Here is a 56311-nt window from a genome sequence, read left to right on the forward strand (position 1 = left end):
ATGGAACTTCAAAGAAGTTCGCTGACGTCCGTGCTCACCTAAGGAAAGTTTCAAAGATGACGTTGTCTACATTCTAAGATGCTACAGAATGAATTCTGTAGCATCTTTTTTCAATCTATTTTGTCGCAAGGATAGCAGCTTCTACTGCTGCTTTTTCCCGTTGGATTAAATCCACACGAGCAGCAATTTCTTTGATTCCCATCTTGATATTACGACTGATCGCCATATCATCCAATTGAGGCTCAAAGAAGGCCTTGTATTCATTCAACCGTTCATGGGTCTTGAAACAGTTAGCTGGGTAGATGACAAACTTATCAAAGCTCATATCACCACCAAGTGCTTTCTTGATCCAATCCCAGTTTTCACGCGCCCAAGTCCAGGTTCTACCTTGGGTAAAGTCATCATGCAAGAAGTTGTAATACCAGCTCATAGCCAAGTCCTGAGGTTTCACCACATCCTTGTTCTTCCACTCCTTCAATAGAGCTTCCAAAGTTTCCTTATCCTTGGTATAAGAAAGTGCAGCCGCCAACTGGCGTTTAAAGTTTCCATCAACTGTCTTAACATAAGTATCCAGGTATTGTCGGCTAAGCTCCTTGGTTTCCTGGTGCTTGATTTGGTTGACCAAGATTTGCAAGCGGATGGCCGCTGGAAGTTTTTCCAAATCATCTGCATGCGCTTCAAAGATAGCGCTCGCTTGAGCTTTTGCAGCTTCATCATTGGCCTTGATCATATTAGCAATCATTAGTTGACGAACTTTTTCGTCTTCTTCTGTTTCACCAGGCTTAGCTTCTAGACCCAAGCGTTCAAAGTTGTAACGGTTCAGGCGTTTCAACAACTCATGGAAGGCCGCTTCTGTTTCAGTTCCTTCATCCACAAAGAGACTGATTCCAGCTAAGACGCTCGAAACAGCTGAAACAACCAAGTAGGAACTTTCTTCTGTCAAGTGTTCAATCACTGGCAAAAGGCTTGCATAAGAAATTTGACCACTTTCCGCTAAGAGACGGCGTTCTTGAACCACTTGTAGTTTCGAAGTGCTATCCAAGCTAGCAAGTTCAGCAAGGATGTCTTCCAACAATTCCCCACGGTAGTCACTGATATAATGAGCTGTATTTTCTGTATTGAAGCGAAGAGCTCCGCTGTTAGCTGCTTTCAAGGCACTGTAGTTTGGAATTTCTAAGACTTCAGTTTCCAAAGTATCTGGAATACCTGTCCAGTTGCTATTTAAAGGAACAACCCACTTGCGACCTTTTTCTTCTCTTTCTCCGATGAAGAACTGCTCTTGACGGATGATCAAGGTATCGTTCTCCACAGAAGCTGAGACAACAGGGTATCCTGGTTGCTCCAACCATGAATCCATAAAGGCTGCGACATCACGACCTGAAGCCTGCCCAAGAGCATCCCAAAGGTCACGACCGATGGTATTGCTGTATTGGTGTTTTTCAAAGTAGATCTTCAAGCCTTTACGGAAGGCGTCATCGCCTAACCAACGGCGAAGCATGTGCATGAGACGGCTACCCTTGGCGTAAACGATTGCTGGGTCAAAGAGGGTGTTGATCTCATCAGGGTGTTTGACTTCCACATGGACGGATTGAACGCCATCTGTAGCATCGCGTTTCAAGGCAGCAGGCACACCGGTTGTTTGGAAGTCTTCGAAGATATTCCAGCTTGGTTCGATAGCATCCAAGCTGACATATTCCATCATATTGGCAAAACTTTCATTCAACCAGAGGTCATCCCACCATTTCATGGTCACGAGGTTTCCGAACCATTGGTGAGCCAATTCGTGAGCCACCACCAAGGCTACTGTTTGACGGCTTTGGGCAGTCGAGTTTTCATCTACAAGGAGATAAACTTCACGGTAGGTTACCAAGCCCCAATTTTCCATCGCTCCTGAAGAGAAGTCTGGAAGAGCGATATGAAGGGATTGAGGGATTGGATACTTAACGCCATAGTAGTCTTCGTAGAATTCAATAGCACGAACGGCAATATCTAATGAGAAGTCCAAATTTTCTAATGGGTGAGCTTTTGTTGAGTAGACTCCGACAAGGGTTCCATTCTTAGTCTTAGCTGTCACTCCTTGGAGGTCTCCAGCCGCAAAGGCCAAGAGGTAAGAAGACATGCGAGGAGTTGTGTCAAACTTCCAAATACCTGTTTCTTTACGGTTTTCCACATCAATTTCAGGCATATTTGAAAGGGCAATTTCACCTTCTTCTTGGTCAAATTTCAAAGAAAGATCGAAAGTTGCTTTAGCTTCAGGCTCGTCCACACTTGGAAAGGCTTCACGCGCAAAATGGCTCTCAAACTGAGTCGAGAGGACTTCCTTCTTCACACCATCAATGCTGTAGTAAGATGGGTAAATCCCAGTCATATTGTCTGTAATCTTACCAGAATAGGTCAGGGTAACTGTCACTTGACCTGTGCCTTCCAATTCAACATAAACCGCTTCATTGGCATCATCAACCGTAAATGGACGAGCTTGACCTGCTACTTCTACTGTTTCGATCGTCAAATCCTTTTGGTGAAGCGAGATCTTGTCCGCCTTGGCTTGACCCGTGATCACCACACGACCGCTAAAGGTCTTGGTTTTACGACTTAAATCCAAAAACACTTCATAATGTTCTGGAACGAATGTTTCTACAAAATGTGCAACTGCTTGCATAATTTCCTCCTTTAAATGTTTCACGCTTTTCCAATCAAAAGCCCTAATAAAACTATTTTATCACAAAGTTGGGATAAAAGAAAAGACAAGCATGACAATGCCTGTCTGAGATCGAAAAGACTCCTCGATCTTACATTTCGATAATTTTACCTGTTTCGAAGTAAACTACCCATTCACAGATATTTTTTGCATAATCTCCGATGCGTTCCAAGAAGTTGATCACTTGGAAATAATCACGACCAGTCACGATGGACTCTGGATTTTTCCGAATTTCTTCTGTTGCTAATTCTTGGATGCTATCGAAGTAATGGTTGATGACTTCATCTCGTGAAGCAACTTCATAGGCCAAATCCACATCGCCTTTGAGGTAAACATCTAGTGTCGCTTCGACAAAATCTTTGACTTCACGGCCCATCTTGCTGATTTCTTCCTCAACAGATTGGATACGGACTTCCCCTTTCATGCGAATCGTTGCCTTGGCAATCGATACAGCGTGGTCCCCCATCCGCTCCAAGTCAGAAACTGCTTTTAAGACGGTCATCACGACACGAAGGTCTTGTGAAACGGGCTGTTGAAGGGCGATAATCTCAAAAGACTTGCGCTCAAGCTTCACTTCGTATTCGTTGATCTCCGCATCATCTTCGATGACCTGACGGGCCAATTCACGGTCATGGGTCACGAAAGCACGAACCGTACGGTTGATCTGACTCAACACTTCATTTCCCATTGCATAAAACTGGTTATGCAACTTCTCTAAATCTTCTTCAAATTGAACTCGTAACATTTTATTTTCTTCCTATCCAAATTTACCAGAGACATAGTCTTCTGTTTCTTTCTTAGCTGGGTTCAAGAACATTTCATTGGTATCATTGTACTCGATCAAATCCCCATCCAAGAAAAAGGCTGTTTTATCGGAAATCCGACTTGCTTGTTGCATGGAGCGTGTTACCAAGAGCATGGTGTAGCGGTCTTTTAGTCCATACAAGGTTTCTTCAATCTTCCCAGCTGAAATCGGGTCTAGCGCTGAAGTTGGCTCATCCAAAAGAATAATCTTTGGACTGGTCGCAAGAACCCGCGCCACACAAACCCGCTGCTGTTGACCACCGGAAAGTCCGATAGCCGAATCATGCAGGCGATCCTTGACTTCATCCCAGATGGAAGCGCGTTTCAAAGAGGTTTCAACTGCTTCGTCCAAGACAGCCTTGTCCTTGACACCATTAATCATCAAGCCATAGGTCACATTATCATAAATGGACATTGGGAAAGGATTGGGCTGTTGGAAGACCATTCCGATTTCCTTACGCAATTCGACCGTATCGGTCCGTGGTCCGTAGATATTATGTCCATTGTAGAGGATGGTTCCTGTGGTGGTGACCTCATGGTTGAGGTCGCCCATGCGGTTAATGGCTTTTAAAAGGGTAGATTTCCCTGATCCTGAAGGACCAATCAAGGCTGTAATCTCCTTTGGAGCAAAGTCCAAGGAGACGCTATTTAGAGCCTTCTTTTTATTGTAATAAACCGACAAGTCCTTGACTTGCAAAATTGGTTCTGTCATTCTATTTTCCTTTTTGTTGTCATTTTACTTTATCCAAAGTGACCCGATACATAATCGTTGGTCGATTGCAATTTCGCATTTTGGAAAATATTCGAAGTCTTATCGTACTCGATGAGGTTTCCAAGATAGAAGAAACCGGTATAATCGCTAGCACGGGCTGCTTGTTGCATGCTGTGGGTCACGATGACAATGGTATAATCCTTCTTCAACTCAAGCATGGTTTCTTCTAATTGCGCTGTCGCGATCGGATCAAGCGCTGAAGCAGGCTCATCCATGAGTAAGATATCTGGCTTCACAGAGATAGCCCGCGCGATACAGAGCCGTTGCTGTTGACCACCTGAAAGGGTCAGGGCTGATTTATGAAGGTCATCCTTGACCTGATCCCATAGGGCTGCCTGTTTCAAAGAAGTTTCGACCAATTCGTCCAAAATCTTCTTGTCTTTCACCCCAGCGCGTTCATGCGGGAAGGTGATGTTTTTATAAATCGATTTGGCAAAAGGATTGGGCCGTTGGAAAACCATCCCAATGTGCTTGCGCATTTCATAAACATTGATATCTGGACGATTAACATCGATTCCTTCATACCAAATTTCCCCCGTTACACGCGCAATATCGATGGTATCATTCATCCGGTTCAAACTACGGAGGTAGGTTGATTTCCCAGATCCTGAAGGACCGATCAAGGCTGTAATCTTATTCTTTTCAAACTGCATGTCGACGCCTTTAATGGACTCGTTCGTTCCATAATAGACATGCAAATCTTTGGTCGATAGGACCACCTTTTCTTCAGGAAAAGTAATGATGTGTCTCTCATCCCAATTGTATTTTGACATTTCTTCTCCTTTAAGCAGATGTTAGTTTTTTATGGAGGTAACTTCCGAGTTTGCGTGCTCCAAAGTTAAAGATCAAGATAAAGATCAAAAGAACTGCGGCAGAACCGGCTGAGACTTCGATCGAGTCTGGAATAGTTCCTTCACTGTTGACCTTCCAGATATGGACGGCCAAGGTTTCAGCCTGACGGAAGATCGAAATTGGACTGGTTACACTAAAGATATTCCAGTTTGACCAATCAAGGGCTGGAGCCGATTGACCTGCAGTATAGATCAAGGCAGCGGCTTCCCCAAAGATCCGTCCAGAGGCCAAGACGACCCCGGTGATAATACTTGGAAGAGCTTCTGGTACCACGACATGGATCACAGTTTCCCACCGAGACAAGCCCAGAGCTAGACCTGCTTCGCGCTGCGTATGGTGAACGTGCTGCAAGCTATCTTCGATATTGCGGGTCATCTGTGGCAGGTTAAAGACGGTCAAGGCCAAGGCCCCTGAAATGATCGAAAATCCATATTTGAACTGGACAACGAAGACCAAGTAACCAAAGAGACCTACAACAACAGATGGCAAAGAAGACAAGATCTCAATACAGGTACGAACCAAATTGGTCAAACGACCTTTTTTAGCATACTCAGAGAGGTAAATCCCAGCTCCAAGAGAAAGTGGGAAGGAAATCACCAAGGTAATGACCAAGAGGAAGAAGGAATTATACAATTGAATTCCGATCCCTCCTCCTGCTTGGTAAGAAGAAGATTTCCCAGTCAAGAAGTGCCAGGATACATGGGGCAAGCCACGGACCAAGATATAAAGGATCAATGAGGCAAGAATCGCAACGATGATCCCTGAAATAGCATACAGCACTCCTGTCGCAATTTTATCCATTCGTTTAGCGTGCATAGTTCTTCTTACCTCTTTCTTTCGTAATCAGTTTAATCACACTGTTAAAGGCAAGACTCATGAGGAGCAATACCAAGGCGAGTGACCAAAGAACATTGTTATTGACCGTACCCATGACGGTATTTCCGATTCCCATAGTCAAAATAGAGGTGAGGGTGGAAGCTGGTGTTGTGAGCGAGGTTGGTACTACTGCCGAGTTTCCGACTACCATCTGAATCGCCAAGGCTTCCCCGAAGGCACGCGCCATACCAAAGACAACCGCTGTAAAGATTCCTGAGCGGGCTGCCTTGAGCGTGACATGCCAAATGGTTTGCCAGCGTGTCGCACCCATGGCCATACTCGCTTCCCGGTAATGACGGGGCACAGCTCGTAAGCTATCGGTCGTCATGAAGGTAACAGTTGGCAAGATCATAACAAAGAGGACAAAGACCCCTGAGAGGATCCCAAAACCGGTCCCTCCAAAGAGACTACGCGTAAATGGGACGACCACTTGAAGGCCAATGAATCCATAAACAACTGAAGGAATCCCCACTAGGAGCTCAATGGCTGGTTGCAAGAAACGAGCTCCTTTAGGAGAGACTTCTGTCATGAAAACTGCTGCACCAATAGCAAACGGCGTTGCCAAGAGGGCAGAAAGCAAGGTTACAATAAAGGAACCTAGAATCATTGGTAGGGCTCCGAATTCCTTTGCAGCAGGATTCCAAGTACTCCCAAATAGAAAACTAAAGATATTGACTTTATTGACAAAGAAAGTCGATAAACCTTTTTGGGCCACGAAAATCAGAATCATGGCAACGACGACAACAATCAAACTCATACATAGAAAGGTAATGGTTTTCCCAAATTTTTCTAGGCGGGAGTTTTTTGATTTCGTCAGCATTTTTTTTGCTACTTCGTTCATTTTTTACCTAATTCTTTTATTTTTTTGTCACATTCCCTTTTAAATCACGGGTGACTTTCATATCATTGATTGGGATATAGCCCATCTTGCCAACAACTTTTTGCTGAATCTCATCGGTCATCATGTAGTCAATGAATTTTTTAGACAACTCATTGGGTTTTCCTTTGGTATACATGTGTTCGTAGGACCAGATTGGCCAGTTATTGTTGACAACATTGGCTTTGGTTGGTTCATAACCGTTAAGCTTCATGGTTTTGACACTGCTATCCAAGTAGGTAAAGGCCAGATACGAGATGGCTCCTGGCGTTTGAGAAACGATGTTTTTCACCATTCCATTAGAGTCTTGCTCTTGGGCCTGCTTGGGTTGTTTGCCATCCATGATAATGGCATCAAAGACAGCACGGCTACCAGAACCAACCGCTCGGTTCACAATCGTGATTTCAAGATCTGGACCTCCCAATTGCTTCCAGTTGGTATATTCACCCGTAAAGATCTTTCGCAATTGCTCTGTTGTCAAATTGTCGATTGAGATATTTTTATTGGCAATGATGGCTGTCCCTGCTACGGCTACCTGATGGTCGACCAGACTAGAGGCATCGATCCCAGATTTTTCCTCCGCAAACAGGTCACTATTTCCGATGTCCACAGCGCCTGATTGAACTTGTGAAAGTCCTGTACCAGAACCTCCTCCTTGTACATTCACAATCTTACCAGGATGTTCTTCAATGTAGCGATCTACTACTCCTTCAACCAAGGGTTGTAAGGCAGTCGATCCGACAGCAGTGATGGATTCTCCGCGATCGATCCAAGAAGCACAAGCAGATAAACTTCCTGCTAATGCGATCGTCGCTAGTCCTAGGATCAGCTTTTTAGACTTTTTCAAATCATGTCTCCTTGATATTTCACTATTTCACTTATGATTTTGACAAGTTTTTTTCAAAAAAAACTGTACTTCCACTATATCATAGAACGGGTTCTTTGCCCAGCATTTTACCTAAAACGAAGCCCCTTTGGATAGAAATTTTTCAGAGTCTGGCCGGTCACTTTGGCAAAGCCCAAACCATTGCCTTCAACAAGGACCTGGTACCATCCATTTGGATGCGTTTCCTTCAATTGAACTGTCTCTCCCGCCACATAATGAACAAAGTCCTCAGGCGTGATCGAAACAGTCTCTTTGACTTCACACGGTCTCAATGCTAGACCAAGGGCAAAACTAGGTTCAAATCGATTTTTCTTGAAGGTCCCTAGGTGCAAGCCATTTCGGGCGATTTTTACTTTGCGCAAATCTGGTAAACCAAGTGGAACCAAGTAGAGTTCGTCTCCAAAGGTTTCAAGGATTCCTTCTAGAGTGATCTTCAAGTGTTTCTTGGCAAATTCCTGCCACCATTTCTTTTGTTCTGCAGATAATTGGTCCTTTTTGGAAGGGATTTTGGCAAGTCGATTCTCTCCTAGATAACGGAACTTAGCAACAAATTGGCCCTCCCCTTTAAAATGATGAGGATACATACGCGCGGTTTCTGGATAGTCAATGCCTTCTGCCATACCATTGATCTTCTCGATCGTTTCCAATTCCAGCTCATAATTTTCCAAAAGCCAGGATACGATCTCTTCATTCTCCTCGGGAGCCCAGGTACAGGTTGAATAAACCAAGGAACCACCTGGAACCAACATCTTGAGAGCATCCTCTAGAATTTCTCTTTGAAGAAGACTACACTCTCGAGGATAATCGATGGACCAATAGTCCATGGCATCTGGTTGCTTACGGAACATCCCCTCACCTGAACACGGGGCGTCTAGTACAATCAAATCAAAAAAGCCTGAGAAAACTTTGGCCAGACTATCGGCAGACTCATTGGTTACTAGCACATTTCGCGCACCAAAGCGTTCGACATTTTCTACAAGAATTTTCGAGCGGCCCTTGTGGATTTCATTGGAGACCAAGAGTCCCTGATTGTCCAAATAAGACAAGAGTTGGGTGGTCTTTCCCCCAGGAGCTGCGGCCAAGTCTAAGACCTTCATCCCTGGCTTCGGCTGAGCGACTTGGGCCACTATCTGTGCAGCTGGCTCTTGCGAATAGACCAAGCCTGTTGCGTGCTCGATGGATTTTCCTGAGACCTTTCCATAATGGCCCCAAGGAGTATTGGGAATCGGATCATCAAATGCTTTTTGAGCTTCTTTCAAGGGATTAGTCCGAAAGGCCGATACTGCTTCTTGTTCAAAGGTCGCAAAAAAAGCAGCAGCATCCTCACCTAGAAGATGCTGGTATTTTTCTTTAAAACCATTGGGAAAATTCATTTAACTTCTCCCTTTCTTAAGATAGGTTTGAATTTTTGTTAACTTTACTTTTGGAACCATCATAATCGGTTCCACTGACTGGTAATTAGGTTTATCTCCATTTAGATTTAAAACGGTATAGCCCAACTGTTCCCCCATGATCGCAGCTGCAGCATAATCCCAGGGCCAGATGTAGCTAAAATAAGCTAGAATCCCACCTGAGAGAATTTTTGAAAAACTAATACCGGCACTTCCGTAAACCCGAATTCCAAGAGAATCCATGCCAAGATCGGCCATGCCCCAGTCATTTTTCTCAAGCATGCCGACATTTGAAGCAATCAAAAAGTTTTCTAGAGGTTGGTCCACAAAGGGTGTTAGTTCAACCTCATTTCGATAAACAGGGAATTCTCCACCCCCGTAAAAAAGGTGATCCCGCATCACATCGTAGATCAGGCCAAACTGACCAATTCCGTCTTCAAAATAGGCCACCATCACCGCAAAATCTTCCTTTTGGGTCACAAAATTATTGGTCCCATCAATTGGATCAATCACCCAAACAGAACCTTCTGAGATCGGCGAACGAAGGCCATCTTCCTCCGCAAAAATCCGATCTTCTGGATAGCAATTTGTGATTTTTTCAACCAAATCCTTTTGAACCTGTTGGTCCATCTGGGTGACTAAATCTGTCGGCCCAGTCTTTTTTGAGATCATCAAGTCATCATGGAGATGAAGACGCAAGTAGTTTCCAGCCTCTAAAACGATTTGTTTGGCAAACTCTAATTTATTCTTCAAGAGAAAACCATCCTTCCTCTTTTTGCTTTGCAGCCTGGGTAGCACGATAGAGAGAATAACCGCTCACTTCTTCGAACTCCCGTCCAAGACGCTTTTCTTCTCCGATACTAGGCACGACCTTCTTAAAAGCGCGGTAGGCTTCCATGTATTCTTTGACTTCTACCTTACTTTCATAGGCTTCTTCAACTTTATTGAAAAAAGAAAGCACTGAAGCAAGCTCTTCAGTGCTCCACGATAAGTCCAGTGGGTAACTATAATTTTTTTGCATTCGACATACTTCTTAGTTTATTTCTGCTCTTAGAGTGGCAGAGCGTAACTCTTGTTTGCGATAACTCCGTGGCAAGAAGGCCCGAATTTCATCTTCGTTAAAGCCAATCTGCATACGTTTGTTATCCAAAATAATCGGTCTCCGCAAGAGACTTGGATTTTCCTCAATCAGACGGATCAAGGCTGAGATAGATAAATCTTCAACATCAACATCCAATTTTTGGAAAATTTTTGAACGAGTTGAAATAATGTCGTCTGTTCCGTTTTCGGTCAAGGCCAATATACTTGTCAACTCCTGTTTGCTCAAAGGACTTGTCATAATATTGTGTTCTTTAAATGGAACATCGTGCTTTTTTAACCAAGCCCGAGCTTTTCGACATGATGTACAACTCGGTGATAAAAATAATGTAATCATGTGGTTCACTTCTTTTTTTATATATAACTATCTGACTCTATTATACAAAAAAAATAGGTGCTTGAAAAGCGCTTTTTTGATTTCTCGACGATTTTTCTGAATTTCAGTGGAAAAAAGAAATCCCTTTCATTTTTCCCAAGAAGAGGCCCGAAAAAAGAGAGTGGGACAGAAATCGGTAATTCGTTAGAATTCGATTTCGTCGTCCCACCTCCGCACAGTTGAGTAGGGCTGTATAAGCTGATGAAATCAGCGTATTAGAGCCCACTCAACCACTGCGTCTTGCTCTACAATCCAAAAATAATTGAGAGGCTATGACTTTTGTCCCAGCCTCTTGGTCCAGTTTCGTGAAACTGCTTCATCTTCTTCTAGTTGAGCCACTAGTTGATCGATTCCATCGAATTTGACCATCTCTCGAATCTTATCTAACCAATGAATGGTCAGGGTATGACCGTAGATATCTCCTGTAAAATCAAAGAGATTGACTTCGAAACGAAGCTCTTTTCCATCAAAGGTGACATTTTTCCCGACAGAAGCCATGCCACGGTAGGTCTGCCCTTTAAAATCGACATCAACTACATAAACCCCATCTGATGGTAAATAGGTCCGGTCAATCGGCGCTAAATTGGCAGTAGGATAGCCAATGGTGCGGCCACGCGCATCCCCATGCACAACGATTCCTCGACTGGATAAAGGGTGACCAAGTAGACGGGCAGCTTCTTGGACGCGTCCTTCTAGGATAGCTTGACGAATGCGGGTCGAACTAATCTTTTCACCCTGATCCAATACAGGAGAAATGACTTCCACTTGACCATCAAAATAAGCAGCTAAGTCAGAGGCCGTTTTCTTATCAGAGCCAAAACTATAATCAAATCCAGCAATTAAGACCCGAGCTCTCAAGGCTTTCACGTACTGTTCGACAAATTCTTTTGCTGTTTTAGAAGCAAAATCAGTCGTAAAATCAATGAGGAAGAGCTCATCAACACCTAGTTCTTTTAATTTTTGGAACCGATCCTCAGGGCTCTGCAAATGAAGGAGTAATTCCGGTCGGTAGCGAACAAAGGCTAATTTAGGAGATTCAGGAAAGGTTAGTAAAGCAACCTTCAATCCCTTTTCATCTGCCATTTGACGGGCCTTTTTAAAGAGTTCTTGATGTCCCAGATGCAGGCCATCAAAATAGCCTAGGACTAAAACAGTATCACTGTCTAAATGGATCTGATGAGCAGTAGTTATCAAACGAATATTCATAAATTTATTGTAACACACTTTCTGTCAGAAAAACCTTGCGAGGTTTGTAAAGTTCTTCCCTTTTTTCCAAAATAGCTACCAATTTCCCTTGGTAAAAAGCAGCTAACTCTCTGGCTTCGCTCTCAACTGGAATAAAGCGTCCCACTTGGACTTCGCCAACCTCTTCAACTGTCAGATCTACTTTTTCCAGATCCCCGGTTCCAATCTCAAGTGGGTGAAGGAAGCTCAAATCTCCTTGCGCTACTTTTTCAGCAACCTCTTCCAGGGTCAGGGCATCATCCAGTGACAAACCGGCAGCACTGGTTCGGGTCAGATGAGACATATGGGCTGCATAGCCTAGCTTTTGGCCCAAATCCACCGACAAGGTCCGGATATAGGTACCCTTGCTGCATTTGACCCGGAAGCGAAAACGAGCCAGGCCTTCTTCATAGCTAATCTCACTGGTGCGCGTGAAGTCATAAATAGTCACCTGCCGCACAGGTCGTTCCACTTCTTCTCCTGCACGCGCATATTCATAGAGCTTGCGCCCATTGACCTTGACTGCTGAGTACATGGGCGGGACCTGCTCAATCTCTCCCACCATTTGGGCAATCATGTGGTCTACCTCTGCTGCATCTAAAGGTGCTTCCACTGGCGTCCGCTCAACGATTTCCCCACTGGCATCTTCCGTCGTGGTAGAAAAGCCCAAAGTGATTTCTCCCTCGTAGATTTTACCCTCATCCTGCATAAATTCAACCATCCGGGTCGCTTTTCCTACGGCAATCGGAAGCACCCCCACCACATCCGGGTCCAGAGTCCCTCCATGGCCAATCTTCTTGGTTCCTAAAATTTTCCGCAGTTTAAAGACCACATCATGTGAAGTCATGCCTGCTTCTTTTTTTACATTAATAATTCCGTCCATTAGATTTGCTCTTTCTATCTCATGTGTGACCATGACGGTCACCGACCCTTTATTATAACATGAAAGCAGACTTCTTGTCCCTCTTTCCCCCTTCCCATGAGCTCCTAAAAAATCCCGTAGCAGATTTCAGACTTTTTATTATGGGTTTGGTACAATAGAAAACGAAAGAAGGTGTAACATATGTTAATGTATGATGTTATTGTTATTGGATTTGGTAAAGCTGGTAAAACACTCGCAGCGAAATTATCAAGCCAAGGTAAAAAAGTCGCTCTGATTGAAAAGAGCAAATCTATGTACGGTGGTACTTGTATCAATATCGCTTGTATTCCCACCAAGACCTTGATTGTTGCCGCAGAAAAAGGCTTGGATTTTGAACAAGCTATGAGCGAAAAAAATGCGGTCACTACTCGTCTCAATGGCAAGAACTACGCAACCATTGCTGGAACGGGTGTAGACATCATCGATGCGGAAGCTCGTTTCCTTTCCAACAAGGTCATCGAAATTCAAGCTGGTGAGGAAAAGGAAGAATTGACAGCTGAGACCATTATTATTAATACTGGTGCGGTGCCAACTATCCTTCCAATCCCAGGACTGGCTGAAAGCAAGTTTGCAGTGGATTCAACCGGTATTCAACGTTTGGAAAATCTACCTAAACGCTTGGGTGTACTTGGTGGTGGACCAATCGGATTGGAATTTGCCCATCTCTACAATACCCTGGGTAGCCAAGTAACGGTACTAGACGCTTCTGAAGCATTCTTGCCACGGATCGAGCCAAGCATTGCTGCTCTTGCAAAAGGCTACCTTGAAGAAGATGGCTTTCAATTCTTGCAAGGCGTTCATACCCAAGAAATCAAAGATGGTGAAGCTAGCTTAACCCTTGTAACCGATAAAGGCGACTTCGAGTTCGATATCCTCCTCTACGCAACAGGACGTAAGCCAAATACAGCTGGTCTTGGTCTTGAGAACACAGATATCCAAGTTACTGATCGTGGAGCGATTCAAGTCAACCGTCATTTGGAAACCAGCGTAACTGGTGTCTTTGCAGTTGGGGATGTCAATGGTGGGCCTCAGTTCACCTATATGTCCCTCGATGACTTCCGCATCGTCTTCAACTACCTCACAGGCGATGGTAGCTACAATCTCGAAACACGCGGAAACTATGCGACAACACTATTCATTGCTCCTCCATTGGCCCAAGTCGGCTTGACTGAGCAAGAAGCACGTGACAAAGGGCTTCCAGTCGCTGTCAAAGAATTGCCAGTTGCTGCCATGCCACGTGGCCATGTCAATGCAGATCTTCGAGGTGCTTTCAAAGCTGTGGTCAACCCAGAAACCAAAGAAATCCTTGGAGCAACTCTCTTTGGAGAAGCCGCAGGTGAACTCATCAACCTGATCACCATGGCCATGGACAACAAGATCCCTTACACTTACATCGCAAAACAAATCTTTACCCACCCAACCATGGCAGAAAACCTAAACGATCTCTTTGCGATTTAAATAGAATAAAAACGCTGGAAAAATTTTCCAGCGTTTTTTAATGTAAAAATCCACAGATAGCCTCTTGAAATACTTTATTTTCTTCATACAGAGCATGCCCTGAATGCTTAAGAATAAGGAGCTGACAACCCGAAATCGCTTTTTCCAGTTCCTTGGATCCCTTCACACCAATCACATCATCTTCAAGGGCACCAAGGATCAGGGTCGGACAATGAATGTACTTTAAGACCCCAAGGCTATTATGTTCCAGGCAAGACTGGGACTGAATGACAATTCTTTTTCATCTTTAATTCGACCCAGGCGACCCATAATATTATAAAGGAACCGCCACTTTTGATAGCTCTTTTGTGTGTAGGAGTGCTGTGCAATATCCAGCATGAGATGCTTAAAATTTCCAGATTGACTGAGTTTTTGCCAACGCTCAATTCGTTCTCTAGCAAGTTGACTAGGCTTCGCTGTTGTCACAGCTAGGATGAGCCTTTGAACCCTTTCTGGAAAATCTACAGCTAGCCATTGAGCAATCATTCCACCTTGTGAAATCCCCATGATATAAGCGGTATCTAGGTTTAGTGTCTCCATTGCTTCTGCTAGATCTGCTGCCATATCCCGTGTCGTATAGCCCTGCCTCAACTCATTGATTCGAGAAAAAACATAGATTTTATAATGCTTAGCAAGTAGACGATAAGAGAGGGAAAAGAGCTGGGCCTTTCCTTTAACCGTCTCTAGTCCATCACCCAATCCTGGTATAATCACCAGAGGTTGATTTCCTGTTCCAAATGTTACATAGTCCATGGTTTTCCCATTCATGGACAAGGTAGCGTTCTTAGCTGAATACATAGATTATTCCCCCTTCAAGGCATCAAACTTGGCCTTCATGGTTGGATTTTTGCGGGTCAATTTTTTGACTGATACATCATCCAGCTTATTATTGGCAAGGCGGAGTTGATTTTCTGATGTGGTGAGGAATTTCTTGACTTCTTCCATGCGTTTGATGGCTTTGTCGATTTCATCGATGGCCTTACCGAAGTTGACGGATGCTGAATTGTAGTTCTTGGCAAAGGCAACCTTGAAGGCGTCTAGGTCTTCTTCAAAGTGGGTGATGTCAATATTTTGCTCACGGATAAGCGCTAACTCCTGCTTGTATTTAAGAGAGTTAAGAGCCGCATTACGCAAGAGCCCAATCAGTTGGATAAAGAACTGAGGACGCACCACATACATCTTCTCATACTCGTGGCTAACATCGACAATCCCTGTGTTGAAGTAATCGTTGTCAGCTTCAAGCATACTTACCAAAACAGCATACTCACAGTTCTTTTCTCGACGGTCCTTGTCCAACTCCTTGTAAAAGTCTGCATTCTTATGCTTTTTCTCAGTTCCATCCGCTTCATTTTTCATCTCAAACATGATGGAAATGAATTCCAGCCCATTTTCATCATAGTCACGGAAGATAAAGTCGCCTTTAGACCCACGCGCAGAGACCTTATTGTCCTTTTCAAAATAGGCATTTGGGAAGGCGAAACTACGAACCTTGTTAAACTCGCTCTCCGCATACTGTTCTAGACTTTCCCCAATGGCCTTGGTTGATTGTTGGGCCTTGAAGTTCTTGTAGAACTCAACCTGCTCATTGGCAGCCTTAAGCTGGGCCTCATAGTTTTGTTTCACCGAAGTCAGAGAAAGCTCGTTTTCTTTTTCTTGTAGAAGAAGCTGATTTTTAACCTGATCGCGTTCTTTTTCAAGATCAGAAAGTGTCTTTTGTAGTTGATTCTCATGCTCTAAACGTAAGGTAGCCAGCTGATTCTCAAGTTGTTGAACTTCTTTTTCCTTCTCTAACAGACTTTGGCTAGCAGTTTGCTCTACTTCCTTTTTCGCCAATTCTTTTTCAGTATCAAACTGTTGAATCTGGTTTTGTAACTGAGCAATTTCTTGGTCCTTCTTGGCTAACTTCTCTTGCTGCTCATTAAGGGCCTTTTGCTCAGCTAAAGCCAACTCTTGCCGAATCCGCTCATGAATTTCCTTGTCAAACTCAGCTGTCCGTACCTGTGACAAGAGCTCGCTGTATTGACTTTCATTAACTGTAAAAACTTCCCCACAGTTGGGGCACTTGATTTCGTTCATAGCCTGCCTCTTTCTCTATTCTTAGTATATTATATCATGCCGCCTGTAAAATCAAAACCAGCAAACGAGGCTTGCTGGTTTTAACTGAAAATTCATTTCTCTATTGAGACTTTCCTTAAGTGAGGACGGACAGTAGCGACTCCCTTTGGGATTCCATACCTTAGATTTGAGCCTTCCGTCTCAAATCTACCGAGCACCTGAAACTAATGCGTTTCTGATGCTTTCCTCACGGCGAAAAGTCTCAATCTATTTTGAACTAGTTCCAAAATATTTTTTCAATAGTCTCATTCAGTAACAACTTTAGATTTCTGAAAAGATGTTGCTTGTTTATAATCTTAAACAGTGGACTTAGCTTACTGGTCTCCACTTATTTCTTCTCAATCGGCGCGACACTTGCCAAGAGTTTCTTGAGACCCACTTCTGGGAAATTGATCTTAAGCTCTTGGGTATTGCCACTACCAGAGACTTCAAGCACAGTTCCTTCGCCCCACTTCTTGTGAATAGCAATGTCGCCAATGGACCAAGCGACGGTTTCTTTGGCACCCGCTCGGTTACTATTGCCAAAGGGGAGGCTTGATGACGTGAGAGCACTTGGAGCTGCTTGTCTCTTGCGCTCTTGAAGGGCTTGTGACAGACTCATTCCTTTTCCAAAGGTCGTTCCGCCACCGTTGCTATAAGAAGCCTTAAAGCTAGTGTTTGCTGGACGGGCCAAGCCCTGGTAGGTCAATAAATCCGAGCTAATTTCATTGATGAAACGCGTCGGGCGGTTGTAGCTGGTCCGTCCAAAGAGCAAACGAGAGTTGGCATTGGTCAAGAAGAGAACCTTCTCTGCCCGCGTGATTCCTACATATGCTAGGCGACGCTCTTCTTCCAATTCATCCGGATCCTCAGCTGCTCGACTAAGAGGAAAGACATTTTCTTCCATCCCAATCAAGAAGACGACTGGAAACTCCAATCCTTTAGCCGCGTGAAGGGTCATCAAGGTGACTTCTGAGGTCTCTTGAGCTCCATCATCTGTATCGGCAATCAAAGCCAAATCGTTCAAGAAGCGACTCAGGGTCTCCACACCTGATTCGTCTTCGACGGTCTCTCCGTTTTCATCAAAATTCTTGGTAACAGATAGGAACTCTTGGATATTCTCGATGCGGGCCTGACTTTCCAAATTTCCCTGATTGGTTAGGGCTGTCATATAGCCTGTCTTGTCAAGGACTTCTTCGACCAATTCTGTAATGGTCAGCTGGTCCAATCTTTCTCTCAAATCAAGAATGAGATTGGCAAAGTCCCAGATGGCTTGGGCAGCCTTTCCTTTGATGCCTGAGAGCATGATATTAGCCGAAGCATCTAGAAGTGAGGACTCTTGCATTTGAGCAAAGTCACGAATCTTATCCACTGTACCTGGCCCGATTCCCCGCTTGGGTTCATTGATAATGCGCTCAAAACTGATATTGTCACTAAGGTTGGCAATCAAGTTTAGATAAGCAATGATATCCCGAATTTCCTTCCGGCTGTAGAACTTGGTGCCCCCTACCATGGTATAGAGAATGTTGGACTTGAGCAGCGCTTCTTCAATGGTCCGTGACTGGGCATTGGTCCGGTAAAGAACCGCAAAATCACGGTGCTTGTAGCCCGCTTCGCGACTGAGCTCTTCAATGGTTTTAGCAACAAATACTGCTTCATCCTGCTCATCATTGGCCCGATAATAGACAATCTCTTCCCCGTCAGCATTTTGGGTCCAAAGATTCTTCGGACGGCGGTTCCGATTGTTTTTGATAACATCGTTAGCTGCTTGTAGGATGGTTTTAGTGGAGCGATAATTTTCCTCTAACAAAACGACCTTGGCATGGGGATAATCCTTCTCAAAATCCAGGATATTCTGCATATCCGCTCCCCGCCAGCCATAAATAGATTGGTCAGCATCCCCAACGACACAGATATTTTTAAAACGTGAAGCCAAGAGTTTGACCAATTGGTATTGGGCATGGTTGGTATCTTGGTACTCATCTACATGGATGTATTGGAACTTCTGCTGGTAATAGGTCAGCACATCAGGATACTGGTCAAAGAGACGCAAGGTCAACATGATCAAATCATCAAAGTCCACCGCTTCTGACTGACGGAGTTCCTTTTGGTAAGCCTCATAGCACTTGGCGACGATCTGGGTGTACATATCCCCCGCTTGGGCGGCATAAGCCACTTCATCGATTAGGTCATTCTTGGCATTGGAAATGGTCCCCAAAATGGTTCGTTCATTCCATTTCTTAGGATCCAAGTTTAACTGCTTGAGAATACGTTTCATCAGTGTTCGTTGCTCACCTGGATCGACAATGGTGAAGTTGCGGTTGTAACCAATATGATCTGCATCTCGACGAAGGATGCGCACACACATAGAGTGGAAGGTGGCAATCAAGCAATCTTGGGTCGCTGGATTCAACTGATAAGCCCGCTCCTTCATCTCCCGAGCAGCTTTATTGGTAAAGGTAATGGCCAAAATATTCCAAGGATTGACCATTTTTTCATCGATTAAGTAAGCGATGCGGTGGGTCAAGACACGTGTCTTACCCGAACCAGCCCCCGCCATGATCAAGAGGGGGCCTTCTGTCGTTTGGACCGCCTCTGCTTGGCGATCATTCATACCATTCAATAAAGGATTCATCTCATACTCCTCATTCATTCAATCGTTCTATTATATCACAATTTGCCTCTTTCTCCTTGAGAAAATGGTCGGCTTCATTTGAATTTTAAGCGTAAAAAGTCTATAATGAATCTTTAAGAAGATACGTTTTTCTTTATCAAAGGAAAACGAGGAAACGAATGAAATAAAAAATGAAAAGTAAGGAGGGACTCGTGGAAAAGTCACAAAGTAATTTAAAACTAGCCGAACGTGGAGCCCTGATCAGTATCGTGGCCTACCTGCTCCTATCCGCCGCTAAGTTAGCAACCGGCCACCTCCTTCACTCCTCCAGTTTGGTTGCTGATGGTTTTAATAACTTATCCGATATTATCAGTAATGTCGCCCTTCTCATCGGCATTCGCATGGCCCGCCAGCCAGCTGACCGCGACCATCGATTTGGTCATTGGAAGATTGAAGATCTAGCTAGCCTGGTAACTTCCATCATCATGTTTTATGTGGGCTTTGATGTCCTACGAGATACGGTTCAAAAAATCCTCAGCAGGGAAACAACTGTTATTGATCCTTTAGGAGCCATTGTTGGAGTTGGGTCAGCCCTTGTCATGTTTGCGGTCTATCTTCATAACCGCAATTTAGCCAAGAAAGCCCAATCCAAGGCCCTCAATGCTGCTGCTAAAGATAACCTGTCTGATGTGGTCACTTCTTTAGGAACCTCTGTTGCGATTGGAGCTAGTGCTCTTAACTATCCGATTGTAGACCAATTAGTGGCCATCGTTATTACCTTCTTTATCCTAAAAACTGCCTACGACATTTTCATTGAATCCTCCTTCAGCCTCTCAGATGGATTTGATGAAAGTCTTCTTGATAAATACAAGGCTGCCATTCTAGAATTGCCCAAAGTCAGCCGGGTCAAATCCCAAAGGGGACGGACTTACGGAAGCAACATTTACCTAGATGTCGTCATCGAAATGAATCCAGACCTCTCTGTTTATGAGAGTCATGCCATTACCGAAGAGGTCGAGCGCCTTCTTAAGGAAAAATTTGGCGTCTTTGACATCGATGTGCATGTGGAGCCAAGTTCTATCCCAGAAGATGAGATCCTGGACAATGTCCTTCTCAAATTAAAAACTTATGAAGAACGCTTGCAGGCTCAGCAGGAATATTCAACCCTCCTAGCAGACAACTTCACCCTCATTAATGAATTCGGTCAAGAAAGCCACAAAGAGGATCTCGTTCGTTTGCAAGAAGAGCATCAAATTCCCTTTAAGAATTTCGAAATCGAATCCATCAGTCAAAAGACCAAATTGATTCGCTATGAATTACACAACCAGGTTCATACCAGTCTCTGGCGTCGCCATGAACACTGGCAAAAGGTCTTTCACCAAATCACTAGTAAACAAGAAAAATAGATCCCTCTCCCTCAATTTAACCAGAACAAAAAGCTACTGCAATTCCTTTCCGCAGTAGCTTTTTTGTAAGAAAAAATAGCCTTTCGACTATTCTTCAACTTTTATAAAACCAAATTTATTGAGGGGGTAGAGACGAAGATTCACGACTCCTTCGATCTGATTTTTATGGATATAACCAAACTCACGGCTATCTTCTGTATCTCCACGGTTATCATTTAAGACTAGATAAGTATCGGATGGTACACGACCAGCCTTGGTCCCTTTTAACTCTGATAAGAAGAAATCATCCGTATAATACCCATTACTCGTTGGAGCCGCCAAGTGTTTATTCAGCATTTTATTTAGGTAAGGTTCTGGTGTTGCCTGTCCATTCAAATAGAGGACGTCATCTACGTAGCTGACTTCATCGTTTTCTTTGGCAATGACACGTCCAAGGTATTCTTTTCCACCGACCTTGTATAAGACCAAGTCACTGCGATCTACCTGAGCATTTCTAGTCGCTATCACAAGATCTCCAGTTTTCACAGAAGCATTGGCCATTTTATCATTGATACTAAATGGATGAAATACAAAAATTCGAAGCAAAATCAGTGCCAAAACCAGTACACCAACAATGATGACATTTCTAATTAAATCTCTCCTTGGCATGTATGTCTCCCTTCCTTTTTATTTATTATACCATGTTTTTGATCTTTAAAAAAGAGAAAGTAAGCATTAGTGAGAATTCTTATCAACACACTACAGAAGAAAAAGAAAAACCTCGCGGCCGATCCTTTCGGACCAACCAGCAAGGCTTTAAGATCAAACTGTCTATTAACGTACTGTACGGATACGCATTGTGTTTGTACGAACTGCTTCACCAAGTGGTACACCTGCAACGATAACGATATCATCACCAGATTGTACAAGACCAGCTTCAACTGCTTTGCGTTCAGCAATTTCAAACATGTCATCAGTTGATGATGGAGCTTCTGTCAACATTGGGATAACACCCCAGTTCAACATCAATCCACGTTCTGTCAATTCGTCAAATGTCAATGCCAAGATATCAGCATTTGGACGGTATTTAGAAATCAAACGTGCTGTGTGACCAGTCTTAGTAAGAGTTACAACCAATTTGATATCCATTGAGTTTGTAGCATCTTTAACAGCTGAAGCCATAACTTCTGTCTTAGAGTTTCGTTCAAATGAATCTGAGTTCAAACGTCCGTATTCTTTAAGAAGAGTTTGAGCGTTCTTGTCGATTGTAGCCATTGTTGTAACTGACTCAAGTGGGTATTTACCATTTGCAGATTCACCTGAAAGCATTGTAGCATCAGTACCATCGATAACAGCGTTGAAGACGTCAGATACTTCAGAACGAGTTGCACGTGGTTTTTCAGTCATTGTTTCAAGCATGTTTGTTGCAGTGATAACAACTTTACCAGCAGCATTCACTTTAGTGATAATCATTTTTTGGTAAACTGGAACCATTTCAAATGGTACTTCGATACCCATGTCACCACGAGCAATCATAATACCGTCTGCAGCTTCAATGATTTCATCTAAATTATCGATACCTTGTTGGTTTTCGATCTTCGCAAACAATTGAACGTGTCCATTACCAGTTTCTTCGCAGATTGCACGAACTTCATTTACGTCTTTTGCAGTACGTACGAATGAGATCGCGATGAAGTTGATACCTTGTTCCAAACCGAAGCGGATATCGTCGTTATCGCGTTCAGCAAGTGCTGGGAAAGGAATCTTAGTGTTAGGGATGTTGACACCTTTTTGTTTAGCGATGATACCATCATTTTCAACTTCAACGACAAATTCACGTTTTGCAGCGTCTTTTTCTACAACACGAAGACCCAATTTACCATCGTCAACCAATACTTGGTGTCCAACTTCAACGTCATCGAAGATGTCAAGTCCACCAGCAACGTTCAATGCGATAACATCACGAGTTGATTTGATGCCTTGTTTTGTAGCAACGCGGATACGTTCACCAGTTTTGTATGAATACTCTTTAGCTTCACCTTCAAACAATTCAGTACGGATTTCAGGACCTTTTGTATCAAGAAGGAAACCAACTTTTTTACCAGCGATTTCTTCTGCACGTTTAACAGTTGCCATACGTTCACCTTGTTCTTGGTGGTCACCGTGTGAGAAGTTGAAACGGAAAGTGTTAGCGCCAGCTTCGATCAATTTAGCAATGTTTTGTGCTGAAGCTTCAACGTCAAGGTTTTCAGCCCAGTATCCATCTTCACCAAATTTTTTACCACCACGGATTTCTACCGCAGGACCCAAAGTTGCAACGATTTTTACACGTTTGTTCATGATATATATGACTCCTTTTTAAATATATCTGTCTTTTTAAGACAAGGTTAACGAATTTATGAAATAAAATTAAATTGAAGACAAGCTACGGTTCAACTCGGCAAGACCAAGATCAGCTTTATGTGGATTGTTTACCACAATCTTACCATCTTCTGTCAAGCTAAAGAGGGCTCCTTCTTCTGCTTTACCAAGGATTGGGTTTTCCACCATTTTTTCATTACGGATACCAACGGCTACACCACCGATTCCTTGTTTCAACAATTTAACAGCGTGTGCTCCCATACGTGAAGCAAGAACACGGTCACGCGCTGTAGGTGAACCACCACGTTGGATGTGACCAAGCTCAGTCACACGAAGGTCACTTTCATCACCAGCTTCTTTCAACGCTTTACCAAATTCATCTGCAGACATCACGCCTTCAGCCAAGATAATGATGTTGTGGGTACGACCTTTTGCGTAACCTTCTTTGATGCTCTCAACAACTTCTTCGATCTTGAATCCTTCTTCAGGGATGATGATTTCATCTGCACCAGATGCAATCCCTGCCCAAAGAGCGATATCTCCAGCATTACGTCCCATCACTTCAATTACGAAAGTACGGTGGTGACTAGATGAAGTATCACGGATCTTATCGATCGCGTCCATTGCAGTTGTGACTGCCGTATCAAAACCAATTGTAAAGTCAGTTCCGACGATATCGTTGTCGATCGTACCAGGAAGACCCACAGCTGGGAATCCAAGCTCAGTCAAGCGCATCGCACCATGGTAAGAACCATCTCCGCCAATAACGACAACACCTTCGATCCCGTGTTTCTTCAATTGCTCGATCCCTTTTAATTGACCTTCGCGTTGTGCGAATTCAGGGTAACGAGCTGAATGAAGGAAGGTACCACCACGGGAAATAATATCTCCAACAGATGAGGCGTCAAGCGGCTGAATTTTACCAGCAACCATTCCCGCATATCCATCATAGATACCGAAAACTTCCATTCCTTCTGAAATTGCTTGACGAACAACTGCACGGATAGCAGCGTTCATGCCAGGGGCATCTCCACCACTAGTTAAAACAGCAATACGTTTCATTTCGTTGTTTGCTCCTTTTTTTCTTTTACATTCTACGTAATTATAACACAAAGAAGACTAAAATTCTCGTATTTTTCGCAGTTTTTACCGATAAATCGTTTTCATAACGAGATTCTTTAATTCATCTTCCAATTCTTTGTTTTTCTGGACTGTATAGCCCTTCAATTGAAGAGTTTTTTTCTCGTCTTCATAGCGTAATATCACAGGATATGGGCCCGGATATTTTTTCAAGATAGAAAGAATTGTTTGATCCTGACGATGATCGAGCAACTGGATCCAGAACTTTTCATTGGTTGCAAGTTGCACCTCTGCTAGAATCATCTGCAAGCGCCCATCACGCTCTTGTATCTTCCCTGTCAAGTAATAAAAGCCACCTTCTTTTATCAAAGAGGAAAATCGATTGTAGGTTTCAGGGAAAAGGGTCACATCCAATTTTTTCTTGGTATCACTGACTTGTAAGAAAGCCATGAGATCACCCGACTTGGTTCGAATCGTTCGAATGTTTTGTATCTCAATGAGAATGCGTGCCTGCTCTCCTTGAACTAATTGAGAAATTGGTTGGATCTCGTAGGGACTCATTTGCCCAATCGCAACCAATGGGTGAGTACTGAGCCCGACGCCAATAATGGCCTCTTCCTTCTCATATTTTTCAGCCTGGCTAAAGTCCTCCGTTTCTGTCCAGGAATAGTTAGAATCCGCAAACAAACTGCCTAGCTCATCAGCAAAGACAAACAAATTCGGCAAATTGTGAAGCACCTTGCGCCTATTTTTTTCAAAAATGTCAAACAATCCAAGCTCCACTAAAGGTGTTAACAAAGGCAATTTATGATACTGATTGGGGAGTCGTAAAATAAAATCTTCGACACTTTCAAAGGGACGATTGTCAATGATCCAATATGCTAAATCTCTTGGGAGTCCCTTGATATTTTTCATTCCCAAGTAGATTTTCCGATCCTGGAACTTATCTCTGTAAGGGATGGTGTTGATGGATAATGGCGCGACTTTAAAATCAAACTGGAGAGCATCTGTCAGATAATCGCTACTCGAATAATTGAGCATGACATCAAAGAAAACATCTGGATAATGGACCTTGAAATAGGCCATCTGAAAGGCCAAGGCAGAATAGGCATAGGCATGAGAACGGTTAAACCCATAGCCTGCGAATTTTTCCATGATCGCAAAGACCTCTTTGGCTTTTTCTTCCGTATGCCCAAGTTTAAGAGCACCTGCGACAAAATCGTCTTCCATCTTGTGCATTTCAGCCACATTTTTTTTGCCCATAGCCCGACGTAAGATATCGGCTTTCCCTAGGCTAAAACCTGCAAAACGCTGGGCAACCTGCATGACCTGCTCTTGGTAGAGCATGATCCCATATGTGGGCCGTAAGATTGCTTCAATAGCTGGATCTAAAATCTCAACTTTTTCCTGGCCGTGCTTTCTTTTGACGAAATTGTCAATGTAATCACTAGCGCCTGGACGATTGAGAGAGGTGGTCGCTACCACTTCTTCGAAATGATTGGGTCTCACTCGTCTCAAGAGGCGAATGGCTCCAGCCTGTTCAAATTGGAAAATCCCCTTGGTATCCCCAGCAGCAAACAAGGCCAAGGTTTCTGGATCTTCTAAATCAATGGCTTCAATCACGATCTCTTCTTGGTACTTTTCATAGACGGCTTCCTTCATTTTCTGAACAAAGGTTAAATTTCGCAGACCCAAAAAGTCCATCTTTAACAGACCATTGGCTTCAACCGCATGGGCATCATACTGGGTGACAAACATGTCTTCTCCATACTTGAGAGGAATGTGATCCGTCAAATCCTGGTCACTCATCACAACCCCAGCCGCGTGGATCGAGGTTTGTCTAGGTTGGCCTTCTATTCTTTTGGCAATTTCAAAGCCACGTTCAAATTCTGCTCGGCTATGAATCACTTGTCGAAAAGCTAGATTCTGTTCATAAGCTGTCGTCAGTGTATCCCTAAACCCAATCCGCTTGGTAATGGAGGTCAATTCATACTCTGGTACCCCAAAACGTTTGAAGACATCTCGAATGGCTTGTTTGGCCCCAAAGGTTGAAAAGGTCACGATTTGAGCTGCATGGTAACTCCCGTAACGGTCTCGCACATAGCGGATAAATTCTGGACGATAGATATCAGGAATATCAATATCAATATCCGGCATGGTGTAGCGCTCCACATTTAAAAAGCGCTCAAATAGGAGGTTCTTCTCCACAGGATCAATCCCTGTAATCCCTAGGGAATAGGCTACCAGTGAGCCTACAGCAGACCCACGTCCCATTCCCATATAATAGCCTTGACTCCGTCCGAAACGAAGAAGGTCCCAGACAATCAAGAAATAATCATCAAAGCCCATCTGGTGAATAATGTCTAATTCATGCTCCAGACGTTCTTGATAGACCGGACTGGTCAAGTTCTTTCGAAGGAGACCCGCTTGAGCTAATTCTCTCAGTTCCTCAACAGCTGGTTTCTGAGGATTGAAGCGAGGCAATTTCAACTGGGTGTCAATATCATATTGAATCCCTTGGACTAGTTTTTCCAGATTTGTGATGGCTTGAGGAAATCGCTCTGCAAAATCATTCTTTAAATCCTGAGGAGTTTTTAGGACTGTTGTCGGATCAATTGGTCCTGTTTCCGTCAAGCTTTGATTGTCCTTGATGGCTGCCAGCATCTGCATGGCTTCCACATCCCCAGCCTCAAAAAATCGAACGGTATGAAGAGGGAGCACAGGGTGGCTAAACTCTTGGACCGGCGTATCCGCAAAAACTCCGATGAAGTAATCTAGATCAAGAGGCAGGTCTCTGCTAGCAAAAGGAGCTGGGACAATGACTGCTAGTCCTTCTGTTAGGTGCTTCACATCCTCCCAATTGCTCTTCCCCATCATTTTAACAGTTGATATCTTCATCAGATTTTGGTAGCCCTTAGTAGACAAAGCCAGCATCCGAAACGGAATTGTTTCATTGTCTACTTCTAGTTCAACCTCCAAACCAACTAAAGGGGTGATATTATGCGACTGACAGACTTCGATTAATTCATAAGCACCATACAAATTATCTACATCCATGATTCCCAATGCGTTATAACCCATGCTTTTAGCCACTTGTACATAGTCTTTTATGGTCACAAGACTTTCCATAAAGGTATAGACTGATTTGGTATCTAGCTGTGCAATCACTTTTCTCTCCTCCCTCACTAGTCTATTTCGAGGACTCATTTTTGAACAAAAAAACACCACTGCTACACAATGATGTCTCAACAACGGAAGACATGGGATTCGAACCCACGCACGCTTTTACACGCCTACCGCGTTTCCAACACGGCCTCTTAAGCCTCTTGAGTAATCTTCCATGAATAAAAATATGGAGCCGGTGGGAGTTTCTAAAACTCAATTATATAGCTGTTTTTAGGTTTTAGGGTCTGTTTTAGGTACTGACTTCTAAAACTTTCACGGCTCATCATTTGTATTACTAGTTTAGCATAGGTTCCAAGAAAGTTCAAGCTTAATTATAAAAGAGATATAGAATGAAGCTATTTAATAGGAAAAAATCTTTTATTTTTTTAAAAAAAGTTAGTAAAATCTCTTGATTTAATACAACTTTAGTTGTATAATATATACATAAGGTTAAGGAGGAAACCTTAGACAAGGAAACTAAAGAAAGGAAAAATAAATGTTAAGGCGAAGAAAAAAGCCAATCAAAGCTAAGACGAATAAGCTAGTAGTCAAAATCAACTTGTTCATCATAAGCATTGAGTGGCACATCGAATTCGGATAGTGAGCAATCACTATCCGCCCCTTGGTGGGGCTTGCTTTAATTATAACAGGTATCGTGATGAAAGTAAAATTTAATGTTAAAAAAACCACAGCTAGAGAAAAACTTGAGTTTATTTTAGGGCTTCTGTTGATCGTAGTGATCATTTGGTTTTTTGTGAGGTAAATATGTTAGTTGATATCAATGCTATTAAATGGCTGCTAGAAAATGCCACAGCCTATTCTATTAGTAAAAATTGTGGATTATCCACCCAAGCTGTAGACAAATATAAGAATGGTATTTCTGATATTATGAATATGCGTTTGAAACACGCAATTAAAATGACAGAATACGCCAATCAGTTAAAAAACAAAAAGTGATGGTTATTTAATCATCACTTTTTTTGATGTAAAGACCCATTGCTTATAGCAGAGAATCAAAAAAACATAGTCATTCGATTGAGGTTACAACGGACAATTTTAATAATTGCCGTTATAAGCACAATAAAAAAAGCCCCCTCGAATTGAGGGGGTGTGTGTCTTATGTATTATAGAGTTTCTGGCCACGGGTCATCTGTGATATATGACATATCAGTAAACCGCAAGTCTCCGATATCACGATCTGTTGGCACTGGGTCATCGAATTGTAAGCGTAGCTGGTTGCCGTCACCCGGCCCACCTAGATAGAAAGTGCCAAGGCGCTTGCCTTTGTCATTTGTCATAATACCCAGTTTTGAGTTAGTCGCACGAAAACCGACGGGTATACCACCGACGTTTAAGATCACCACGTTTCGCTCACGGTCAGAGCCTTGTGGAACGTAGCTGGGCGCACCTCGTCTCACGATTCCAAACCAACCCCAAGAGAGGCCACCAAAGCCGATCTCAACCGTGGAGTTTATACGTCTAAACTCGACATACGCATTAGTTTGATTTGAGTTGATATTTCTTGGTTTAATTTTGACATCTCCAAACAAGACCGACCAAGCGTTAGAGCCGGTTCCGGAGCCTTTCTTGATCCACTTCACCGCTCCGTTTTTAGCCGTGGTATCAGTATAAATTGTACCGATGTCAGCGTTTAGATTATACGGGAAGCCTTGACCTTTTAATTCCGTTCCAGCACTGCCACCAGATCCTACCGAACGCTTTAATTCCTCAAGATCGTTTTTGCTGGCCAGTTGGCTTGTGTCGATTGTCGGGATTTTAGAGCGTGTTACGAATGGATCACCGCCATTTGCCAATTTTGTATCAATCAATGCATCAAGACCCAATTCAAGGTGCTTGTCTTTGATGTTATTGGCCATCTGGGATTGCAAGGTTGTATAGGTTGGAAATAGTTCGTATGCTTTAGAGGTTGATAAAAATGAAGTCTGTTGTCCTTGAAGCACACCTATATCAACCCCAATCGCCTGAATAACTTGTTTTAGTTTATCCATGCTTCACCTCCTTAGAGGGTATTTTTAGCGGTATTATAAATCTGTGCAAAATCGGTATTTTCCAAGTCAGTAAATTTTTGACCAAGCTCTGTCATTTTAGACACGATAGCCTGATCTGCTGATCCTGCACCGTTAGCAATACGGTCTGCGATTTCTTTGAGAGTGTCAAGTTCTTCTGGCACACCCTCGCCAAGGATTGCGGTTTTCACCCCTTGAATTGCTGTTTCCAATTGTTGTTGTGTGATCCCGCCTTGACCAAGCTCAGACTTGTCAGCTTTATTAGCAAGCGTGGTCTTGATTTCTTTTACGTCAGCACCAACGGCCTGTGCAAATTGTGTGAGGTTTTGTGTGTTTAAAGTCATTTATTTCTCCTTTTAAATTTTAGCTAGGTTATATAGTACGGTTAGATCTGGGAGTTCTTCCGTCTGTGGTCCATTTGGATGTTCTGCAATGTACTTGTCGATTTCAGTCTTGACATCGTTTCTTACAAGCGAAAGAACTTCCACGCTTGTAAATTCGTCTGCTGAACGTGTGATTTCCAAACGTGTCGAGCGGTCACTTGGGAAAATATACCCGTCACAAACGACTTCTACCAAATAAGATCCAATCGGTAGGGGCTTGCTTATTTTAAAAGTAACTTTTGAATTATCTACTGTACTCTCAAATGTAGCCTTTCCTTTTTGATTAAAGATTCGTATTGTAGCATTTTTGCCGTTTAGATCACTAATAGGGCGCATTTGCTCGTCCAGTAGCTCATATCCAAAAAGTGAGGCAGAGTCGCCTTGCTTGACGACTGCCCCTCCTTCAAATTGTTTTAGGTTCGTTGAATTAATGCGCATAATTCACCACCTCAGCTATAATAATTCACCAAATCGTCCTTGTCCCAACACGAAAGCCAGACTGGTCCAAATTGGCCAAATTCAAACAAGCGCCAATAGTAACCACCATAATATCCGCCCTTGCCGGTATCTGTGATATGGGCTTCGTCTAGTTCAAAACTGAAAAACATTCCAGCTTTGAAGTCTTTGTCCGCACCGTCCGGCAAGTTGTTTCCATCCTTGTCAACCCAGTTTACCAAAGACACGGGAATACCGTTTTCGGTCCAGTCAAAGCCTACTGGTGCTAGGTAATCACACTTGATCTGCCAGATACCGTTGACGTATTTAACTTCGTTTGCTTGGTAAAAGGCCTTATCTTTCGGTTGGACGGCTGTGTTCGCTTGATTGTTGGTCTGTGGTGCCGTATCAGCATATCGCCAAACCTCGATATAAGCTGGTTTATTCCAGCTGTAGTAGTCGTTCCAAGGATAGGTATTGATAGCTTGTCCGACTGCTCCTTGTGTCGAATAGTCGCAAGAAATGAAGTATGTATCATCGATCATCGCTCCGACATGCCCACCAGCGCCACCAGATGAAGACATATCAGCACCCCATGACATTAGAATAATATCGGCCATTTGAGCGTCCCATGGTTGGTTACGGCTCACACGATAGAAGCCGTTATTTGCGAGTTGCTGTCCAAGTGTCACTGTTGACGGCAAACCTTGAATTGGGATACCCGATTCTTTCAATACTTGCGACATGATACCAGAGCAATCCCCTGTCCCATCTGAACCGTTGCGAGAACCTAACATCGAATATGTAATCAGCCCACGACGGCTTGTAAAACCGTTAACTATAGATTGTTGTACACTCATGTTTTTTCAATCCTTTCTAAAATCAAAAGCGACTATCCAAAAGAAGATAGTCGCTAGTACGAAAATATTAATCTTGGTTAGGTTCTTCATAACCTAATGCTCGTGTACTATCACTCAATCCTGTGGTAGTTGGGTCGTTAACAATCCCGACAAGCACAAGGAAGGCAAATAGCACATTGATAAATACAAGAACTTTATCAATCGTTTGCCCGAATTCCAATTTGATGCCAAAAATATCGGCGAATGCTTGGAATAGCAAGGCTAAGGCTGGTACAAGGGCAAGCCAAAAGTTTTTATTTTTCAAACGTACATTCCAGTTGATTTTCATAGTGTTACCTCTTATTAATTATTTTTGTTTTGAATTAATGCTTTAAGTTCTTTCATGTCCTCGCTCAAGGCCTTGACCTGCTCTGCGAGGATCAATAGAGACTTATTTTGTTCATCGTGGTTATCAAGTCGTCTTACTGCCGTTAGACGAAAATCACGCATGTTTTCGATGTCTTTCTCGATAACGACCATGCGTTTTTCTTGTGCCACGACACTTCCTTTAAAATTTCCATAAATTCCAAGTAAGATCCCGACAAATCCGACCATCATCGAGATATCTTCTGGTGTAAAGTGGATCATAGATCACGCCCCTCTCTAATTAAAGTACTGGTTGTGGTGTAGCTGTCGCCACTGGTTGAGTTTCAAGATCACCAGAAGGTTGTCCCGGCTTCTCTTCCTTCTCTTCTTTTGGTTTCGTCCACTTCCAAATGCCAATCTTACCATTTTGGTAAAGGCTGTTTAATTGATCCAAGGTTTCGCCTTGGTAAGTAAATGGCTCATTTACTTGGATCATGATGCGTTTACCTTCTCCAAATGCTTCGGTGTGGTTTGGATCTTCAATGGTAAAGATTTCTTGTGGTTGATAAGTCTTACCGGTTTCTCCAAGGTCCACAAGTTCAAGACCACGCTTAAATACAGTTGGGTCGAGTGGGTTGTCAACATCGGTCACACGGGCCAAAACGTTCCATTCTGCCACTTCTTTGATCTTCTGGATTTGGTTCGCTTTTTCTTCGTTATCCTTGGTGAGGGCTTGAATCTTAGCAATAGCATCATTGTTAGCTTCGACAGATTTGTCTAACTCTTTCTTGATTGCCACGACTGCGCCAGATGTATCAAGCTCCATGCGCACAATATTTAGCACTGCTTCGACCAATGTCGCATCATCTTCGGTCATGCGGTTTGTTGGCAAAATTTCCTCAAAGACACGGTACGGGAAGTCTTGCTTGATTGCTACCTTAGTAGTGTTAGCTACTGCATCGTATGATTTAAATTGTACTTTGTAATCCATTATTTAGTTACCTCGTTTTTGCTTTTAATTTCTTCAAACAGGTCCTTCAAATCTTTGTCAGACTCTAGGACAGAGCGATAGCTTTCAACTTCCTGAGCGAGTTGAGCTACAAGTTGTTGTGATTCGGTGAGACGAACCTTAAATTCAGCCTCATTGATTGACTTACTAGCTAGTTGGTTTGCTAGTTCCGTGATGATTGCTACATAATTATTTTCGTTCATTAATTACCTCTTATCTAAATCCATATTTATCAAGCACACCCTGTACGTGATTGCCGGCAGCTCCACTAATCTGTCCATAACGTTTCATGATACCAAAGCAGGTCAGGAGATCCCAGAGATACTGACCTATATCTCGTCCACCACTCATATAAAAATGCCGTGAGTAAATACCCTCAACAAAGAAGTCCCCACGGCCAATGTAGTGCTTGACATTATTTTGGTTCATCGGTATCAAATAGGCATTACCGTCATTTGTATTTCCGTGGAAGTTCCAAGGACTACGATAACGACCGTTATTATAGATAAGTACACGGTCACCCACGAATTCTGTAAGGCTTTCTTCTTTACCGTTCCCTTTACCTGACCAGAGCCGAATACCAGCAAATGTTTCATTGTCGTGTCGTTCTACCTCTTTTGGATCTTTATTATGATTCGTCCCGATTACCATCAAGGCTGCATTAGAATCACGAAATTGCTCTGCGATAAATCCGCTCTTCGTCAATTTTATAAATTGAGATGAGTTTGTATCGTCAATCCTTCGAATTGTGCCTGTATTTGAGTATAGATTCAGCGTTCCGTTATCCAAGTCGAAAACTGTTGATCCAGTGTTTGCACTTAGCCTTCCACCTTTGACGTGTTCAGCAGAAATATCAATCGAAGCTAATTGCGTAATAAAGGCTTTTTGGGCCATTAATTCTCTGATAAACGCTTGATTTGCGAGCAATTTCTGAATCAAAGCATAATCAACTTGTAGCTTGTCTGCTGTTACTGCATTACTAGCTAAAACCGGTGTAGTAACCGATCCAGCCTTCATGTGCCCAGTTTCCACGCTCTCGCTTGCGATATGACGGCCCAAAATGGATCCATCAACTACCATGTCACCCTTAACTTTAATCAATTGAGCGATCAAGGCAATGGATTCTGGCTCTTGTACCATTAAGGAACTGATTGTTCTCCCGTTGATGCTCTTTCCAGTGCCAAAGGAAATTTGACTTGGTGTGATTTGGATATCCGTTTTTCTCAACATATCACCAATTTGGTTTGTGATTGTTGTAAACTGTCCATCCACCGTCTGTCTGTATTCAGCAATCTTAGACTCAATTTTAGCCTCTGAAGTGCCAGCTTTATCCAGTGGGCTGGGCCTAAATGCTGGGATCTTAGATCCACGGACTAAAATTGGATTCCGTACCCAAAACTCTCCGTTATTGATAGCATAGATGTAGAATGGGAAATTACCTGTTTTGTTAAACTCAAAATCACGATTGGCAGTGAAATGGAATTCTGCTCGAATCCACCTATCTTTCGGTGTATTTTTGTCAGCAAAACCTTGAGCAAATATGGCAGTATTGTTTGAATGGTTTTTTAATGCAAATGCTAGTCCTTTGTCTACCTCTACACTAGATTTGATCATGTAATCAAATGCGATAGAGTATACATCACCTTGCAAAATACGATCAATATAGATTGGGAAGCAAGGTCCTAGCCATGTTGTGGACGGAGACCCATCAATTTTCATTTTGAAGATTCCGTCTTCCGACCTTGAAAGCCTATTATTATTATTATTATTGGATACACTGTATTCAGTTAATGTGTCCGCAAATCTGATAAGATTGTCTGGTGTTGTATCTGTCGCAACACTTTCAAATCTTCGATTGATTCCAGCTACATCTTCATCATATTTAGCTTTTGCTATGTAGCCTTGCTCTAGAATCTGCCTTGTTGCTTTCAGGGCATCAACTGCAGCCTTCTCAGAGTAGGTCTGCATGCGCTGTTCAAGTTCGCCATTTGGACCAGCTTTGCTCTCTAGTTGTGTTAATTGGGTCGAGAGACCTTGGATAGTTCTTTCAAAAGTAGCTTGAGCCTGTGTTACTAAATATTCTTGATCTTCAAGTGCTGGTTGCCACGGCCTTTTTTGAGTCCCTTTATAAAGGTCAATTTCTGCAATATATAAATCAGATTGACCGCCATTTGTTCCGTTATTATCAAAACGTAAATAGGCATTATCAATATCTCCGGAATTAAATTGGACTGATACACTTTCTAGTTCACTAGTGCTTAATTTTTTACCATTAATCAACTGTTTGACAATGGTGAAGCCTTGGGTTTCACCGTTACGACGGCCAAAGATAAAGACATCATAGGACGTCAAAGCCGAATTATTAAAACCCCTAAAATTAAGGGTATAATCTGTATTTTTTTCTAATAAGAACCGGTTAGAACTTATTACTTTTTCGGTTTGGTCATTATTAGAGAAAATAAGTATTGGTTTTGAGCCGTTAAAATAGAATGGATGGTTTCCTATTTTTGCAATCCCATTGCTACCAAAATATTTCGTACCTTCTTTATAAGCAGTATCACGAATTAAGTTAGGCCCACCGATTGTCGAAGAGGTAAGTTGCTCTTTAATTCCATTCACCGTCTGCTCGACATAAGAGCGATCTGCTTTGCCATTGGCTACATTGATCAGGTCAGATATGGCTTTCTCAGTCGTCTGCTCAAAGCGTGATTGAGCGCCTTGGACACCGACAAATTGGCTTTGCGTTTGAGTTTTGAAATCATTGATCAGCTTCTGGATGTCTGCATCACTGGTTTTTAATTGATCAGTAGTAGCTTTCAGTCCTTGCATCTTGACTTCAATGCCATTGTATCGAGCCCTGAACTCTTCTACAATTTCATTTTTGTTTGCTTGGTTTGCTGCATTGATTTTCTCAGTTACTTTAGCCGAAATTTCCTGCTTGACCACTTCAGCTTGTGCTTTGGCTTGCTCAATCCCGTCTGTGATTTTATGTTCCAGCTCTTTCGCTTGCTTGTCATACTCAGCATTAGCATTATCTACAAGCTTCTGCACTTTCGCTTCATATTCTGCATCATAAGACTTCATTTTCTTGTCAACGGAGTCATTGACCATTCCTGAGATAGAGTCTGCTAAAGTTCTAGCAACTTCGCCAAATCCGATGCTGACAAGTTTGTTGCTCATTGGATTAAACTTGTATTTCGTGATCTTTTTTCGCAAATCGACATCGTAGCTCTCGTGGAAGATGCTCACGATATCGAACATGTGTACTGGTTGATCTGCCTGGCCTACAACATCAATCTCAAGGCTTTCTTCGATCATGTCACACAGAGTTTCACGGAAATAGCGCTTGCCGTATTCCTCAAGTGTTTTTTGATCCACTACATCCTGATCTTGTACTTCCATATCTGCTTCGTAGATATGCTTGTATTTATTAATCAGTTGGCTATCAATGGTCACGGTTAGGATCTGATCTTTCTTTCCTTCCTCATGCGCTTCGATGACCTTTTTAAAATGGATCCGTGTTCTCAACTCTTTAGTGGATTTCGATTCTTGAAACGACTTCATGTTTTTCTTGTAGGCAAACAATGATTCGTTTTCGATTCCACCATTTTCTAGCAATCGGACACTGTACTTATCCCGGACAAGATCTCCACCCCACTGCCCAACGATGGAATGCTTGTCTTTGGCCAAGGCTTCCATCGCTGAGATATCTTTAAGATTGAGGGTGTGTTTTGACATCACATCGGAAAAAAATGTGAATGGTGTTTCTCGTTTAAATCCGGCAACAAGCGCATTCATCACAGTTGCTCCATTCACTCGATCGACATTGATCTTGTTGATGGAATATCCATTAAGTAATGTTGCTACTTGATTGGCATATACAGTGACATATCCGTGTTGCTTTTCGACTTCGAAGATACTAAAGTACTGTTCTCCGTGCAAGTCATCAGCAACTAATTCTGTTTCTGGGGTTAACAATGCCCATTTGGGGTCTGAGGTTGGAAATTTAAAGGTAAGTTGATAGGTGCTGTTAGCTTCCTGGACAATTTCAGAGCTAAATGCTTCATTAAGAGGGAAGTTACCCTCTTGCAGATAGATCATACTTTATACCTCCAATTTCCTTTTATTGTGACTTTTGAGACGGTACCTGAAACTGCAATACCAGACATTCCTGGAGCAATTTCGAAGAAACCACCTCTTTTTCTCAATGTATTTTTCAGATTTCCATTTTTGTCATAGACATTTTGTTTTTTATGACGGCAGTCAATTGTTGCTTTTGTATCAATCGTGAGTTGCATGGTTTGCTTCCCGATAGTGAGAGATACATCTCCATTGCCTTCAATTGTGATAACTGGTTCAGAATATACCGTTCCTGGATTGTTTACTGTGCCGTTACCTGTCAAAGTGACTACGGCATCATTATTTAAGTAGCGGAATGGATGCATCTTTAACTTGATTTCTAAAGTCCACGCATGCAAACCATTTTGCTTAAATGATGCGCTTTGAAAATCGGCATAAAAAATAGAGCCTGGTCGGTGACTAAACTCTATTTTATTTTCCTCTGGTTTGAATTGATTGACAATCATTTCGATTTCGCTTGTTTTGACAACGTATAGACTTACTGTCTTATCGTACCCGTCATAAGCTCCATCATAAAGATTGTAATCTCCGTTAGCTCCGTAAATTGTATTTGATTCGACCCTTGGTGTGGCCGTCTGGTCTTCTCCGAAATCCGTCACATAGCAGTTTGGGATTGATCCAGTGTCAAATCCATTTATAATCATGTTAAACATTAGATTCCCTCCCTAGCCATGATTTTAGAATATCTTTGATAGCTGTTTTGTGCTAAAACATCACCGTCCAGATAGGTTTCTGACGGTTTTTCAAGGATAGCAGTAAGGATCTTTTCTAAACTTGCTCTCAGAATTGCGATCTCATCAACGATATTTTCACCAGTGTAGCTGTTTCCTGTGGATGTTTCTTTAAATAAAAATTGCTGGCTTGCATTTTTCATTTCTCGCAAGAATTTGGCATCTTCCGGAATTCCGACCCCTGTTGCATATCTTGGGAAGCCAAGATTTTTCATCAGTCGCTTAGTTCTATCAGCTCGCAATACTTTTGATCCACGAGGCAGGTTGAGGACAACATCCCGTCCATCTGGTATAAACGAGCTTCCATCTGGTAAAGTTACCATTTCTTTATAGACCGCATTCCGCTGGTCATTGACCATTGCGAGTCCACCTTCGTGGAAGTTCGTACCTTTTTCGTGTCTTGATCCAAAAACACGGGAGAATGAGTTAACTACTTTATTTACTACTTCTGTAGCTGTGATAGTCGTGTGGTGACTTGTTGGGATGCCATTGATAGCATTGGTAGCACTGTTCGCAGCATTAACCGCACTAGTGCTATCGCCTGTTATAGGCTTAGTTGGGCTTGGTGTAGCGTTCCAAGCGTTTTGATTTTCGACAGCTTGTTTTGCTGCAGTAATAGCACCCGTTGGATCACCTAACTGTTTCTTGACTGGTGATGGAGTATTATTCCACTCTAGCTGTTTGGCAATTGCTTGGCCAGCTGCATTAGTTGCATTATTTGGATCAGCAGTGATTTGTTTCGTAGGTACAGCAAATCCGTTATACAATCCTAAAGCGCCCATTGCTTGGTTAGTTCCAAGTGTCACACCGTCTGGTGTTGCGATCAGATCAGTCTTGTGGTCGGTAGGTAGTGTTAAAATACCAGACACCGCACTAGCAATAGCACTCTTGGTCTTATCTTCTGCATCTAAATTGACTACGTGAGCCATACCAGTTAAAGAGTCAACTGCAAGCCGTACACGTTCAGCCTTATCGCTAGCAGCGTCCTTTAAGATCAGTTCTTTCTGCTCTGGTGTGAGTGTGTTCCAGCGTTCAATGATCGCAGTAGCACGTTCACCAGATGATAAGAAGTCAGTATTCTTCATTAAGAGTTCTTTAACTTCCGCTGGCATAGCATTGTATTGTTCTAACAATGTTTTATTATCAAGGATGGCTTGCATACCTTGATTGTTGCCGACCACAAGTTCTTTTTCTTGTGGGGTTAAACTATCCCACTTACCAACCTCAACCAGCGCTTGTCCGATCGTCATCTTAGCGTTAGTCTCAAGGTTTGCGTGCTTGAGGATAAACTGCATATTCTCCCAGCCATTTTCGGCTTGGAGTGCTTTAGTTACTTCCTCTTGTGCATTGGTTTTGACTTGCCCAGTCTTAGGATCAAATACCAATCCATTCCATAGGTTGTTAGCATCTTTGGTCTCCTGCGACATATTTTGTACGCTTTTAGCGACCATACCAGATGAACGACCTACGATGTCAGCAAATTGGTCTGCCTTGGCCATCATCTTGTCATAATCAAGTCCAAGCTCTGCCCAATCCTTGCGCATCTGGTCAAAGTACATCTTACGTTGTTCATCGTTACCGAAGTTAAGAGGTACTTTCTTACTCCACTCTTTTTGAAGTTCTGCATACTCACGGCCATAGGCTTCCATTTTGGTCTTGTGTTGGGCATTTAATTTTTCCATTTCCTTATTGTATTCGGACTGGCTATAAATTCCCTTTTCGTGAGCATCTTTCAATGCAGTCACTTGCTCATCGTAGAGTTTCTGTTCCTCTTTGAGCCATTTAGCTACGACTCCTGTACCTTTACGTAACTGCGTTTCATTCAGATCACTGATCTGGCCATTCATGGCTTTCACAATTGCGGTACGTTCATCGGCAGAATACTTCTGCAATGACAATTGCTTATCAATAAATTGATTTTCGTAGTCAGAAATAATCGCTTGTTCTTCGCGAGTAATCTTTCTGTGTTGGTCAGATGCATTTTGATAAATCTGTACAATCTCATCTGTCATCGACTGGATGTTTTTCTTTTGCTGTTCTGCTTGCGCTACAGCACGTTTTTGGATTGTTTCATTCGCACCAACCTTTTCAAGCCCTTTAAGAGTTTTCTCAAGGTCTTTGTCAATCGCTTTCTGGATATCATCGGCAAGCCCTTGCACACTCTTACGTACATTTTCAACCGCTTGTGCGCCACCTTGCCCAAAGCCTACGGTAGCTTGATGCACTTCATCGACTTTGGATTTTAACCGTGATAATTCTTGGTCTTGTAGCTTGCTTACGCTTGTACCCCACGTTTGAGTGCGTTCGTTTGCGTCTGCCATTTCTTTTGCTACTGTAGCAATCACACCAACAGCAACACCGCCTATTAGGACTCCCCAGGTGACAGGGTTCCCAAGCAGTGCGATCCCTTTTGCTAATAGACCAGTAGAAGCTACTGCACCTTCTGCAGCAGTGCTAGTTGCAGTGATTCCGGTTGTTGCAGTTTTAAATGCAGAAGAAAGACTGCTACCTTGTTTAAATAGTTGGAATGTCTTGCCTAATACAGAAAGCCCACCACCGACTTTACCAATACCTTGAGTGAGGAAGCCGATACCTTTAGTGATTCCTCCGATAACTCCGATACCTTTGCCAAGGATTGATAAGGCTGGACCTGCGCCTGCTGCAAGCAATCCCCATTTAATGATATTTTGCTGTTGAGACTCGCTCATTTCACTAAAAGCCTTGGCCATGTCAGCCAGTTTTGAAATCCATGGTTTCACAGCCTGCAAACCTGAATTCATAGCTTTTAACAATGGACCACCAAATTCAATTGCCAGATCAGTCACCTGGTTCTTAAAGATCTTCAACTGGGATTCTGTTGTCTCGTAACGTTTCTTAGCTTCGTTTGTGAGAGCTGTATTTTCTTTCCACGCACTATTTGACCTACGGACAGCGTCTCCCATCTTATCCGATGCAGATGCAAGAGATTTCAGCATATTACCTTGACGAATACCTGTCATTTCAAGTTCATCAAGAATACCGTCCATATTCTTGCCTTCATCGTGTGCACGTTGTAGACCTTTAATAAAGGCTTGCAATGCATCTGCTGGTTTTTGTTTCCAAGCTGTAGAGAATTGCTCTGCCGTCATTCCTGCAGTTTGTGCGATCACTTCTAATTTCTCTTTCGCACCTTTACCAACACCAGCTACTGCCTTACCGATACCAGTAAGGGTCTGGTTCATCGCAGTTCCCCCTGCTTCTGCTTCGATACCTACACTACTCATCGCAGTCGCAAGACCAAGAATTTCTGGTGTAGTCAAACCAGCTAGCTTACCGCCTGCTGCCAAACGGTTGGTCATTTCGACAATATCACGCTCTGTTGTGGCAAAATGGTTGCCAAGATCTACTACTGCTGATCCAAAATGCGCAGACCAGGTACCCAGATCTTTCCCAGAAACTTGCATGATATTCCCGATTTTAGCAATTGATGATGCTGCTTCTTCAGAACTTAAGTTTGTAGAGACACCAAGATTGATCATGGTCTTAGAAAAGTCCTTGATTGCTCCAATTGGTACCCCTAATTGTCCAGCTGCTTCCGCAACGTTTGCAATTTCAACTGCACTTGATGGCATTTCTTTTGCCATCTCACGAATACTAGCAGATAGTTTATCGAACTGTTGCGGTGTTCCATCTACAGTCTTTTTGACTCCTGCAAATGCAGTTTCATAGTCGATTGCAGCTTTTAAGGCAAATCCAGCACTTGCAATCAATGGAGCTGTTACTCCTTTGGTTAGTGTCCCTCCAAAGTCAGAGACATTTTTTCCAAATTTTTGGATATTGTCTCCACTTTTAACCAAATTCTTCCCAAGGGCTTCCATTTTACCTGAAAAGCTATTTTCACGTCCAACAGCTTTCAAGGCTTGCTCTACTTTGTAGAGTTGTCCTTCCATTGCTGATAATTTTGCATTTTCTCGCTCAATATCAGCAGCGGCTTTGTCAAATTTAGCAGATCCAGGATCAAGTTTATCGAAGTTCTGCTTCATCTGATCGAGTACTTTTTTTTGCGCTTCAATGGCCTGTCCTAAAGACTTATATTTTGCTTTTAGGAGTTCTGTACTCTTACCATTGTTTTTCAATGTGCTATCGAGCGCTTTGACATTATTTTGGAAATACTTCACAGCGTTCTTTGCACTTGTTAAGCTAGGATTGAACTTTGACACGTCCAGCCCTAGTTCTATATACATTTGTCCTAGTGGCGTTCCACCTGCCATTTTTCCTCCTTTTACAAACAAAAAAGCCCAAAGAGGCTTTATGCTTCCATTTCTCCAAAAATGTCAGCCAGATCTAAAGACGCATTTTCGGTTTGATCTTTATCAAGATCAATAATTCCGATCAGATCTTCCCAGCTTAATTCCATCACATCATGGACATTCATGTTATATGGTCCATCAGCAACTTCCTTAACGAATTTGTAGAAACGTTTTAATGCGTTTTTAGGATCTATTTTTTCCCCTTTGGGTCTACATCACCCACAAGATGAGCATAGATTTCAGTGAACACTTCAATGATTTTTGCGAAATCAGTATGTTCTAGCAATTGCTCTACTGTCACATTTTCAAATAGTGACGCAATGAAGCCTAATTGTTGATCCAATTTTTCAACTTCTGTCTTATCTGATGTGAGTGAGTCGTTTAGTACAAGGTAATCACGATAATCACGAGTAGTAATTTCTTTACTAGAGTATAGTACATCTTCTCCAGCATCATTCTTCATGGTAAATGTAATTTTTGACATTGTTTGCCTTTCTATAATTAAAAAAGCACCGAATGGTGCTTATTTCATTTTGTCCAAATTTTATTTAAAAATTCAATTTTATTAACATCATTATTGGAATTATCTTTGTTCATTGCATAGACTATTGCGATAGTTGCCTTTCCTCCAGCTCTAATCACAACACTTTTTTTAGATTGGACTGCAACAGTGTCGTCATTAGTGATTACAGAATCGTATGCAAGATAATTCCCTTTATCATCACTTACAAGTATTTTACCTGGATTGATTTCAATGTTCGAAGAATCATTGTTTGTAATGGCTAGCGTTACTGTGACTGGTATAAAGCTGTTTGAATCATGTTCCATAGCCAGCATGCCAGACGTTTGCTTTTTTGGTTCGTTGATTGTGATTTGAGTTTTGTCGAAAAGAACTCCGTCCCCAAATTTGTAGCTAGTCAATGAATTCATTCCAAGAACGAAATCATTTGCTTCCAGAAATAAATCGTGATCTACGTTTGATACGTATGTAGAGAGCTTATCTTTTACCATGACAGCTCTGTCCTTCTCTTCCTTTACGCTCTCTAATTCCTTGTGTGTCTTAGAAAGTTGATTGTTGGAATTTACGAGCATAATAGCAAGTACAATGGAAACTAGAGTGATCATAATTGTTAATGTTATTAAAACTGTATTTTTCTTATTTTTCATAACAAAACCTCCACAACTTATTATATCAATAATTGTAAAGGTTTACAACGATATAAAGATAAATAAAGGGGCTGAATGCCCCAATTATTATCCTGCTGATGCCATACCGAGTTTTGCTTTCAATTTCTTGATTTTTGCTTCATCGCTACCAAAGTACATTGTACCGTACTTGTTCTTGGTTTGCTCATCAGTGCTTGCGCCTGCAGCGAATGATACATCTGTAGTAGCAAGCTCATCAGCTTTATCTTTGATCGTGTTAAGATCGATTGCATCCATTGACAGATTTCCTTTGTAGAATCCATAGTAAGCTCCACCACCATCTGGAGTGTTTGATTCGAGCAAGATAGCGACATCTTTTGAAACTGTGTCAGCCCCAAAGTCAAGGATGTCATCATCGTTTTCATAGCCGAGAGCTTTAATGTAAAGCGCTACTGGAATGTCCAAGAGACCAAGATCTACTTTGACATCTCCAACCCCACGGTTGTTTACATGGTAAGCGATGTTGCTTCCGAATGTTTTTGTAGGGTCAACAGCAAGACCGGAGATTTTTGCGGTTTGAGTTGCACCTTCTCCTTTTTTACCTTGGATGATAAAGAGGTTTTCTCCCTCTGTGATGGTTTGATTCCCATCCAAAATTCGAACTGTAAGGCTTTTAAAACCAACTGTAGCAGTTCCTTGTTTTTGTTGTGTCATATTAAATTTCCTTTCTAATAATCGTCATACAGCTTGCTCTTCCCTTTGTAAGTTCTGGCATCTGCATAGCGTTTGATTTCAGGGATCCATTCATCTAGACCCCCAGCAATTTGGTAGAATCCTTGCGATTCCATCACCTTTTCGACTAACCCTTGCAATTTTTTGCATTCAATTCGGTTAATCGATTCAACGTTGATTTGATAAAGAAATGTTTTTGAAAAGCTCGTATTACTTCCCTGGTCACTTTGGATAGGTGGCCCTAGTGGGATAATAACAATACTCGTCTGATCTGTTGGTAAGGTTTCAGGACGCTCAAATGATTTGATAGTGATCTTAGAAAGTTCCTCATCGCTCATCAGAGCATCATATATTTCTGATATCTTGTCTTTAATCATCCAAGCCCTTCTCCTTTCAATTTAGTTGCTAACCTATATTTAAATTTTTCTTTGTTGGCTTCTGAAAATCTTCGGATAACACCGAATCCCCTTGGGTGGGCCTTTTTGGCATATCCAAATTCGTTCAAATGCTCCAACCGCCAACGTGATCCAGCGCCAAAACCAAGCTTAACCATTGGCACTCCTTCAAAAGCACCCGTTACATTTCCAACTGTTGCGCTTTCAATTGTTTCTCCGGTATCTTTAAAAACTTGTAGGGCGACTTTAAAGTCTTCAAGTGTTTCAGTTGCTGCCCCTTTCAAAGCTCTATTCACAGACCTTCTCACTTTCGCATCGCCAAGCTTTGCTTCTAAATTCCGGATGACTTCATCGAAACCTCTTAATGTAGCGCCACTAGTCATTTGATCCACCAATAACAACAATTAAATAATCACGGTTGTCATAATCGGGACGAACGTCAATGATCTGCCATTTTTTATTTTCTAATCGGTGATCATTTACTTGTACAAAATGCTTATTATCAGGTTGATAGCTTGTCAAAGGATCTCTTATTTTCAGGGTCATCTTTGCAGTCATTGATTTACCTGTTGAAATTTCGATATCCTTTAAACTAGGTGAGTAGATTTTTGCGAATGTATAAAATACTTTCTCAAAACTCACATCCCGGCCATCTAATCCTTTAAGTACTTTTGAGTTATAAAACTCTACTGGAGTTCTTAATTCACTTGTATTGGTTTCTGGTTTCTTGTATTTAAACTCAGGCTTATTCATCTTCCGCAACTACATCTTCGTTTAGATTTTCCGAAGCTACTAAATCGTATTCTTTAACAAAATCAGGTAATTTCTTCATCAATTCGTTTTTTCGATCATCATCAACTTCAAAAATGTCTCCAACGTGTCGGACAACATTTTCTTTCAAGTCAAAGAAATCTTGGATTGTTTCTAGCACTCTTTTCCTCCTATTGGGTGGTTTTGAAGTGATAACTCAAGGAGTTCTCCTTGAAAATTTGCAAAGAAAAACTCGACCTGATCATTGTACAGATATCTTGCACGTTCCAAGACAAGCTCTTCAGTGCGAGAATCTGACAAATCAAAAGCTCCTGTTAAATCGAGAATCGCTTTTTCGGATGAAACTAACATCCTTGAAAGATTCCCATCTTCTGCATCATGAAAGATTTTCATCCGCTCCTTGAATGCTCCCAGAAGCGGATGAAGTTGTTTCGTTTCTTCCATTCGGTGTCACCACCTATTATTTAATTTTCAATACCCAGACAGCAGCAGTCTTTTCATCGTGAGCCTTACCGTAAGCAAATTGCTTAGCAGTGTAGAGGTTCAAATCTTCGAGAGCGTAAGTCTCAGTAAAGCGACCAAACTCGATTCCACCACCTACAAATGCATCGTAGCGACCTTTTACAAATGTAGTCACTTTACCAGCGGTTTGAGCAACTGATTCAACCAAGATCAAGTTGTACGGCATTGCAGTTACATATGTTCCTTGAGCGTTCAAGGAAGTGTATTGTTTCTTGACATCCCATGCATCCGCTGGGTTGACTACCATCACGACATTTCCTTCAACTGCCACTGGGTTACCGTCAGACTTAACAGAGTGATGTTTGTACACCGTAGTCAATTCTTTGACAACTGTCGCAGAGTCAGCAAATGTAAGGTTTGTAGTTTGGGCCTCTTTTTCTGCAAAAGTTGTTTTATTGCCAGCTGCAGTTCCAGTGAGGGTACGAGAAAGACCGATGGGCTTGCCGTCTCCGTCACCGTTCAAGAAGGCAGCTTCCAAAGCAGCAGCGAACGCTTCTGTGATTTGAGCGGATACGAATGATTGCAACCAAGCTGGACCGAATTTTTCAGAGTCTTTAGGAATGACTACAAATGCAGTCAATTTGTTTTGGATCGCTTCTTCTTCGTTGAAGTCTTGTTTCAGTTGACCTTGAATTTCACCATTGATCTTGCCCCAAAGAGCTGTACCAGTTTGAGTCGATTTGAGGAATTTAAGGCGGATGCCAGCATTGCGCAAGCCAATGTGTTGCAAGAGTGGGCGAGATTTTACCATATCGTCAAAGATACGGTCAATGGTTTCTTGTGGGAAGAGTTTTTCTACTCCTACAGGAGCAGTTTTGTCGATGTCGTTGAAGAATTCACGAGCTTCGGCAGTCAATTTAGCATCATAAGGATTCATTGCTGAAACTTCCTCATGGGCAGCATGGCGAGCTTGCTCCATCATTTCGTTAGTCATCGACTCGATCATTTCATTGTAGAGCTTCGCTTGTTCTTCTTGAGGTGCGCCATTTGCTACAGCGTTCAAGAAGTTCTGACGAATTTCGTTGAATTTGTTAGATAATTTCATTGTCATTGTATTTTTCCTTTCTAAAATGCAAAAAGACTGAACCCTTTCGGTACAGCCTCGTTTGTGTTATTTTCTGGACCTTCTGGTAGGGTGAATCTTTTCTTTACAAATTCACTATTTTCAAAAGTCTCTTCTGCAATCTGTCGAGCTTCCAGCTTATTAGCTACCAGCTCAGCAATTTTATCAACATCAGGGGTCATTGCTGACTTCATTTTGTCAATAAAATCATGTGGGATCATTGGAGTTTCGCTTGCAGCAAACGTAGGAGCAATTTCTCCAGCAAACATGATTCTGTCGGCAAAACCTTGATTTACTGCTGATTCAGCATCGAACCAGGTAGTCTTGTTCATCAGATCCAATAAATCATCCAACGCTTTCCCAGTCTTATCAACATAAGCATTTGCGATTGATTTATTAAAACCTTCAAGTACTCCAGCTTCATGAAGTAGAGTGTTGTGGTCTCCGTCAACTCGTGATGACACGTTGTGGATCATGATTTGAGCAGTAGGGCTAATTTCTACTACATCACCAGCCATTGCGATAACGCTCGCTGCGCTTGCAGCAATTCCCACGATTTTAACAACTACTTTCCCTGAGTAGGCCCGTAATGCAGTATAGATTTCGCTACCTGCATATACATCTCCTCCCCCTGAATTGATGTGAACTTCAATGTCCTCACCAGTTTCCGGTAATACTACATTTTTAGGAGCGGTACAGTCCCAACCAAACCAATCATAAAGCCAGACATCATCGTTTGACACGATTGTTCCTTTAATCGGAATCACTTTCATCTTCTTTCTCACCTCCCTTCTCTACATCCTCACCAAGTTGATAATTCTTAGTGATCAGAGGCTTGTCGCCCCACGGTACAGCTTCAAGACCAAGTTCCTCACGGACCTCATTGATAAGCATGGAGCCAGAAGAAATCAGCTTGTCAATACTTTGAGCAAGCGAGAATTTATCTCTTTGCCCTTCACCAACAATGACAAGGCGCTTATTGTCTTTGTATTCACTTTTGCTGAGCAAAGCAAAGTTCAAACCATCGCTCATTTTCTTCACAAGCGACTGGTAGCAATAGCTATTAAACATCTTCTGACTATTTTCCAGATTAGCCATGTCCCCATGCATCAGCGCAGTGGGAATCCCTAAGATGTCGGCAACCTCATCATCGAATTGCCTACGCAGCTTCTTGAGTTCATCTACGGATAGATTTGATGTACCAGTAGTGTTTGTCAGCTCAGAGTATTCCATTCCCTCTTGAGCTGGGACAATCGCTACTGTCTTTGTCGTAAATGATTTAAAGAGGCCGTCTGCATATCGTTGCATCTTTTCTCGTTTTGATTCGTCAAAACTTGCATTCGTTCTAGTGCTGAGTACTCCACGAATCTGATTGTTTCGTGCAAGTGCTTCGACTAGTCGGGTGTGTAGTTTTTCATAATCGTTAAAGAGTTGAGTGAAATATTCTTGAAGACGATTGTTGTTGTATTGCAAGAAAATGACTTCATTCATCTTGAATGGTTTCTGGAAAGTATAATTTTGACAACTCACAGATGTGAATGTATCATCGAACACAGCATATTTCTGTCGGATGTACGAGTCAGCAATCAATAACTGATCATCATTCGACAAGAAAATTAGTACTTCGTTTTTGGTTAATAAGCGATAAACCGCCTTTTGCCAAAACTCAGAAGCTGATTCATTTTTATTGGGCCTTACATTTAGCAGATAATCCCAATCAGTAGCCTTCTTTTTCCCATTATCGATGAATTTGAACTCAGATCTCGCAAAGATGCGGGCCACGAACTCAGCAGCCTTGTCAATCGACAGGCTCTTTAGTTGCAGATTTCCAAAGATCCGCTCCAGCTCATCAAATTCAAAACTTGGTTCCGGAACTTCTCGCTTGAATAAATTTAGCCATCCCAAGGCACCTCCTCCTTTCTAAAATTTTATGCCTACCACCCACCCGGATCTTTCTTTTATCGTTTGAAGAAAGATTTTTTAGAGCGTTTCAATTCCTTTTTGATTGATTCAAACTCTTTATTTGTTTGTTCGACATTTTGACCGCAAATATCTTCATGTCGTTTCACGGACTGGCTCAAAGTATTCAATTCAGCACTGATTGAACCAATCTTGCTCAGCAATTCCATGTTTTCTTTGCTCACTACAGCAAGCTCGCATTCAAGCCCTTGAATCTTTTGTTCAAGTTGTTGTTTCTTCTTCATTCGTTTGTTCATTTTGTTGTCCTTTCTAAAATTCCCAATCTTCGATCACGTCAAGAAAGTCTCCAACAGTACTTTCTTGAATGATTTCTCTCTTGTAGAGAGCAGCAATAAAGGCATGGAAGCCGTCAGTCTTTCGTCTCAACGGTTCCTTTTTCAAAAATCTCTTGTTCCCGTCTTTGTCTTCTTTGACAAAGGTATTATCGGTATACCAGAGCATTGATTTGTCGTTTTCAAAAATGAATCTTTCATTTGCAAATCCATCTTCAATAATTGGAGCTACCTTCGACTGTATCGCTCCTGGATTTCGCAAAAATTCATACTCAAAATCAGCTTCTTCCAGCAATGGTTTCAGCAAGTCCATTCGAAATCCGTCTGCGCAGACGATTTCGATATTGTACAACTTGCGCCACTGGATTAATTTATCAACAAGTAATCTTGGATCTATACTTGGACCATCTACAATAGTGAAAAGCCCTTGCTCCTGCCATTCACGGATTGGAGCCTTGATTTTAAACATATCCAAAAATTGCTTTCTGGCAAAACTGTGTTGCTTCCAGATAAACTCATCACCATTTTTAAAGAGTAGTCCCACACTTGCAAAGTCTCTGATGCTTGCATAGTCGAAACCAGCGACACAAGATCTTCCTGAGAGATCTATACCAGGGCTTCTCAATGCAGCCATTAACTTTTCACGAGTGGTCACATCTTTTTCAATGTCAGCTTCTGGCAGATTCATCCGTTTTGTCATAAACTCTTGTCTGCCTGACGGTTCCAATTCCAAATCATCATAGTCAGCTTTCGTTCTAGCTAATAGACGTTTGGCATAGGGAGTTGTTTCGTCAAGCATAGGATTCGCTTTTGGCCAGTTGCTCATATCATCCACTTCTTCCGGATCATCCAACTTACAGATAAAAGGGAATAAGCGAAACTCATCAAGCTCACCATTCAAGATTTTCATTGATTTCTCAATCATCTTGTCGTAGAACCCTTCACGGACATGCCCATTGGTACCATTGTAGAAGGTACGAGCATGGGCAATCTTACCAAGCCCTGACCGCTGGATTTTAACAGCAGAGTCATTTTCGAACTGGTGAATTTCATCGAATTCAAGACAGCCATCACGAGCCGAGTCCATTGTTTTCGGATTGTTCGTCCGATAAGAAAAGACCGAGTTATTCCCTCGGCCTGTAATAGACATCTTTGTCAAATAGTAATGATCTTCCAGTCCTCTTCTCTGGACAGTTTCATAAACTTCCTCAAATGATACTTTCCCTTGTTTTTCCGAATTAGCTGTGATAGTCACATCATAATCTCGAATTGGATATAGTGGGCTGATAAAAAATGCATCTCGACTAGACATAAAACCATTCTTACCACCCCCACGGGCCAAAGTAAGAAGGAACTCATCGAATTGAGGTTCCCCATCTTCTTTCCTGAAAAGGAATATAAACGGTGTGAGAAATTTTTGATATTTAGCCAGTGGGAAGAAATTCTTCTCAGTGAACTGGATATATTTTTCGATCAAAATATTGTCAAAATATAAATCATCCCTCGGATAGATTTTTTCTTTGATGATCTTGAATAGCAGTGAGCGTTCTTTGTTGACTTTGATTTTTCCCGTTTCGGCAAGTTCAATATATTCATCAATCAGAGGATGAGAAATCACAATAGATCACTTCCGTCCGATGGTGGCTTTTTCTCCACTGGCGAATTTTCAACTTCAAAATCGAATGATCGCTCAATTGCTAGTAGCTGATTGCTGGTTGTGTTGATTTCTTTGATCAACGAGTTCGCTTTTTGAAATCTTTGCTGCCCGTTGTGAACAGTGATAACTAATCCGTCCTGTTTGAGTCGTTCTTTCAACTCATAAAGTAGGCGGACCAGATAGAGATAGCGGTGAACTTTTTCGTACTGAATCGCATCTTTCTTTCGTGTGCTGAAATTACCGATTTTGGAAAGTAACTGGTTTTCCAATTCTTTTATATTTTTTTCTGAGTATTCTTCCATGAGCCCCCTCCCCCTTAAAAAATAGTGCTTTGCATTTGGACAATCGACCCCTCCCACCGGTTCCCAGAGACCGATTTTTTTCGATTTTTTTCGACCGGGGGGTCTTTGAATTTTTCAAAATTTTAAATTTTCATCCCCACCACTCGTCTGAACGAAAATTTTTATTTTGCAACTTGGATGATTTGCGAAATTGAAAGCGATGATGTCGCTTGTTATGGCACTCCTTACACAGAGTACGAAGATTGTTAATATCTAAAGCAAACTCTGGATAATATTCCAGCTCTTTGATGTGATCGACTTCGAGGTTATCTGTAGTCACCTTCCCCTCATCTCGACACCAGACACATTCAAAATGATCTCGACTCATTGCTTCGAGTCTCAGTTGTCTCCATGATTGTGAAAGATAAAACTCTCTGCGACTCTCTCTTGTTGAAACATCTACTTTCAATTCTCAAATCCTCTGTAACATTTCATACTTTCAATTATCTATTTCTGAAATTCATTATATTATTTCTGAAAACTATGTTGTTTTTCTCTCTTAAATTAGACATATCTTATATTCTGTCTGATTCACACTGACTTAAAAAAGCCAGCAAAATAAACGAATGGTAGGCAACTAATAAAACAAATTAGCGTTTTACTCGTTGTGTCTAATTGATAGCTATAAATCAAAATTAGACATAGCTTGATCTCGTTGATCCTGTCTAATCCCAATATATCTCAGCGTGATCGCAGGAGATGAATGGTTGAATAGATCCATGAGCATTGCCACGTCTTTGGTCTTTTTGTAATAGTGATATCCAAATGTTTTTCTCATCGAGTGGGTGCCGATGTTTTCAATTCCACACTCGCTAGCTGCTGTCTTCAATATCCAATCAACTGTCCGCCTGTCCAATGGTTTGTTTTTCCCAATGCGACTTTGAAACAGATAATGATGTAATGGCATATCTTTGATATACTCTCTGACTTCCTTTTTTAAAGTCTTTGTCATCTTGAGCTGTTTCCTCTTACCAGTCTTCTGTTCTTTGATTTTGATGTACCAGCCTTGCACATCCTTTACTCGTATTCGAAGAATGTCGCCCACTCGCAATCCAGAATTAATGCCAAATAAAAAGAGCAAGTAGTTTCGCTCATTCCATTCTCGTAGATATTCCTTCATCGCTTGGATGTCATCCTTATCTCTGATTGGATCCACAATGTTCATAGTGTCACCTCCCTTCACGTTAAAATAAAAAAAGCCAGCATTGCTGACTTGCTGATATTAGGAGTACAGGATTCGAACCTGTGACACGCCGGTCATAACCCGACCGCTCTACCGACTGAGCTAACTCCTAACCCGTTTCATAAGGATCCATCGGTTCGGTTTTACCCGATGATATAATTTTACCACCTTATTTTTAATTTTTTTCCACACTTTCGGCTGTATTTTTAACTTTTTTCCAAATTAATATTAATCTTAGTGTTCGCAGATAGTTCGTAGATTTTCTTTTCAAGCCCACTAAAGAATGGCTCGATCACTTCCTTGTAGGCAAGAGACTTACTACAGTGCAAGTATTTGATTGATGCTCCTTCAACAGTTAGAGTTCCATCAATGTATACTTCTTTGATTGCAGCCCATTGTTTTTCTGGGGTCAAAATCTTGATAGTGCTGATTGCTTCTCTGAGCAATTCGAGACGATGCAGTTCCGGATCCGATTCTTTCTTGATGATATCAGCCAGAGCTTTCGGTGTCATTACCTTATTACTCTTGATCCCTGTATTTGGATCGGTTGGTTTCCAAGGTACTTCGATTTCTTCAATCCGTTCCTTAATTTCTTTCTCGAATGGATATTGCTTCAGGGCTAGAATTAAATATCCATATCTACTTCTTAGATTCATTCATTTACCTCTTTGGTATAGACTTCTACAATTCCTTGCAATCCCAAACTTTCACGATAAGCAGGTGCGTCATGTCTATTTTCAAATTCTTTCTCAATGTATTTAGCTGAATGTTTCGGGTCATACCAGCTCGAATGCCCGTGATACTTTCTAACTACATATAATTTCATTTACCCTCCCTGTTTTTAAAAGCAATCATACCAGCCCAGATCAGACCAGAGAGCCAGATCAGTGCAAATAATAAATAGATGAAGTTTTGTAGATCCATTATTTCTCCTCAAGTTTTTTAATTTCCCACTCAACCTGTTCTTTCCTACGATTTAAGTCTGAAAGTTCTTGTACTTCGATTGCTTTTTTTATAACTTCAAGCCGTTCAATTTCTTTTTTAAATTCAATGAGCTTATCAACTTTTCGTGCGAAATCTCCGAAATTCTCTGCCCAGTTGTATTCTTCCCAGCCAAACGCTCTTTTCAATTCTCTCTTTTGATCATTAAATTTATCCATCAATAGCTTATTGAGATAGGCTTGTACGATTAAGATATAAATTGACATACCAATCACTAATGATGAAATTATAATCATTCCCCAAAACATTAAATCTTTCATTCTTTTACCTCACTTGTAATTCTATTACGCTCTACTCTTAATTTAAAACTAGTATCATCACCAAAGCACACAAGTGTTGTTTCTTCTTCCCATTGACTTTTAGTATATGGGTATCTGTTTGGTCGTTTCATCTTGCACCTCCTACAAAATTGTTAGCAATATTTTGTAACTCTGTATCAGTTATTTTATGTCTATAATTTAACAACGGATTCATGATGTCATTTACCAATTCAGGTTTCAAAATGATTTCATTTGTTGTCAAAAATCTTTTACCGTCGATTTTTATTTTTATATCATAACCGTTAGCGATATGTTCAAGGTCGTTTTTAGATAAATATATTTCAAATCTACTCATTCTTCTACCTCATCGTCATTGTTCGGAAAGATTTCTTCAAGTTTCTCCAAGGCAAATTTTTGTCCGTCTTCTCTGAATTTTATCCATTTTTCGGTCGATATTATCATTCTTCTTCCATCTCCTTTGGTGGTTTTGGATAACTCATCCAAAATACTGTGTCTTCATCAGTGTCCTCAAAACCAATTCCTTCTCCATAATCGATCCAGATGTCAGTGTATATATTTTGTGTTTTTGGATTGTATACAAGAACTTCCTCGTCAATTTCTGGAGTTTTGCCTTCCCAAACAAATTCAATGCCACTATTAAAATATTCCTTTTCATCTTCAGCAATATTCCTTGTTGTTAACTTATTCCATTCATAAAGTGCCACAGTTATGTCTGATGTTCTTTTTGTAATAGCCATTTTTTCCTCGCTTTCACACAACAAACCCTACTTATCCCATATCATTTTAGCTACCACTAAAATCAAAATAGAAATCACTAGGTCAGCTATTGCAGGCATAAAGACATAGAACCAGCTCCAAGAGATTACACCTAACAATTTCAAAGCTATTAATAATAAAGTTAACCAACTAATAAATCCCATTATTTCACCTCTACTCTTTCTCCTGTGAATTTATTTTCAAGATATCTAAACAGTTCATATTCTCCGTTGTTATACGAATAAACCGCCGTCGTTGCCTCTTCCCACTGACTTTTAGTGTATGGATATCTGTTTGGTCTCATCTTTCTACCTCTCAATCTTTATCTTTTTTAAATAACTTATAAAAAATTACTGACCAGTATGATGTCCACATAAGTATTGATAGAGAGCTAAGAAACTGTTCTAATGTCATTCCGCTGCCTCCTCAATCTCAATTCCTGTACAATCAAACACCCAGCCAAACCCAGCTTTATCAAGTTCTTTGATGGTGTGTTTTGCACGATAACGGTCGGATTCTTCAGGCCCGCTGAAAAACCATTTTGAGTTATCCACATCGCATTTCAAACACCCATTAACAACACTTATGCCCTTCACCTTCACGATATACCGTTTCTCTTTTTCGACTGTGTAACCATTGACCCAAGCTTCTGCGAATATATCCACGTTTTCTAACTCAAGCCAATCATCAACCGTACCTCTTGGTGCTTCGTTGATCGCGCCAGCGATGTTATACCCGTCTTCTTTTGCTTGCACGATCCAGTCGGCAATAAAACGTGGGATCATTACTTTCTGTGGTTCATCTAACTGCTTAAAGTCTTCTATAACTCCGTTGATCGTAACGATTGGAAAAGCATAAAGCTTTTCAAAAAGATCCTCGTACTTTTTAATTAATTCCTGCTTTTTCATCCTTCCACCTCCTCAACTTCAAACAACGGGCTGTCAAATACTTCCCTAAATCCAGCCTCTTCTAGTTGTTTGAAGGTAAATTGAGTAGCTAATTTTCCCAAAGAAAAGAATAGTCTCTTTTCCAGACTGTTATAAAATAGCGGTTGCTTTGTTGTTCTCATTTTTACTGTATACTGCCTTTCTTTCTTGACCTCGTAACCGAATTGGTGCATATTAACAAGCGTTTGGAAAGGTTCTGTGTGGTCATCTACCAACCATTCTTCAAATTCGCTCAAATCGCCTTCTTCGTAGTCACTAGGGATTAAATCGACAGCTCTGAATAGATTGGTTTCAAAATCATCTTTGTTAGCTTCATACCAATCCGCCACAAATTGCGGGACTTGGACTTTCTGCAGTTCGTCTAGTTCCCGTAAATCTTCTAAAAAAATTAGACGAGCGATTTCTGCTCCTGGATCCTTACATACACCTTCAAGCTTTTCGTATTTCTCAATTAACTCCTGCTTATTCATTTTCACACCTCTTCAACTTCCATACCTTCACAATCAAACACCCAGCCGAATCCGGCTTCTTCGAGCTGCTTGCGGGTGTGTTTTATAACAATGCTTTCCCCCCCGCTAGCCATAAAAGTCCAATAACCTTCATCTGGAATATATGCCAAATAGCAAAACAAAGCTCTCAAGTTTTTCATCTTCACAAGATACCGCTTCTCTTTCTCTACCTCGTAGCCATTGATCCAAGCGGTAGCAAGCGTTTCTTGATTACGTTCGTGATAAAACCATCTCAGAAGTTTTTCATCTTCTTCATCTTCTATACACTTAAATAAATCTTGAAAATCCCAATCATTCTCTATGGCATATTTAATATAATCCGCCACAAACTGCGGTACGACTGGCTTCTGCGGTTCGTCTAGGTTTTCTAAATCTTTTAGAATATTTTCATAAGCTATTGTCCTATAATATTCTCCGTACTTTGTACAGACTTCATATAGCTTGTCTTGATATTTCTCAATCAATTCTTGTTTATTCATTCTTCCACTTCCTCATTGTATTCTTCAAAATCATCAACAATAATATAGTTGACGTTTTTGGGGTTTGCATAAAAATTTCGAATTACCATCAATCTTCCATCGTAAAACTGACTGAAGATTCCTGTCAGTTCATCTTGGGTGAGATCGTTCACCAAAAATTCAGTTTCTTGTGAATTTGAAAAAACAATTTTGATTTTTTTGAGTCCTTCCGACTCTTTAATTTTATCCATCCCTTTGGGTCCAGGAAGGTCAAAAAGGTCAGTGATTGATACGCCAAAGAAATCGGCCAATTTTGACATTTTAGGAATAAAAGAAAGATTTTTTCCACTTTCCCACATTTGAAGAGTTCTAGTGGAAATCCCTAATTTTCCCGCTAACTCTTTGTGAGTCAACTTATTAGCTTTTCTAAGCTCTTTAATACGGTTCCCTGTTGAGTGGTTTTTTAACTCTTTTTCCATTTTTCTATCCTTTCTGCCTCACATTGCAACCGCACTAGGCTTTCATATAAATTTCTGGCCTCTCTTTTAATATCGCTCAAATTTTGGGAAGTCAGTTTATCTATATTACGTAGCAAGTTAATTGAAACATTATTTAATTCCAAGATGCACTGCTTATATACTGGCAAGTCATGCTCACTCACGTCATCGATTCCTAATAAATATGGTAAAGATACTCCTAAAATACTGCATAACATTTCCGCTTTATCAGATTTTATTTGATGTATCCCTCTTTCCCATTTTGAGATAGTCAATTTTGCTACACCTAATTGTTGCGCTAAATATTCTTGAGTTATATTTTTATCTTTCCGTAACTCTCTAATCCTATTCATCCATTTACCTCCTCAACTTCTTTCTTTAAAGTAAATGCTATTGTTTTTTCTCCTTTTGTTCTTAAAATGGCAAATCACTATCATCGATGTCCATCGGATTTGCATAGTTAGGTGGCATCTGTTCAGTCATACTATTCTGGTTGGCAGTGTTGTCACGTTTTTCCAAAACTTGGAAGTTCTCTGCAACAACTTCAGTCACATATACACGTTTTCCGTCATTTCCTTCATAGCTTCGAGTTTGGATTCTTCCCGTAA

Annotated in this window: 61 protein-coding genes, 2 tRNA genes and 2 pseudogenes (1 of these 65 running past the window's edge); 3 read left to right on the forward strand and 62 right to left on the reverse strand. The window is 41.6% G+C overall.

Features of this window, described 5'->3' with window-relative positions:
* Window positions 1–115: 115 nt before the first annotated feature.
* The 13 genes from HMPREF2917_RS04955 to truB form a co-directional block, all read right to left on the reverse strand.
* On the reverse strand, window positions 116–2659 hold the full coding sequence (locus HMPREF2917_RS04955; RefSeq protein WP_070589306.1) for a M1 family metallopeptidase: 2544 nt from the start codon (window positions 2657–2659) through the stop codon (window positions 116–118).
* Between the two features lie 130 nt (window positions 2660–2789).
* On the reverse strand, window positions 2790–3443 hold the full coding sequence (phoU, locus tag HMPREF2917_RS04960; RefSeq protein ID WP_003006603.1) for a phosphate signaling complex protein PhoU: 654 nt from the start codon (window positions 3441–3443) through the stop codon (window positions 2790–2792).
* Between the two features lie 12 nt (window positions 3444–3455).
* The gene (gene pstB, locus HMPREF2917_RS04965; protein WP_003003393.1) at window positions 3456–4214 is read right to left on the reverse strand and encodes a phosphate ABC transporter ATP-binding protein PstB; all 759 of its coding nucleotides are present in this window, start codon (window positions 4212–4214) and stop codon (window positions 3456–3458) included.
* Window positions 4215–4243: 29 nt separating this feature from the next.
* Window positions 4244–5047, reverse strand: a complete 804-nt coding sequence (gene pstB, locus HMPREF2917_RS04970; protein WP_003006600.1) for a phosphate ABC transporter ATP-binding protein PstB — start codon at window positions 5045–5047, stop codon at window positions 4244–4246.
* Window positions 5048–5057: 10 nt separating this feature from the next.
* Window positions 5058–5942, reverse strand: coding sequence for a phosphate ABC transporter permease PstA (pstA, locus tag HMPREF2917_RS04975; RefSeq protein WP_003006597.1), 885 nt, complete (start codon window positions 5940–5942; stop codon window positions 5058–5060).
* Window positions 5932–6843, reverse strand: coding sequence for a phosphate ABC transporter permease subunit PstC (gene pstC / locus HMPREF2917_RS04980; protein ID WP_003003307.1), 912 nt, complete (start codon window positions 6841–6843; stop codon window positions 5932–5934). Before pstC ends, pstA begins: the two co-directional genes overlap by 11 nt.
* 16 nt (window positions 6844–6859) lie before the next feature.
* The gene (locus HMPREF2917_RS04985) at window positions 6860–7726 is read right to left on the reverse strand and encodes a phosphate ABC transporter substrate-binding protein PstS family protein (RefSeq protein WP_070589308.1); all 867 of its coding nucleotides are present in this window, start codon (window positions 7724–7726) and stop codon (window positions 6860–6862) included.
* Between the two features lie 107 nt (window positions 7727–7833).
* Window positions 7834–9138 carry an RsmF rRNA methyltransferase first C-terminal domain-containing protein gene (locus HMPREF2917_RS04990; RefSeq protein WP_070589310.1) on the reverse strand — a complete coding sequence of 435 codons (1305 nt, stop codon included), beginning with the start codon at window positions 9136–9138 and terminating at the stop codon, window positions 7834–7836.
* Window positions 9139–9909, reverse strand: coding sequence for an inositol monophosphatase family protein (locus HMPREF2917_RS04995; protein ID WP_070589312.1), 771 nt, complete (start codon window positions 9907–9909; stop codon window positions 9139–9141).
* Window positions 9899–10177, reverse strand: a complete 279-nt coding sequence (locus HMPREF2917_RS05000) for a UPF0223 family protein (RefSeq protein WP_070589314.1) — start codon at window positions 10175–10177, stop codon at window positions 9899–9901. Before HMPREF2917_RS05000 ends, HMPREF2917_RS04995 begins: the two co-directional genes overlap by 11 nt.
* A gap of 12 nt (window positions 10178–10189) precedes the next feature.
* Window positions 10190–10591: a Spx/MgsR family RNA polymerase-binding regulatory protein gene (locus tag HMPREF2917_RS05005; protein ID WP_021152971.1), complete on the reverse strand. Its 402-nt coding sequence runs from the start codon at window positions 10589–10591 to the stop codon at window positions 10190–10192.
* Between the two features lie 309 nt (window positions 10592–10900).
* Window positions 10901–11836 carry a bifunctional riboflavin kinase/FAD synthetase gene (locus HMPREF2917_RS05010; protein WP_070589316.1) on the reverse strand — a complete coding sequence of 312 codons (936 nt, stop codon included), beginning with the start codon at window positions 11834–11836 and terminating at the stop codon, window positions 10901–10903.
* Window positions 11837–11840: 4 nt separating this feature from the next.
* Complete coding sequence (truB, locus tag HMPREF2917_RS05015; protein ID WP_141751530.1) at window positions 11841–12737, reverse strand: tRNA pseudouridine(55) synthase TruB; 897 nt, start codon at window positions 12735–12737, stop codon at window positions 11841–11843.
* Between the two features lie 180 nt (window positions 12738–12917).
* On the opposite strand from truB, the gene HMPREF2917_RS05020 reads away from it, so the two are divergent.
* The gene (locus HMPREF2917_RS05020; protein ID WP_070589320.1) at window positions 12918–14234 is read left to right on the forward strand and encodes an FAD-containing oxidoreductase; all 1317 of its coding nucleotides are present in this window, start codon (window positions 12918–12920) and stop codon (window positions 14232–14234) included.
* A gap of 37 nt (window positions 14235–14271) precedes the next feature.
* Here the strand turns inward: HMPREF2917_RS05020 and HMPREF2917_RS05025 are convergent.
* The 3 genes and pseudogenes from HMPREF2917_RS05025 to pcrA all read right to left on the reverse strand — a co-directional run bounded on the left by HMPREF2917_RS05025 (window position 14272) and on the right by pcrA (window position 19002).
* A pseudogene (locus HMPREF2917_RS05025) lies at window positions 14272–15071 on the reverse strand (alpha/beta fold hydrolase).
* A gap of 3 nt (window positions 15072–15074) precedes the next feature.
* On the reverse strand, window positions 15075–16349 hold the full coding sequence (locus HMPREF2917_RS05030; RefSeq protein WP_070589322.1) for a DUF2130 domain-containing protein: 1275 nt from the start codon (window positions 16347–16349) through the stop codon (window positions 15075–15077).
* Between the two features lie 367 nt (window positions 16350–16716).
* Complete coding sequence (pcrA, locus tag HMPREF2917_RS05035) at window positions 16717–19002, reverse strand: DNA helicase PcrA (protein WP_070589732.1); 2286 nt, start codon at window positions 19000–19002, stop codon at window positions 16717–16719.
* 191 nt (window positions 19003–19193) lie between these two features.
* Here pcrA and HMPREF2917_RS05040 point away from each other — a divergent pair, with 191 nt between their 5' ends.
* Window positions 19194–20387 (forward strand): cation diffusion facilitator family transporter, encoded by a 1194-nt coding sequence (locus HMPREF2917_RS05040; protein ID WP_070589324.1) that lies wholly within the window; start codon window positions 19194–19196, stop codon window positions 20385–20387.
* Window positions 20388–20474: 87 nt separating this feature from the next.
* On the opposite strand, the gene lepB is transcribed toward HMPREF2917_RS05040, so the two are convergent.
* The 5 genes from lepB to HMPREF2917_RS05065 form a co-directional block, all read right to left on the reverse strand.
* Entirely contained in the window at window positions 20475–21035 is a 561-nt protein-coding gene (lepB, locus tag HMPREF2917_RS05045; RefSeq protein ID WP_070589326.1) for a signal peptidase I, read from the reverse strand.
* 165 nt (window positions 21036–21200) lie between these two features.
* The gene (gene pyk / locus HMPREF2917_RS05050) at window positions 21201–22706 is read right to left on the reverse strand and encodes a pyruvate kinase (protein WP_070589328.1); all 1506 of its coding nucleotides are present in this window, start codon (window positions 22704–22706) and stop codon (window positions 21201–21203) included.
* 69 nt (window positions 22707–22775) lie between these two features.
* A complete protein-coding gene (pfkA, locus tag HMPREF2917_RS05055; protein ID WP_049486313.1) occupies window positions 22776–23789 on the reverse strand; it encodes a 6-phosphofructokinase in 1014 nt (337 codons plus the stop codon).
* A gap of 84 nt (window positions 23790–23873) precedes the next feature.
* Window positions 23874–26975 carry a DNA polymerase III subunit alpha gene (locus tag HMPREF2917_RS05060; RefSeq protein WP_070589330.1) on the reverse strand — a complete coding sequence of 1034 codons (3102 nt, stop codon included), beginning with the start codon at window positions 26973–26975 and terminating at the stop codon, window positions 23874–23876.
* 84 nt (window positions 26976–27059) lie between these two features.
* A tRNA-Ser gene (locus tag HMPREF2917_RS05065) sits at window positions 27060–27147 on the reverse strand.
* A 590-nt stretch (window positions 27148–27737) separates the two neighbouring features.
* Between HMPREF2917_RS05065 and HMPREF2917_RS05070 the strand changes: the two genes are divergently transcribed.
* Window positions 27738–27929, forward strand: a complete 192-nt coding sequence (locus HMPREF2917_RS05070; RefSeq protein ID WP_009732644.1) for a hypothetical protein — start codon at window positions 27738–27740, stop codon at window positions 27927–27929.
* A gap of 167 nt (window positions 27930–28096) precedes the next feature.
* Here the strand turns inward: HMPREF2917_RS05070 and HMPREF2917_RS05075 are convergent, their stop codons facing one another.
* From HMPREF2917_RS05075 to ssb, 41 genes and pseudogenes are all read right to left on the reverse strand, one after another.
* On the reverse strand, window positions 28097–28981 hold the full coding sequence (locus tag HMPREF2917_RS05075) for a hypothetical protein (protein ID WP_009732643.1): 885 nt from the start codon (window positions 28979–28981) through the stop codon (window positions 28097–28099).
* Window positions 28982–28992: 11 nt separating this feature from the next.
* Entirely contained in the window at window positions 28993–29343 is a 351-nt protein-coding gene (locus tag HMPREF2917_RS05080; protein WP_009732642.1) for a hypothetical protein, read from the reverse strand.
* Between the two features lie 12 nt (window positions 29344–29355).
* Complete coding sequence (locus HMPREF2917_RS05085; RefSeq protein WP_009732641.1) at window positions 29356–29820, reverse strand: peptidase associated/transthyretin-like domain-containing protein; 465 nt, start codon at window positions 29818–29820, stop codon at window positions 29356–29358.
* 11 nt (window positions 29821–29831) lie between these two features.
* Entirely contained in the window at window positions 29832–30677 is an 846-nt protein-coding gene (locus tag HMPREF2917_RS05090) for a lytic exoenzyme target recognition domain-containing protein (RefSeq protein WP_049488174.1), read from the reverse strand.
* Window positions 30678–30744: 67 nt separating this feature from the next.
* Window positions 30745–31005 carry a phage holin gene (locus HMPREF2917_RS05095; protein WP_049488172.1) on the reverse strand — a complete coding sequence of 87 codons (261 nt, stop codon included), beginning with the start codon at window positions 31003–31005 and terminating at the stop codon, window positions 30745–30747.
* A 14-nt stretch (window positions 31006–31019) separates the two neighbouring features.
* Entirely contained in the window at window positions 31020–31304 is a 285-nt protein-coding gene (locus tag HMPREF2917_RS05100; protein WP_049472248.1) for a DUF7365 family protein, read from the reverse strand.
* Between the two features lie 19 nt (window positions 31305–31323).
* Window positions 31324–32013 (reverse strand): hypothetical protein, encoded by a 690-nt coding sequence (locus tag HMPREF2917_RS05105; protein ID WP_049488170.1) that lies wholly within the window; start codon window positions 32011–32013, stop codon window positions 31324–31326.
* Window positions 32013–32234 carry a hypothetical protein gene (locus tag HMPREF2917_RS05110; RefSeq protein ID WP_049488169.1) on the reverse strand — a complete coding sequence of 74 codons (222 nt, stop codon included), beginning with the start codon at window positions 32232–32234 and terminating at the stop codon, window positions 32013–32015. The genes HMPREF2917_RS05105 and HMPREF2917_RS05110 overlap by 1 nt, the downstream gene beginning before the upstream one ends.
* A 10-nt stretch (window positions 32235–32244) precedes the next feature.
* The gene (locus tag HMPREF2917_RS05115) at window positions 32245–36132 is read right to left on the reverse strand and encodes a phage tail spike protein (RefSeq protein WP_070589332.1); all 3888 of its coding nucleotides are present in this window, start codon (window positions 36130–36132) and stop codon (window positions 32245–32247) included.
* Window positions 36129–36824: a phage tail family protein gene (locus HMPREF2917_RS05120; RefSeq protein ID WP_031575440.1), complete on the reverse strand. Its 696-nt coding sequence runs from the start codon at window positions 36822–36824 to the stop codon at window positions 36129–36131. The genes HMPREF2917_RS05115 and HMPREF2917_RS05120 overlap by 4 nt, the downstream gene beginning before the upstream one ends.
* On the reverse strand, window positions 36824–41152 hold the full coding sequence (locus HMPREF2917_RS05125; RefSeq protein ID WP_070589334.1) for a phage tail tape measure protein: 4329 nt from the start codon (window positions 41150–41152) through the stop codon (window positions 36824–36826). The genes HMPREF2917_RS05120 and HMPREF2917_RS05125 overlap by 1 nt, the downstream gene beginning before the upstream one ends.
* Window positions 41153–41190: 38 nt before the next feature.
* Entirely contained in the window at window positions 41191–41316 is a 126-nt protein-coding gene (locus HMPREF2917_RS11680; RefSeq protein WP_009732632.1) for a hypothetical protein, read from the reverse strand.
* 65 nt (window positions 41317–41381) lie between these two features.
* A complete protein-coding gene (gpG, locus tag HMPREF2917_RS05130) occupies window positions 41382–41675 on the reverse strand; it encodes a phage tail assembly chaperone G (RefSeq protein ID WP_031575432.1) in 294 nt (97 codons plus the stop codon).
* Window positions 41676–41719: 44 nt separating this feature from the next.
* Window positions 41720–42358 carry a DUF4352 domain-containing protein gene (locus HMPREF2917_RS05135; protein ID WP_031575430.1) on the reverse strand — a complete coding sequence of 213 codons (639 nt, stop codon included), beginning with the start codon at window positions 42356–42358 and terminating at the stop codon, window positions 41720–41722.
* 87 nt (window positions 42359–42445) lie between these two features.
* A complete protein-coding gene (locus tag HMPREF2917_RS05140; RefSeq protein WP_070589336.1) occupies window positions 42446–43051 on the reverse strand; it encodes a major tail protein in 606 nt (201 codons plus the stop codon).
* A gap of 14 nt (window positions 43052–43065) precedes the next feature.
* The gene (locus HMPREF2917_RS05145) at window positions 43066–43446 is read right to left on the reverse strand and encodes a hypothetical protein (RefSeq protein WP_070589338.1); all 381 of its coding nucleotides are present in this window, start codon (window positions 43444–43446) and stop codon (window positions 43066–43068) included.
* Window positions 43443–43847, reverse strand: coding sequence for a hypothetical protein (locus tag HMPREF2917_RS05150; RefSeq protein WP_070589340.1), 405 nt, complete (start codon window positions 43845–43847; stop codon window positions 43443–43445). The genes HMPREF2917_RS05145 and HMPREF2917_RS05150 overlap by 4 nt, the downstream gene beginning before the upstream one ends.
* Entirely contained in the window at window positions 43840–44217 is a 378-nt protein-coding gene (locus HMPREF2917_RS05155) for a phage head-tail adapter protein (RefSeq protein ID WP_070589342.1), read from the reverse strand. The genes HMPREF2917_RS05150 and HMPREF2917_RS05155 overlap by 8 nt, the downstream gene beginning before the upstream one ends.
* Window positions 44210–44395: a hypothetical protein gene (locus tag HMPREF2917_RS05160; RefSeq protein ID WP_070589344.1), complete on the reverse strand. Its 186-nt coding sequence runs from the start codon at window positions 44393–44395 to the stop codon at window positions 44210–44212. Before HMPREF2917_RS05160 ends, HMPREF2917_RS05155 begins: the two co-directional genes overlap by 8 nt.
* Entirely contained in the window at window positions 44389–44679 is a 291-nt protein-coding gene (locus tag HMPREF2917_RS05165) for a hypothetical protein (RefSeq protein WP_070589346.1), read from the reverse strand. Before HMPREF2917_RS05165 ends, HMPREF2917_RS05160 begins: the two co-directional genes overlap by 7 nt.
* A gap of 16 nt (window positions 44680–44695) precedes the next feature.
* A complete protein-coding gene (locus HMPREF2917_RS05170) occupies window positions 44696–45808 on the reverse strand; it encodes a phage major capsid protein (RefSeq protein WP_070589348.1) in 1113 nt (370 codons plus the stop codon).
* Window positions 45809–45822: 14 nt separating this feature from the next.
* Entirely contained in the window at window positions 45823–46593 is a 771-nt protein-coding gene (locus HMPREF2917_RS05175) for a head maturation protease, ClpP-related (protein ID WP_070589350.1), read from the reverse strand.
* Window positions 46574–47725 carry a phage portal protein gene (locus tag HMPREF2917_RS05180; protein ID WP_049472230.1) on the reverse strand — a complete coding sequence of 384 codons (1152 nt, stop codon included), beginning with the start codon at window positions 47723–47725 and terminating at the stop codon, window positions 46574–46576. Before HMPREF2917_RS05180 ends, HMPREF2917_RS05175 begins: the two co-directional genes overlap by 20 nt.
* A gap of 53 nt (window positions 47726–47778) precedes the next feature.
* Complete coding sequence (locus HMPREF2917_RS05185) at window positions 47779–48036, reverse strand: hypothetical protein (RefSeq protein ID WP_070589352.1); 258 nt, start codon at window positions 48034–48036, stop codon at window positions 47779–47781.
* A 13-nt stretch (window positions 48037–48049) separates the two neighbouring features.
* Entirely contained in the window at window positions 48050–49690 is a 1641-nt protein-coding gene (locus HMPREF2917_RS05190) for a terminase TerL endonuclease subunit (protein WP_070589354.1), read from the reverse strand.
* Window positions 49687–50031 (reverse strand): hypothetical protein, encoded by a 345-nt coding sequence (locus HMPREF2917_RS05195; RefSeq protein WP_009732618.1) that lies wholly within the window; start codon window positions 50029–50031, stop codon window positions 49687–49689. Before HMPREF2917_RS05195 ends, HMPREF2917_RS05190 begins: the two co-directional genes overlap by 4 nt.
* Window positions 50032–50161: 130 nt before the next feature.
* Window positions 50162–50479, reverse strand: a complete 318-nt coding sequence (locus HMPREF2917_RS05200; RefSeq protein ID WP_070589356.1) for an HNH endonuclease — start codon at window positions 50477–50479, stop codon at window positions 50162–50164.
* A gap of 213 nt (window positions 50480–50692) precedes the next feature.
* Window positions 50693–51235, reverse strand: a complete 543-nt coding sequence (locus HMPREF2917_RS05205) for a site-specific integrase (RefSeq protein ID WP_049488141.1) — start codon at window positions 51233–51235, stop codon at window positions 50693–50695.
* 57 nt (window positions 51236–51292) lie between these two features.
* Window positions 51293–51365, reverse strand: a tRNA-Ile gene (locus HMPREF2917_RS05210).
* Between the two features lie 94 nt (window positions 51366–51459).
* Window positions 51460–51909, reverse strand: coding sequence for a hypothetical protein (locus HMPREF2917_RS05215; RefSeq protein WP_070589358.1), 450 nt, complete (start codon window positions 51907–51909; stop codon window positions 51460–51462).
* A complete protein-coding gene (locus HMPREF2917_RS11500) occupies window positions 51906–52079 on the reverse strand; it encodes a hypothetical protein (RefSeq protein WP_176745947.1) in 174 nt (57 codons plus the stop codon). Before HMPREF2917_RS11500 ends, HMPREF2917_RS05215 begins: the two co-directional genes overlap by 4 nt.
* 97 nt (window positions 52080–52176) lie before the next feature.
* Window positions 52177–52515, reverse strand: coding sequence for a hypothetical protein (locus tag HMPREF2917_RS05220; protein ID WP_061604989.1), 339 nt, complete (start codon window positions 52513–52515; stop codon window positions 52177–52179).
* On the reverse strand, window positions 52512–52646 hold the full coding sequence (locus HMPREF2917_RS11685; RefSeq protein ID WP_256324252.1) for a hypothetical protein: 135 nt from the start codon (window positions 52644–52646) through the stop codon (window positions 52512–52514). The genes HMPREF2917_RS05220 and HMPREF2917_RS11685 overlap by 4 nt, the downstream gene beginning before the upstream one ends.
* Complete coding sequence (locus HMPREF2917_RS05225) at window positions 52643–52870, reverse strand: hypothetical protein (RefSeq protein ID WP_070589360.1); 228 nt, start codon at window positions 52868–52870, stop codon at window positions 52643–52645. The genes HMPREF2917_RS11685 and HMPREF2917_RS05225 overlap by 4 nt, the downstream gene beginning before the upstream one ends.
* A gap of 103 nt (window positions 52871–52973) precedes the next feature.
* Window positions 52974–53273: a hypothetical protein gene (locus HMPREF2917_RS05230; protein ID WP_070589362.1), complete on the reverse strand. Its 300-nt coding sequence runs from the start codon at window positions 53271–53273 to the stop codon at window positions 52974–52976.
* A gap of 429 nt (window positions 53274–53702) precedes the next feature.
* Complete coding sequence (locus HMPREF2917_RS05235) at window positions 53703–54200, reverse strand: DUF1642 domain-containing protein (RefSeq protein WP_070589364.1); 498 nt, start codon at window positions 54198–54200, stop codon at window positions 53703–53705.
* Window positions 54197–54709 (reverse strand): DUF1642 domain-containing protein, encoded by a 513-nt coding sequence (locus HMPREF2917_RS05240; protein WP_070589366.1) that lies wholly within the window; start codon window positions 54707–54709, stop codon window positions 54197–54199. Before HMPREF2917_RS05240 ends, HMPREF2917_RS05235 begins: the two co-directional genes overlap by 4 nt.
* A 2-nt stretch (window positions 54710–54711) precedes the next feature.
* Entirely contained in the window at window positions 54712–55227 is a 516-nt protein-coding gene (locus HMPREF2917_RS05245; protein ID WP_070589368.1) for a DUF1642 domain-containing protein, read from the reverse strand.
* Complete coding sequence (locus tag HMPREF2917_RS05250) at window positions 55224–55685, reverse strand: helix-turn-helix transcriptional regulator (protein WP_070589370.1); 462 nt, start codon at window positions 55683–55685, stop codon at window positions 55224–55226. Before HMPREF2917_RS05250 ends, HMPREF2917_RS05245 begins: the two co-directional genes overlap by 4 nt.
* Window positions 55670–56056 (reverse strand): helix-turn-helix domain-containing protein, encoded by a 387-nt coding sequence (locus HMPREF2917_RS05255; RefSeq protein ID WP_070589371.1) that lies wholly within the window; start codon window positions 56054–56056, stop codon window positions 55670–55672. Before HMPREF2917_RS05255 ends, HMPREF2917_RS05250 begins: the two co-directional genes overlap by 16 nt.
* Window positions 56057–56117: 61 nt before the next feature.
* Window positions 56118–56311, reverse strand: a pseudogene (gene ssb, locus HMPREF2917_RS05260) (single-stranded DNA-binding protein); it runs 217 nt beyond the window's last position.

Source organism: Streptococcus sp. HMSC061E03 (assembly GCF_001813505.1).
In the GTDB taxonomy this organism is placed as follows: Bacteria; Bacillota; Bacilli; order Lactobacillales; family Streptococcaceae; genus Streptococcus.

Excerpts from the sequence above, each read along its gene's own strand:
- HMPREF2917_RS04955 (WP_070589306.1), bottom strand. The coding sequence starts at position 2,659 with ATGCAAGCAGTTGCACATTTTGTAGAAACATTCGTTCCAGAACATTAT.
- phoU (WP_003006603.1), bottom strand. The coding sequence starts at position 3,443 with ATGTTACGAGTTCAATTTGAAGAAGATTTAGAGAAGTTGCATAACCAG.
- pstB (WP_003003393.1), bottom strand. The coding sequence starts at position 4,214 with ATGACAGAACCAATTTTGCAAGTCAAGGACTTGTCGGTTTATTACAAT.
- pstB (WP_003006600.1), bottom strand. The coding sequence starts at position 5,047 with ATGTCAAAATACAATTGGGATGAGAGACACATCATTACTTTTCCTGAA.
- pstA (WP_003006597.1), bottom strand. The coding sequence starts at position 5,942 with ATGCACGCTAAACGAATGGATAAAATTGCGACAGGAGTGCTGTATGCT.
- pstC (WP_003003307.1), bottom strand. The coding sequence starts at position 6,843 with ATGAACGAAGTAGCAAAAAAAATGCTGACGAAATCAAAAAACTCCCGC.
- HMPREF2917_RS04990 (WP_070589310.1), bottom strand. The coding sequence starts at position 9,138 with ATGAATTTTCCCAATGGTTTTAAAGAAAAATACCAGCATCTTCTAGGT.
- HMPREF2917_RS05000 (WP_070589314.1), bottom strand. The coding sequence starts at position 10,177 with ATGCAAAAAAATTATAGTTACCCACTGGACTTATCGTGGAGCACTGAA.
- HMPREF2917_RS05005 (WP_021152971.1), bottom strand. The coding sequence starts at position 10,591 with ATGATTACATTATTTTTATCACCGAGTTGTACATCATGTCGAAAAGCT.
- HMPREF2917_RS05010 (WP_070589316.1), bottom strand. The coding sequence starts at position 11,836 with ATGAATATTCGTTTGATAACTACTGCTCATCAGATCCATTTAGACAGT.
- truB (WP_141751530.1), bottom strand. The coding sequence starts at position 12,737 with ATGGACGGAATTATTAATGTAAAAAAAGAAGCAGGCATGACTTCACAT.
- HMPREF2917_RS05020 (WP_070589320.1), top strand. The coding sequence starts at position 12,918 with ATGTTAATGTATGATGTTATTGTTATTGGATTTGGTAAAGCTGGTAAA.
- HMPREF2917_RS05030 (WP_070589322.1), bottom strand. The coding sequence starts at position 16,349 with ATGAACGAAATCAAGTGCCCCAACTGTGGGGAAGTTTTTACAGTTAAT.
- pcrA (WP_070589732.1), bottom strand. The coding sequence starts at position 19,002 with ATGAATCCTTTATTGAATGGTATGAATGATCGCCAAGCAGAGGCGGTC.
- lepB (WP_070589326.1), bottom strand. The coding sequence starts at position 21,035 with ATGCCAAGGAGAGATTTAATTAGAAATGTCATCATTGTTGGTGTACTG.
- pyk (WP_070589328.1), bottom strand. The coding sequence starts at position 22,706 with ATGAACAAACGTGTAAAAATCGTTGCAACTTTGGGTCCTGCGGTAGAA.
- pfkA (WP_049486313.1), bottom strand. The coding sequence starts at position 23,789 with ATGAAACGTATTGCTGTTTTAACTAGTGGTGGAGATGCCCCTGGCATG.
- HMPREF2917_RS05070 (WP_009732644.1), top strand. The coding sequence starts at position 27,738 with ATGTTAGTTGATATCAATGCTATTAAATGGCTGCTAGAAAATGCCACA.
- HMPREF2917_RS05075 (WP_009732643.1), bottom strand. The coding sequence starts at position 28,981 with ATGGATAAACTAAAACAAGTTATTCAGGCGATTGGGGTTGATATAGGT.
- HMPREF2917_RS05080 (WP_009732642.1), bottom strand. The coding sequence starts at position 29,343 with ATGACTTTAAACACACAAAACCTCACACAATTTGCACAGGCCGTTGGT.
- HMPREF2917_RS05085 (WP_009732641.1), bottom strand. The coding sequence starts at position 29,820 with ATGCGCATTAATTCAACGAACCTAAAACAATTTGAAGGAGGGGCAGTC.
- HMPREF2917_RS05090 (WP_049488174.1), bottom strand. The coding sequence starts at position 30,677 with ATGAGTGTACAACAATCTATAGTTAACGGTTTTACAAGCCGTCGTGGG.
- HMPREF2917_RS05095 (WP_049488172.1), bottom strand. The coding sequence starts at position 31,005 with ATGAAAATCAACTGGAATGTACGTTTGAAAAATAAAAACTTTTGGCTT.
- HMPREF2917_RS05100 (WP_049472248.1), bottom strand. The coding sequence starts at position 31,304 with ATGATCCACTTTACACCAGAAGATATCTCGATGATGGTCGGATTTGTC.
- HMPREF2917_RS05105 (WP_049488170.1), bottom strand. The coding sequence starts at position 32,013 with ATGGATTACAAAGTACAATTTAAATCATACGATGCAGTAGCTAACACT.
- HMPREF2917_RS05110 (WP_049488169.1), bottom strand. The coding sequence starts at position 32,234 with ATGAACGAAAATAATTATGTAGCAATCATCACGGAACTAGCAAACCAA.
- HMPREF2917_RS05115 (WP_070589332.1), bottom strand. The coding sequence starts at position 36,132 with ATGATCTATCTGCAAGAGGGTAACTTCCCTCTTAATGAAGCATTTAGC.
- HMPREF2917_RS05120 (WP_031575440.1), bottom strand. The coding sequence starts at position 36,824 with ATGTTTAACATGATTATAAATGGATTTGACACTGGATCAATCCCAAAC.
- HMPREF2917_RS05125 (WP_070589334.1), bottom strand. The coding sequence starts at position 41,152 with ATGGCAGGTGGAACGCCACTAGGACAAATGTATATAGAACTAGGGCTG.
- HMPREF2917_RS11680 (WP_009732632.1), bottom strand. The coding sequence starts at position 41,316 with ATGAATGTCCATGATGTGATGGAATTAAGCTGGGAAGATCTGATCGGA.
- gpG (WP_031575432.1), bottom strand. The coding sequence starts at position 41,675 with ATGTCAAAAATTACATTTACCATGAAGAATGATGCTGGAGAAGATGTA.
- HMPREF2917_RS05135 (WP_031575430.1), bottom strand. The coding sequence starts at position 42,358 with ATGAAAAATAAGAAAAATACAGTTTTAATAACATTAACAATTATGATC.
- HMPREF2917_RS05140 (WP_070589336.1), bottom strand. The coding sequence starts at position 43,051 with ATGACACAACAAAAACAAGGAACTGCTACAGTTGGTTTTAAAAGCCTT.
- HMPREF2917_RS05145 (WP_070589338.1), bottom strand. The coding sequence starts at position 43,446 with ATGATTAAAGACAAGATATCAGAAATATATGATGCTCTGATGAGCGAT.
- HMPREF2917_RS05150 (WP_070589340.1), bottom strand. The coding sequence starts at position 43,847 with ATGACTAGTGGCGCTACATTAAGAGGTTTCGATGAAGTCATCCGGAAT.
- HMPREF2917_RS05155 (WP_070589342.1), bottom strand. The coding sequence starts at position 44,217 with ATGAATAAGCCTGAGTTTAAATACAAGAAACCAGAAACCAATACAAGT.
- HMPREF2917_RS05165 (WP_070589346.1), bottom strand. The coding sequence starts at position 44,679 with ATGGAAGAAACGAAACAACTTCATCCGCTTCTGGGAGCATTCAAGGAG.
- HMPREF2917_RS05170 (WP_070589348.1), bottom strand. The coding sequence starts at position 45,808 with ATGACAATGAAATTATCTAACAAATTCAACGAAATTCGTCAGAACTTC.
- HMPREF2917_RS05175 (WP_070589350.1), bottom strand. The coding sequence starts at position 46,593 with ATGAAAGTGATTCCGATTAAAGGAACAATCGTGTCAAACGATGATGTC.
- HMPREF2917_RS05185 (WP_070589352.1), bottom strand. The coding sequence starts at position 48,036 with ATGAACAAACGAATGAAGAAGAAACAACAACTTGAACAAAAGATTCAA.
- HMPREF2917_RS05195 (WP_009732618.1), bottom strand. The coding sequence starts at position 50,031 with ATGGAAGAATACTCAGAAAAAAATATAAAAGAATTGGAAAACCAGTTA.
- HMPREF2917_RS05205 (WP_049488141.1), bottom strand. The coding sequence starts at position 51,235 with ATGAACATTGTGGATCCAATCAGAGATAAGGATGACATCCAAGCGATG.
- HMPREF2917_RS05215 (WP_070589358.1), bottom strand. The coding sequence starts at position 51,909 with ATGAATCTAAGAAGTAGATATGGATATTTAATTCTAGCCCTGAAGCAA.
- HMPREF2917_RS11500 (WP_176745947.1), bottom strand. The coding sequence starts at position 52,079 with ATGAAATTATATGTAGTTAGAAAGTATCACGGGCATTCGAGCTGGTAT.
- HMPREF2917_RS05220 (WP_061604989.1), bottom strand. The coding sequence starts at position 52,515 with ATGAAAGATTTAATGTTTTGGGGAATGATTATAATTTCATCATTAGTG.
- HMPREF2917_RS11685 (WP_256324252.1), bottom strand. The coding sequence starts at position 52,646 with ATGAAACGACCAAACAGATACCCATATACTAAAAGTCAATGGGAAGAA.
- HMPREF2917_RS05225 (WP_070589360.1), bottom strand. The coding sequence starts at position 52,870 with ATGAGTAGATTTGAAATATATTTATCTAAAAACGACCTTGAACATATC.
- HMPREF2917_RS05230 (WP_070589362.1), bottom strand. The coding sequence starts at position 53,273 with ATGGCTATTACAAAAAGAACATCAGACATAACTGTGGCACTTTATGAA.
- HMPREF2917_RS05235 (WP_070589364.1), bottom strand. The coding sequence starts at position 54,200 with ATGAAAAAGCAGGAATTAATTAAAAAGTACGAGGATCTTTTTGAAAAG.
- HMPREF2917_RS05240 (WP_070589366.1), bottom strand. The coding sequence starts at position 54,709 with ATGAATAAGCAGGAGTTAATTGAGAAATACGAAAAGCTTGAAGGTGTA.
- HMPREF2917_RS05245 (WP_070589368.1), bottom strand. The coding sequence starts at position 55,227 with ATGAATAAACAAGAATTGATTGAGAAATATCAAGACAAGCTATATGAA.
- HMPREF2917_RS05250 (WP_070589370.1), bottom strand. The coding sequence starts at position 55,685 with ATGGAAAAAGAGTTAAAAAACCACTCAACAGGGAACCGTATTAAAGAG.
- HMPREF2917_RS05255 (WP_070589371.1), bottom strand. The coding sequence starts at position 56,056 with ATGAATAGGATTAGAGAGTTACGGAAAGATAAAAATATAACTCAAGAA.